The sequence below is a fragment of the Flavobacterium anhuiense genome (assembly GCF_900101855.1).
In the GTDB taxonomy this organism is placed as follows: Bacteria; Bacteroidota; Bacteroidia; order Flavobacteriales; family Flavobacteriaceae; genus Flavobacterium; species Flavobacterium anhuiense.
Window position 1 is genome coordinate 65,798 of record NZ_FMVC01000010.1, and the last position, 57,671, is coordinate 123,468.

Here is a 57,671-nt window from a genome sequence, read left to right on the forward strand (position 1 = left end):
TGTAATTCCCCGAAGCGGTATAAGTGGTGCCATTCACAGGCCATGTATAGCTATCGCAGGCGGTCTCGGTCTGGGTTGAACTTGTAGAATTAATTATCGTTAATGCTAAAGTTTTAGTGTCGCATCCTACTGTATGGGTATAAGTTCCAGATGCGGTATAAGTGGTGCCATTTGCAGGCCATGTGTAAGAATCACATCTAGAAATAGTCTCAGCTGGAGATAAAGTTGAAGGAGTGATTGTTAAGTTTAGAGTTTTAGTATCACATCCGCTAACTGCAGTATAAGTCCCAGACGCTGTATAAGTTGCTCCATTTGCGCTCCATGTGTAAGAATCGCACGCAGCTATTGTTTCAGGTGCAGAAACTGTAGATGGAGTAATAGTTAAATTTAGAGTTTTGGTATCACATCCAACCATAGTTGTGTACGTCCCGGAAGCCGTATAGGTTGTTCCATTTGCACTCCATGTATAAGAATCGCATGCACTTGTTGTTACCGGCGGTGATGCTGTTGAAGGAGTTCCCGTTACAGTTTTTACCAGAACTCTGTCGCTTACGCAATAAGCTGTTTCACAGGCAACGCAATAAGTCGTATTATTTTCTGTAGGTGTTGCAGAAACTGAATTTCCGGTTGCAAAACTTGTTCCTCCGGTCATCGTCTTATACCATGTGGCAGTTGTGCCAAGCGGGCAAGAAGCGTTTAAAGTAACGGCCGTGCTTCCTAAACAGGGAATATTTTGCGTGTCTGGAGTGACTGTTGCGCTTTCCGGTTTAATGGATGTTGTTGTAATATTAGAATTTACGGCTGTAAAATTAGAACCGCTGACGGTTGCCTGATTTGTAACTGAGCAAGTATTTTGCGGTAAAGTGCCTGCAGCATTAATTGTCGCACTAAAAGTAATGACTGTGCTTTTTCCGGCAGCTAAAGCAAATGGTCCGGCAGCAAGCGTTCCATTAGCGGCATTTGCCGCTGTAGTTTTAGCAGATGCTGAATTATTAGCTGTATTTCCATTCAAAGATTCTGCTACAGGAGCAGCTATTTCTTCTGGTGCCGTTTCGTTTTGAATAGCCATTTTTGAAGCGCTTCCATTATCAGGAATAGTGACAGTTCCTGGAATTATAGTTCCAGTACCTCCTTCATCCAGTGCTATTCCTGTTGGAGTATTGGCATTGTTGCTATTCCAGAAAGCTGTTAATGCAGTGCTTCTGTTTCCGCTTCCTGAAACGTATGCCGGATTGCCCTGCAAAATTACCGAACAATTTGGCCCCTGAGAGAGCACGTCAAAATTTCCTGCCGCTAATCCGCTTGCAGAATTAACTATATTTCCGGTAACCTTTGCAGCGCTAATCATTGTGCTGGAAGCATTATCGGCATAGGCCACTACCCCAATGTGAGTGTAGGCATTATTTGCAACGCTAATATTATTATTGGTGATGGAAGCATCAATTCTTCCTGCACTTAATATGGCATTATCATTTGCTTCAGAGAAAATGCCATAATTGGCGGCATTAGTGATTATATTATTGGCTATCTCAGTAATATGTTTGGCATTTCCATAAGCAGCAACACTGATTCCATTGCTGGAAGAAGTTGAGCCTCCTCCATCAATAGTATTATTATTTATGCGTCCTTTTACAGTTCCCGAACCTTGATTTCCGACACTGCATGCGAAAAGGCCATTATAACTTGATTTTAAAGTGTTATTTATAATATTGTAGTTCACAGTTGCGCTGCCGGATGCTTGCAGAGATAAGCCATTGCTTCCAGGACTTGCAGCGGCGGCATTTATAATATTAGCATCTGTAGATGCATTATTTCCTCCAATTTGAACTGTATTGACAGAAGATCCGCTAAAATTCAATGCCAAACCTGTAGTTTTTGAATTAGAAAAATCATTCTTTTTAAAAACTAATGTGTTGTTTGTGGTTCCCTTAGCCTGGAAAATAAAATTGCTGTCCCCGTTTGATTTATTAAAGGAGTTTTTAAATTGACAGCCGGTTACCGTCAAATTAAGCGTAGGATTTTGAGAAAGTTGGCCGTTAAATCCAAAAAAGCCTCTTCCCCAAGAATCATTGACATTTGTGTTCGTGATTGAGCTTGTTCCCTTTAAATTTAACGCAAATATTCCGCCAACATTTGCATTTCCTCCATTTGCACTTCCGCATCCCGTAATTGTACTATTGGACAATACGAAATTATTCACATCATTTAAATTTATCCCAACAGAGTTTGTAGTGCCGGTGATCACAATATTATCTAAATTAACACCTCCAGAGATAGATTTAAAATGCAGTGCTCCATAAGAATTGGTGTTGTCATCTTCAGCGTCAAAAATTACGGTATTAGAATTATTTGCATTAGTGAAATTCATGTTCTTAAGCGTAACATTGGCGCAAGATATAAACTCAACACCTCTGAAAGATATATTTTGCATTGTCCCTCCAGATCCCGCAGCAGATCCTGTTCCTGTAACCAGAAAACTTCCCTGTGAGCCGCTTATTGAAATTCCTTTAGAAACGCCACTGGCAGAAATGCTAGTAAAAATGCAATCTAACACGCCTCCTCCGGCAATATTAACGGCCTGTGCATTTGTTGTGCTAATAGTTGCATTCCTTACTTTTAAAGCCCCAACATTTGAACCAGATAAAGTGCCTGTTAGCGCAACAGCTTGGATATCGTTATTTGCTTTTAAATTGACACCGGCAATAGTCGGATTTGTTCCTCCAGTAGAAGGCAAAACGTTACTATAGGCAGGCACGGCAAGACTTAATATCGAAGTTAGACTTGCAGTTGCCCCCTGTCCAATTACTTTTTGATTATCATTTAAGGTCAAAAGTCCGGTAACTGTGCCCGTGTAGATAAAAATTGGGTATGCCGCGCTTCCAGTAATACTGTTTAAAGTTTTGTAAGGCGAGGCTAAAGTTCCGTTTCCTGGTGCCGCAGCCATACCATTAACAAAAATGATAGGAGTTGTTACGGTAATATTTACCGTCGCAGTTGAGGTTTTGCCATTGGTAGATGTTAGGGTATAAGTAAAACTATCAGATCCTGAATATCCCGCATTTGGATTATAAGTAAAAGAACCGTCTGCATTCAGAACTGCAGTTCCGTTTGTAGCTCCTGTCAATAAAGAAGTTGATAAAGCTGTTCCGTCGGGGCTAACGTCATTTGTCAAAACACCGCCTGCCGCATCCACATTAATTCCAACATTTCCAATACAGGAATAAGAATTATTGTTTGCTATTGGCGTTGCTTTAAAAGAGTTTGGAACTAATGTTAGATTAGAATCTAAAATATCTTGAAAACTCACTCCTAAAGCATCATCTGCACCTGTATTTGTTATAGTTACAGTAAAATCAAGCTGAGAACCAGGCTGAGCGTTTCCGCCTCCATTTACCGCTACCGCATTTGTTACGGTAACTGCTGCAGCTGCCACAGACGTGCTTGCTCCGCCTTTTTCAATTGCAGCCTTTTTGCCTTTATTTTCTTTTTTCCCGTCAATGAAAGTTTTTTCAGCTTCTGCAAAACTTTCAACTATGGGAGCAACAAAATTTTTCTTAATAATAGCATTGTATTTCATTCCAAAACTTAGAAATCCAACTAGTATTATTACAGCTAGGAGTTTGTTATTTTTCATTTTTTTTGCTTTTAATTAGCCTAATTAAGAAAATACTGCTTCATATTTCATTCCCACCTCATCAAAACCTAGCGGTGTAAGAAATAATTCTAAATTGCCTTCTTCAGGGTGTGTAACCGTAAAGATGCCCTGTTCGTAATATTCGTTTTTTTGCTGGGTACGAAAAACAAGAGAAAATGGAGTTCTTTGCAACGGAGAATAACCACTAAATTCAGTCACAGAAATCAGCTCGGCGCCATGCTCAATTCCTTCAGAAAATTTGATCGTGAATACTGCGTTAAGCAGAGCATTAAAGTTATTTGCAGAGAGTAAAGATATATCCATATAATTTTGTTAATCGTTAATATTGGTATTGTAATTCCATTCCATTAAATGGTAAATGCCATTCCATTAAATGGTAAATGCCATTCGTTTCGCTTACTTTTCTAAATCCTAATCTTTTATATAAATTCATTGCAGGGTTAAAAGCTTCAACATGTATCGAGACATTTAAATTATTGCTGCCCGCTTTTTTAAGGATTTCATTTAAAATGGAGCTGCCAATATTTTTGTTTCTCCATTCAGGCAATATTGTAATATCTATAATTCTGACAGGCTCATTTTCAGAAAAATCGATATATAATCTTCCAATCGGAACTTCCTCTTTTTCAATTATATAAAATTTTGCATCTGAAAAATTCTTTTGATAATATTCATGCTGTACTGAAAATTGCTGGTCAATGAAATGTCTTTTTTGTTCATCATTCCAATTAGTTCCTTTGTCCAGTTCTTCTTGACGGGTACTGCCATATATTTCACGGAGAAGAGTTTTATCTCTTTCCTGAATATCTCTAAAGCCAATATCTTTTATTTCTAAATTCAAATCCTCTCAAATTAACTTCTAGATGGATAAATCCCCAGAAGAGCAATACAAAAATTCATTGTCAAATAAGGCATCATATTATTGTGCGGCAATCCTGAGCCAGCTATAGATAAGGTGTTTAAACTCATATTGGCGTTGGTTCCTGTCTGACCGTAAATTCGTATAGGATTTCCGCGGCCTAAACTATTATTAGTTGGAGATGTGGATTGTGAGTTTAAAGTCGCAGCCATTAATGTATGGCTGTGGGATGGAATTTCAGATTCAAGCAGACTGACACTTTCGCTTCCGCTTGTTTCTCCCAGATCATGTAAAGATAATCCCGGTCCTTGTCCTGGATGCATAGGAACACGGCCCCGTAAATCTGGCAGGGCAAAATTGCTTTTCCCATCTCCTCCATACGTGGTTCCAAGCAAAGAGAAAAGCGCTGTATTTTGAGATATAGGCAATATTTGTCCATTGCACATAGCCCATCCTACAGGTGCAAAATTGAACGGGAAAAGACGTATCTCGGCAACAAATTGATCCATAGATATATTGTTTTTATTTTTATTAGAAAAAGAATCACTAATTTTTAAAATTCTAAGGCTGAGAAGGAAACACTCCAAACAATGAAATAATAAAACTGACGCACAGATAAGGCTGAAAATTAGTGTGGGGCTGGCTACCCCCGGTACTTCCAATCGATGACAAATTTAAAGCTGCTGTCGGCGCGGCACTAGAGAACATTTTGCTTCCCGGGGGATTTGTGCTAAATATCGCGTTGGACGGACTTGCAGTATCTGCCAAATCTGCGGTTGCCATTAAACTGTGGGTGTGGGCAGGAATTTGATTGGGGGTTAGCGTAATGCCTTCTGCCCCACCTGTTTCGGCCAATGTATAGGTTGTGCCGCTAGAAGATGTGCCAGAGTGGATGGGAACTCTTCCTCGCAAATCTGGTAAAGCAAAAGTGCTTTCGCCATCACCTCCATAAGTAGTGCCTATCAATTGAAATAATGTTTCATTCTCAGAAATGGAAAGAATCTGCCCTTCACAGAACATCCATCCTGCAGGAGCAAAGTTTCCTCCAAACATTCTGATTTCCCCAACGTAAGGTTGCGCCATATCTTTACTTTTTAAAGTTAATATTAATTTGGAGAAGGAAAAGCGCCTTGTAAGGCAATGCAAAAATTCAAGGTAAGGAATGGTTGCATATTTAAATGGGGCTGGTTTCCGCCGACACTGGTAAGAGAACCCGAGTTCATCGAAGTAAAATTTTGGCTCTGGCCGCTATAAACTAAATTAGGAGCGGTATTAGCCAAAAAATTTGAAGAACTGGGGATATTGGTACTTGCCGCATCTGTTTTCGCCTGCAGTACATGGGTGTGCTCAGGCATCTCTGATAGGCTTAAAGTATGAGCTTCTTCTCCGCCTTTTTCTCCTATTGTATGCCCATTTCCAAAATGAATGGGAGTCCTTCCTCTTAAATTTGGCAAAGCAAATGTTGTTTGTCCATTGCCACCATACATTGTTCCCAGTAGAGAAAACAAAGCTTGATTTTGGTTTATAGGCAAAAACTGCCCATTACATAAAGTCCAGCCTGTCGGAGCAAAGTTAAAAGACACGATACGTATTTCTCCTAAATAAGGTGTTGCCATAATTTTGACTATTTATTAAGTTATTCAAAACAATTATATTAGGCCACAAAAGAATCGGCCACAAAATTATGCTTTGAAATTATTTTCTTTTGGTATACAATAGAATTGCCTTCTTTTATAATAATTTTTGTCACGGTGTGCTCCTGCGCTAAATTAGTATGAAGAGAAATGCTGCCTTTTCTGGTATCATATCCATAAGGATTTAATTTTTGCGTAGGCGCAGGAAATAAATAATGGGATAAATTAACCTCATTTCGATATATATCTAAATCACGCATTGCTACAGTAATAGCCTCCAAATCAAATCCGGATAAAGATCTTAGAGATTTCCAGCTTCCATCTGAATCTTTTCCAAAGCATAGCAAAACATCATCCACTTTTCCAGTCGCCTCAGTTTGCAGATGCATGGGGAACATTTTTAAAAGTCCGTCAGAAGAACTGAAACAATAATTTCCTGAGGAGGCGTATCCTATTTTTTCCCAATTTAAAACAGATTTTTTATAACAATCTGCAAGAGATTGATCTAAAAGGAAAGCGTCAAAAAAAGTTATTTTTGAGAATGCGGCTAGAATATTTTCTTCATCATTTTCCGGAATCGAAAAATTTTCTAAAGTGCTTTTAGCTGCCAGAGAGCCACAAAAAAGAGTTGCTGCGCCAACAAATCCAACATTTTTAATAAAATTTCTTCGTGCTAAATTGATCATAATTCGCTGCTTTTCTGTTAAAATTCACAGTAAAAGTAGCAAAAGGAAATATTAAATGATAATTTTTTGTTAATTAACACAATAAAAACCGTAAAAATACGTTAAAAATCTCTTTTTTTAAAGAAAACACTTATAAGGATCGACATGCAAAGATAATTGAACTAGACAAGTCCCGCTTTGGATCCACAATATCGCAAAAATCAAGTCTTTCACTACAATTTTTCCTTTAAAAGAGAAACAAATCGCATCTTAATGAAATGAGTAAAAAATAGGACGAATCAATCATTTCAACAATAAAATCCATTAATTAACATCTGTATGACTACAACACTTGATTAGGATTTTTTTTTGCTCTATTTTCAGAATAAAAAGAAACTGTAAATCTTATTAAATAATTTCAGTTATTTTTTGTTTTACAGAATTAAATTATCAAAATACTCCCCCATTCTCCATAAGATTTTTAGGGCCTGCTAAAAGTGTATTTATTTCTGTTACAAAAGCAACTCTTTTTTTAATATTGTAGTATTTTTATATACTTTTGAACAATATCCACATTTAACTATTATAGCAACCATAACAATATAAAACTGTTAAAATCCATAGCACTAACAATCAAAACCTAGCAAAAAAATATGAATTTCACAAAATCAAATCACCACACTTTAGCAAACCTGCATCAAAAGTCACGATCTCAATTTCTACATTAGAATCTGCAATCCTGCTTACCCAAAAACAAATCAGACAACAAATGCATTTTATTTCTATTTCTGAAAAAATGGAATAGAACCATCATGCCTATTTTTCAAAAAACCACAGCCAATTAATGAGACAAACTATTCTAGTATTATGTTGCTTTCTTTCTTTATCAAATATTTTACAGGCACAAACATCAGGCACAGTTAAAGGATATGCAATAGATACCATAAATAATTCTCCTTTATCCAAAGCATCAGTCTCTTTATTAAGAGCGCAGGATTCCATTTTAATAAAATTTACCCGAGCTAAAGAAAATGGTTATTTTGAGTTGAATAATATTAAAACTGGCAAATTTATTTTGTTGGTTTCTTATCCCAAATATGCTGATTTTGTAGATCAATTTTCTATTGATTCCACAAAGCTAATCAAAGATTACGGTAAAATTAATTTGACTGATAAAGGAAGATTACTATCCGAGATAATTATAAAAGGCAATAGAGCTGCCATGAAAATCAAAGGAGATACGTTAGAATTTGATCCAAAAGCATTTAAAATAGAACCTAATGCAAAAGTAGAAGATCTGATAAAACAATTCCCAGGAATACAAATTGATAAAGATGGAAAAATTACCGCTCAAGGTGAAACGGTAACCAAAGTTTTGGTTGATGGTGAAGAATTTTTTGGTGATGATCCCACTTTAGTTACAAAAAATCTACGTGCGGACATGGTTGATAAAGTACAGTTGTACGACAAAAAAAGTGATCAGGCCGCTTTTACGGGAATTGATGATGGCCAGAAAACCAAGACACTGAATGTTAAACTTAAAGAAGATAAAAAAAATGGTCATTTCGGGAAATTAGAACTCGGAGGAGGAACCGACAATTTTTACAAAGGGCAAGCTATGTTTAATAAGTTTTGGGATAAGAAAAAATTAGCGGCTTATGGCATTTTAGGCAACACAGGACAAGTAGGACTAGGATGGGGAGATAAAGATAAATATGGACAAAGCAGTTATCAAGTAACTGATGACGGCGGTATTTATTTTTCAAACAATGGAAATGATGAATTTGACAGCTGGGATGGACAATTCAATGGTGAAGGAATTCCTGTAACTCAAACTGGCGGAATACATTTTGACAATAGATGGAATAAAGACAAAGAATCTATCAATGTAAATTATAAAATTGGCGATATCAAACTTTCAGGAAACCGCAATGATATTAACCAGCAAAATTTAAGTTCTAGCAGTATTTATAATACTTCAGACAAGAGTTTTGAGAAAAACATGACTAAAAATAAACTTGATCTTGCTTATGAAATTAAAATTGATACAACTTTAACTTTAAAATTAAATGTAGATGGGTTGTTTAAAAACAGTAATTCAAGTGAAGCAGAAATGCGAAAAGGTACTGACGAACAAGGTAACCAATTGAATAATTTGAAACAGACAACTACAAACGATGTTGATGATAAAATATTTAATATAAATACTTTGTTAACCAAAAGACTTAAAAAAGCAGGACGAACTTTATCTCTTAATTTAAGCCAATCAAGTTCAGATAGCAAAAGTGATGGTTATTTAAATTCTAGAGCTGAATTTTTTACACCATCCCTAATTAGTCCAGATAGCACCAAAGTAGTCGATCAAAACAAGGTCAATAATATTAGAAATACAGCCTTTAAATCGAATTTAATCTATACCGAACCGTTATCCAAGAGTTTTACTGTAATTCTTAATTATGGATTCAACATTAGTAACGGAAAAGCTGATCGCAAATCTTTTAATCAATCTCCAAATGGCGATTATAATGTTTTGGATTCCATCTTCAGTAATAATTATGAATTAGACCAAACGATAAACCAGCTTGGAGCTATTTTTAATTACAAAAAAAATAAAACTGTTTTTTCTTTTGGATCTAAATTTAGTGGTGTAAACTTTAAGCAATATGATGTTTATAGAGATAGTTCTTTTAATCGAAAATTTATCAACTACATGCCTCAGATAAACTATCAATATAATTTTAAACAGAGAGAATCACTGCGTTTGTCGTATAACGGAAACAGTGAGCAGCCAACATTAGAACAAATACAACCGATACCAAATAATCAAAACCCATTAAATACGATTTTGGGTAATCCAAATTTAGATCCTTCTTTTAAAAATAGTTTTAGAGGTAGTTATTATTCGTATAAAGTACTTAGCAATCAATATTTTTCGGTTAATGGATCGTATAATTTTACGCTAAATCCAATAATAAATAATGTGGTTACAAATGATAGAGGACAAAGCATTTCTCAATTTGTAAACCTAAAAAACAAAGCGACAACAAATTATTATTTGAATACTAATTTTGGCAAAACAATCAAAGCCATAGACATGAATGCAGGAATTGGTTTAAGCGCTAACAAAAATGTAAATTACAATTACATCAATACAAAACTGAATCAAACTAAAAATTCGACTTATTCCTTTAATTTAAACTTATCAAAGTATAAAGAAAAAAAATATAATTTTAATACTAGCTTCGGACCTACTTACAATGTTGCAGAAGCAAGCATAAATGAAAATAGTGATAGTAATGGTTGGGGGTTTAATGGAAATTTCTGGGGCAGTATACAGTTGCCTTTCAAACTAGAAATCAGTACAGATGGTAATTATCAATATAATGGAAAAACACAAGTTATTCAGGAAAGTTTTGAACGTTTTATTTGGAATGCATCTGTCACCAAAAAATTCTTAAAATCAGATAATTTAAGAGTTTCTATAACGGGAAGAGATCTTTTGAACCAAAATGTAGGATTTAATCGTTCTGCATTCAATGGAAATATCAACCAAAGCACTTATACGACTATCCAAAGATACTTTATGTTCTCCGTAAGCTGGGATTTTAGCAAAATGGGCGGAGGAGAAATTAAACAAAACTAAAACCATGAAAACAATAATAAATCACATCTTAATTTTAATAATTATATTGACATGCTGCAATACTTTTGCACAAAACGACCACTTTGTACAAAATGGCATAATCGAATTTGAGAAAAAATCGAATATGTATGCTTTGATTGCAAAAAAAATAAAAGGAGAAACTGATAGTTATTATCAACTTGCTTTTGAAAGTTATAAAAAAAACAATCCCCAATTTAAAACTACAAAAAGCATTCTCAGTTTTTCAAAAAATAAGAGTTTATACAAATGGGATGAAACAAACCAATCAGCAAGCAATAGTTGGATTTCTGATGATGCAATGGCCAATTTAAAAAATGTTATAGCCACAGATCTAGATACAAAAACCAGTATCACACAAAAAAACGTTTACGATAATTTATATTTAGTTAAAGACAGTTTACGCAAAATTGACTGGAAAATTACCGATGAAACCAGAGAAATTGCGGGTTATGAATGCCGCAGAGCAAATGCAATAATTATCGATTCTGTCTATGTTGTTGCCTATTACACAATTCAAATTCCATTCTCAGGCGGCCCTGAATCTTTTACAGGCTTACCCGGAACGATTTTAGGTCTAGCTCTTCCACATGAAAATATTACATGGTTTGCCACAAAAGTTACTGAAATTCCAGTGCTCGAGAAAGATTTGGCTCCTCCAACAAAAGGTAAGCCCACTGACAATAAAGAACTAAACAAAACACTTTTGGAAGCTTTAAAAAATTGGGGAAAATGGGCTAGAAAAACATTGCTGGCCTACTCCTTGTAACAAGTTCTCAAAGACTTATTTTTACACAAAACTATCTAATCGCTTCTAAGATTTCCAAAATATACAAATGGCCTAGCAATAGTATAGCAGAATCGATGAGCAAAGATTCAAGACATAAATAAAAGTGAAATAAGGGGTTCAAATTTAAAAGTTAAAATTCTGCTTCCCACAAAAATCCTAATCTTTGATTAGGATTTTTTTTTGCTCTAAACATAGAAATAAAAAAAACTGCGAATCTAATGACCTACAGTTTTTTACATAAAATTAATCATCTAAGTATAAACCCATTCTTCATCGGATCTTTTGGGTCTATTAAAAATGTATTTATTCCTGTTACAAAAGCTGTTCCTTCAACTTGCGGAATTACAGCTTTGAAAGAACCAAATTTTTCTTCTTTCACAAGCGATCCGATAAAGGTACTTCCCGTTATGCTTTCTATGGTGATAAATTGATTCGTATCTATTGCATTTCTTGCTTTTTCAATTGCTATTCTTCCAGAAACACCCGAACCTGTTGGCGAACGATCTACTTCCCCATCGGCAAAAACACAAACATTTCGGCTGTGATTATCTATATCCATTGGCTCATCGATAAAAATAGTTCCGTATAAAAAGCTCAAATCCTCCTCAAACGGATGCTGAATATCTTTATCTTGACTCATTACAGCATGCTTTATATCTACTCCAGCTTGAATAATCGCTCTGTAGTTTTCTTCCGTTAATCCAAAATTCAAATGTGTATTTTTTCTCAGATCGACATACGCGTAAAAAGCACCGCCATAAGCCAAATCATAAACTACATTGCCAATGCCCGGCACATTTACAATACGATCTAAACTTACTACAAAACTAGGCACACAATGAAACTTTACTCCTGTTACTTCGCCATTTACCATATTGGCATACGAAATAATGCGACCGCAAGGAGCATCTATCTTCAATTCATTTTCACCTTCTTTCACATTGATCCAGTTCATTTTTGCAGCCAGCGTGCTTATCGCAATAATAGCATGACCGCACATACTGCTATAACCTTCGTTATGCATAAAAAGAATACCAAAATCAGCGTCTTCATCATTTGGCGGAAGCAAGATACAGCCATACATATCAGCATGACCACGAGGTTCAAACATCAATGCTGTTCTTAAATAATCATAATTTTCTTTTATATCTCTTCGGTATTCTAAAACAGTATTTCCTTTCAGTTCTGGAAAACCTGAAACAATTACACGTAAGGGCTCACCGCCTGTGTGCATATCAATGGTTTTTATCTGTAATACCGATGGATCGGATTTATAATCTGTATTATTACAAATATTTTGGTAGATGTTAGGCATTTTGTTGTGTTTTTAAATATACTCTTCATAAAAATATCCCGCTGCAACAAGGTCTTCCAACGCATGTCCAACAGATTTAAAATAGGTAATTTCATCATATGATGTTCTTCCCTGTTTTGCATTGCTGCACAGTTCAAATAAATCTGCTTTTATGTTTTCTTTGGTGATAATTCCATTTGTGAGCGGAATCAAGATATCGCCACTTTCCTTTAGTCCGCCCTGATAAGTATCTAGGAATAAGCTTGATTTTAAAACTGTTTCATCGTCTGCTTCTCGCATATCTTTTTTATATGCCCCAACAAGATCTACGTGTTGTCCTGCTCTCAGCCATTTTCCTAAAACAAGTGGGACAGGCGATAAAGTCGCTGCTGAAATAATATCAACTTTAGAAATGACTTCTACTATGGTCGAAACTGGTTTGCAGATAAGTGAAGAATTTTTAAGTGCATCGCAAACCAATTGTGCTTTTTCGAACGTTCTTCCCCAAACATAAACTTCTTTTATTGGTCTAACACTTGCATGCGCCTGAATTAAATTAACAGCCAATGCTCCAGTGCCAATCATCAGCATAGAAGAAGCATCTTTTCGTGAAAGATAACTGCTTGCTAACGCAGATGTTGCCGCAGTACGTTTGCCTGTCAGTGATTTTGCATCAAGAATTGCCTTTATATTTCCTTTGTGCCCATCCAAATAAATATAAGTTCCTTGAATTGAAGGCAAATCATATTTTCCATTATTGGGACTTACTGTAACTATTTTTACACCTAAATCTTTACCTGCTTGAAAGGCAGGCATCAGCAGTAATGTTGAATCTTTGCTTTCTTCTGGATTAGAATAATCATGATGATGACGCATGGGCACCTTGATATCTGAGGTCGAAAATCCTGCCCGAAGTCTTTCTATGAGTTCTTTAAAATTGCATTTTTCTTCAATGAAATGATCTGAAATAAATTGTATTGGCTCCATGTATTTTGTTGAAATTTCACTAAAAATAAAAGATTATTTCACCATAATACTATTTCATCAGCAATCGGATAACATACACTAATTTAGGGTTAATATAGTACAAATTACCTCATTAACATTGTGCACTAAATTGGAAATCGATAACTGGAGATTGGATAAAAAAGAATTATTTCACCAAATGGCTAAATGGAGTTGGGTCTGCTAATCATTATTTTTTTATGATGATTAGCAGACCCAACTCAATATTTAGACTATTTATTTAAATAATTTAGAAGCAAACTGATGTAGGCATCTTCTCCAAGTGAGCCATTCGTGAGCAGTCTCTGGCGATTCATAATAATCATATTTAATTCCCTGCTGTTCTAACATGGTACGAAAAGCGCCAATTGATTTAGGAAACGGAGCAGGTTCTTTTGTTCCTAATCCAAGCCAGAAAAGTTTAATTTGCTTATTTAAGGCATTTCCGTCTTTATACTTTCCATTTAAAAACGTAGAAGCATCAATGGCATCAGAATTTGGATAATTTGCTGTACCGCTAAATCCTCCATAATACGCAAAAGTATCCAAATGATTCATCATAATTCTCATGGTCTGATTGGCTCCCATTGAAAGCCCTGCAATAGCCCGGTTTTCACGTTTTGGAATTGTACGGAATTTAGCATCAATCATAGGGATAACTTCCGTAATAAGCACGTCTTCAAAAACAGATTCCTTAGGATTTTTATCTGAGGAATTACTTTCTTGAGCTTTATAAGCATATCCGTTATCCATTACAATTATCATTGGAACTGCTTTTTTTGAAGCAATTAAATTGTCTAAAATCAAGTTAGCTTTGCCTTGTGCAGACCAGCCTGTTTCATCTTCAAAACTTCCATGCTGAAGATAAAGTACTGGATAACGCATTTTGGTATTTTCGTTATAACTTTCTGGAGTATAAACAAAACAGCGTCTAAAAGAATTGGTCAGTTTAGAGAAATAAATATTTTCACTTACCAAGCCATGAGGCACATTTTTTAAGGCAAAAAAGTCCTGATCTGATGAGGGAATTTCTATACCGCTTCCTAGTCTTCCTGCACCATAAAAATATAAACTTCCAGGATCAGGAACCGAAGCTCCATCAATATTTAACTGATAATAATGAAATCCTTCATCTTGCGGATTTGACTCTCCTGTCCACACGCCCTTATCATCTTTTCGCATATCATATTTTACACCGCCAATATCCAGCTGTACTTTGCTTGCATTTGGTGCCGAAATACTGGCGCGAACACGTCGCTGCGAATTAACCTTAGGAAATATTCTTTCTGGCTGATTCACTGCTGAAGGTTTAAAATCTTCAGTTATAATCTGCTCAGATTGAGCGTTCACAGACTGAAAATACAAACTAAAAATTGCAATCACTGCGTTAATAGATAGTCTCATACTTATTAGTTTAATTTTTTATAAAAAAATGCATGTCATTTAAACAAAAGCGGAGCTAATTCTTTGAAACTTCTGCGCCAAGTCAAAAATTCGTGAGCTGTGTTTTCAGAGACGTAAGAAACAGCATTAAATCCTGCATCTTTTAATGTTTTTACTGCAGACTGCACTGATTCTGGTCTTTCACGGCTGCCACAGCTTATAAAAATCAGTTTAAGTTTTGACTTATCTTTAATTTCCTCTGGCTTATAAATTCCACCGCTTAAAAGCGCATAATGAGAAAAAACATCAGGTTTGTTGAGCGTAATAGAATGCGTTTCCATTCCGCCCATTGACAGGCCAGCCATTGCGCGGTTTGCTTGATTCGAAATCGTACGGAAATTTGAATCAATGTACGGAATTAACTCGTCTACCAGAACCGTTTGAAATGGTTCTATTTTAAAACTTGCCAAACCTCCATACTTAATTTCATTTGTCATTCCGTAAGTCATTACGATAATAAATGGCTTTATTTTACCTTCTGCAATCAAATTATCCATAATTAAGTTTACGCGTCCTTGATTGCTCCAAGCCGTTTCATCTTCTCCCCAACCGTGCTGTAAATACAAAACTGGATATTTTTTGTCTTTATCTTTATGATAAGAAGGGGGAGTATAAACAAAAGCCCTGCGAGATGTATTAGTACTTTTTGAAGGAAAAAGTACCTGTTGCACATTTCCGTGCGGAACATCTTTTAATGCATAGAAATCCTGATCATGAGCCGGAATTTCGATACCGCTTTCCCAACGTGTAGATCCGTAAAAGTTAAGCGCACCTGGATCGTTAAATACACCTCCATCAATAGTTACATGATAATAATGAAAACCTTCATCCATTGCTCCCTCTGTAGTGCCTTTCCAATAACCGTCCTGATCTTTTGTAAGGACAGTTCCACCTTTGGCTCCGCCAAGTCCAAGACTCACTACAACCGATTTTGCTTCGGGCGCTGCAATTTGAAATCGTGCATAGCCTTGAGAATTAACTTTTGGATATTCCTGTCCTGGCTGATTTAGCACTGAAGGCTTAAAATCTTCAATAATTGAATTTGTTTTTGTTTGTGAAAAACCAACAAATCCTGCTAAAATCGATAAGACAACCATTTTATACTGTTTCATGTTTTTTTGCTTTAAAAGTTATTTTACTTCTGGAACAATAATTTGATATTTTCCGCTAAGATGCATTAGGCTAAAAAGATACATCAGTCCATCATAATAGGGATCAAAGTAACCGTCTTCGTAAGGTTCAAGCTTTGCGTTCCAAACTGCATGAACAAAATCTAAACTTTCTTTATCGGGATTGACTAATGATGCTGTTGCTGAAGTGGCTACTAATCCTATAGAATGTCTTAGCTTTTTGACAGGGCCAGCTTGAAGGATAAAGTCGGGAGTTGTACCATCCAAATTAAATTGGTCTTCAAACTTGTCCAACCCTTTCGATCTAAGAAAATCTTGAAAACGTTTGGCGTATCCTTCCTGCCATTTTTTATCCTTTCCATACCAAGTATAGTCCATTGCCACATTCATCGGAACGCGCCAAGAATCGTAACGAAATCCCGGAGGCATCCAAGGCGTGGGATGCGGTTCGCCATTAAACTCAGTATAATCTGAATTTAAACCTGTTACGGGATGGCATGCATTATGTAGAAAATTACGCGAAACTTCTGCACATTCTTTATAAAATTGTTCATGGCCATCTTTAGCGTATAATGCCCATATTTCATAGAATGCTGGAACATGGTAAGAGGGATCTGTCCAGTTGTAGCCACCTCCTTCGGGCACAAATGAAATCTGTTTGTATTCGGTGTTTATAATGTTATGTACATTGCCAGTGCCATCTTTTTTCCACATGGCATCTAGTATTTTTCTGGCTTCTTTGTAGTAGTCAATTCCCGTAGTGTTTCCCCATTTGTTAGAAGCAAAAAGAAGGCTTGTAACAAAATATAATTCACCATCTGAAGCCGAACCTGGAGAATTCTGTTTTTTCGTCAGCGGGTTCACGCTCCAAGCAAAATAACCTTCTCTTGGCCCGTCTTGATGCTGCATATATTTTACAGACCATCTCCATAGACGATCAAAAACTTCTTTCTTGTTAAGCTGAACGGCAACCATCATACCATAAGACATTCCCTCGGTACGGGCATCTTTATTTTTAACGTCAGAAACATATCCTAAAGAATCTCCTTCTTCAAAATATACTTTATTTGGACCTTCGAATATATCAAAGTAAGCTTTGGCTACTTTCTTGTCTATTTCAATTTGGCTGTAGCCTGCTTCTTTAAAGAGATTTCTATATTGAGGCCTTTCAGACTCTGTCTTAGCGGTCTTCTTTTTATGCTGTCCTATAATCCACAATGGCGTTATCAGCATGAACAACGTAAACGCCGAAATTTTAATGTTCAGGTTTTTATATACTATCATATTTATCTGTTTAAATAGTAATTCTCCATCAGAGAAACAAAATGAGATTTTATTTTACTAAACCTACACCCTCATTGGTTTGTATAATTTTTTGAATAGTTCCGTCTTTGTTATAATGCATATAGTCTACACAAATTGAACGTCTGTAACTGCCTCCTGTTGGCAAACTTCCGTTGTGATAAAAAAAGTATGACTTTCCTTTATAGTCAATAATCCCTGGATGTGTGGTAAAACTATTCTGTACATTTTCTTGGATAATTCCCTGATACTTCCATGGTCCCGTTATGCTTTTTGCAGTGCAATATTCTATCATTTCAGGTTTTGTTCCAGCGCTGGCATACACTAAATAATAAAGTCCTTTTCTTTTGTACACCCACGGTCCTTCGATATAATTTTTAGGTTTGAAAGTGGTAATTTCTCCATCCACCTCTATCATGTTTTTATTAAGTTTTACCCATTTGCAGCTTCCATTTCCCCAAAACATATAGGCTTGTCCATCATCATCTATAAATACAGTTGGGTCGATATCATCCCAACCATACTTCATATCTGTTGTCATTTCATTTATGATAAGCGCTTTTCCAATGGCGTCTTTAAAAGGACCTATTGGACTATCTGAAACTGCCACGCCTATTGCAGCACCTCCTTGGCTGACTTCGTCTTTTTTATGAAATGTAGAAACAAACCAATAGAATTTTCCATCTCTTTCTATACACTGAGCTGCATAGGCATCACCTGTAGCCCAAGAAAATGTGCTCGGAGAAAGCGGTGCTCCATGATCTTTCCAATCTTTCATATTGGTTGTAGAAAAAACGTGCCAGTCGGCCATTTTATAATTAGTATCTTCCTGAGTTGCCACATCATGTCCTGTGTATAAATACAAAGTGCCTTTATGCACGAGAGGAGCTGGATCTGCAGTAAAAATATCTTTGATAATGGGGTTTTGTGCTTCTGCATGTATTGCAAATACATTACAGAAGAGCACAAATAAAATTTTGCCTGTATTTTTCATTTTTTTTGATTTAATTGAAATAATTACGAAAATGCCTTTAATTTTTCTCCAGTTTTATTTCTGTAAACAATAAACAGCGCAGTAAAATGCGCTGTTTACAAAAAACTAACTTAACTTAACTTGACTTATTTAACTTAAACTAACCAAAATTTAATTATCTTAATAACCAGGATTGTTATCGCTTGGCTTTATATTAGGATTAGAAGATGTTTCTCTATTTGGTATTGGCCATAATTCACTTTTACCAGCTGTAAAACCTGTACCTTGCAATACAGTACTTGCCATCCCCCATCTTATAAGATCATCAAAACGAGATTGTTCTCCAGCAAATTCTACTTGGCGTTCGTGCACAATTGCAGCAAAAACCGCTTCTTTGGTTGGTGCAATAGTAGTTGTTAGATTTGCTCTGTCGCGAACTTCTTTAATATATGCTATTGCTGCTGTCTGAGAACCGCCATCTCTTTGGTTTTCACATTCTGCTTTCATAAGCAATACATCTGCATAACGCATTACTTTAAAGTTAATGCTTGAACGTGTCGCTTCATCTTCTCTATTGTAATAGTTTTGATATTTTTTCCACCCTGCTCTTCTAATACCTGCAGAGGTAGTAAAATTACTTGCCACCATAACTTTGGTTCCTTTTAGATAAGATGAACCAGGAACATAAAAAGTATCTCCAAAGCGATTATCACCTGCTTCATACGAATCTAAAAGCTCATCTGATGGGTAAACATTGTACCAGCTAAGATTTCCGTATTCCTGACCTCTAAGCGTTGACTCATCAAAACCAGTTCCGCCGCTATCACCAACAGCTCCCCATTGATCACCAGTTCCATTTTTTTCATCAAACTCAATTTCAAAAATCGATTCTTTACCGTGTTCTGTCTCTTCCATGAAGTTGTTGTAAAAATTACCTTTGTCTTCAAGGCTATAACTTGTCACATTGTTTAATGCTGCTAAAGCTTCATTATATTTTTTTTGATATAACAATACCTTACCCAATTGCGCATAAGCTGCTTCTTTATTGGCTCTTCCAACAGCCTCTGAAGCTTTTGGCAAAAGATTTTGTGATGCAAATACAAGATCTTCTTCAATCAAAGCATAAACCTCTGTTTTTGGGCTTCTTGGATTTCCGACAATAGTACCTGTTTTATAAATTGGCACATCGCCAAAACGTCTTACTAATAGGAAATAATAGTACGCTCTTAAAAAATGAGCTTCTCCTAAATATTTGTTCTTTTTTTCTTGAGACAAAACAGAATTTGGAAGAGCATTGATTTTAGGTTCGTTGTCTAACACAAAATTGGCTCTGGATATTCCTGTAAAACAAGATTCCCAATAGTATTGAATAATATCATTTCCTGCATTAAAAGAAAAATCCTGAAAAGGCTTTTTGTTACCTTCTAACTGTGGATTTCCTAAAGCATCATGTCCCATAAGGTCCATGGCAAAGAAAAGATTTCTTCCATAAAGTCCTCTTGTCTGAAGGTTGGCATAGGAAGCGTTTACAGCAGATTGTACCTGCGTTTCGGTTTTAAAGAAAGTTTCAGGCGATAAAGTATTGGGATTAGTCAATTCTAATTCGCTACTGTCACATGAAGTTAGAGTTAAAGCTCCAGACAGTACTATAAGTATATATTTAATTTTTTTCATCGTCTTTAAGTATTAAAATGTAACATCAATTCCAAAAATTACCGATTTTGGCTGTGGATATCTTCCTAAATCAATACCTGCTGAATTTGCATTACCATCTGCTCTTGCAATTTCTGGATCTAAACCAGAGTAATTTGTGATTGTAATAAGGTTCTGTCCGCTGATGTAGAACCTCGCTTTTGAGAAATAACTTTTAAAAGCATCTCCTGTCAATGTATATCCTAAAGCAATGTTTTTTAATCTTGTAAAAGAACCATCTTCAATATAACGTTGATTTGCTGAAGACCAGTTGATGTCTGCCCCTTGCGCTCTAGGCAATGTAGCTGAAGGGTTTGTTACCACACCATTTACAACATTTGCTCTATCTAAAACATCTGTGCTGGCGTTAAATAAACGGTTCATTCCTTTTAAGTCAAAAGTGTTTGCATTATAAATATCGTTACCTGCCACTCCAGTGATAAAGCAATTGAAATCAAAGTTTTTATATGCTGCACTTAGGTTTAAACCGTAAGTAAAATCAGGGTATGGATTTCCAATGTTTGTTTTATCATCTGAATTGATCACTTTATTGCCATCACGATCCACAATTTTAATATCTCCTGGTTTTATAGTAGTCTGACCTGGTCCAAAAACAGCATCTACTTCTGCCTGATTTTGGTAAATTCCATTAGTCTGATATCCATAAAAATAGAATAATGGCTGTCCTACTTCTAATCTAGAGAAATTTTCTAAACCTGCTCTTGCAGAAGGACCTCCTAATACGCTAGTCACTCCAGGCGCTAAACCAACCACTTCATTTTTACTTGTTCCTAGATTTGCTATTGCAGACCATGTAAAGTCTCCTTTTCTGTCATTGTAACCAATAGAAACTTCAAAACCGCTTACTTTTACGTCTGCAATATTTTGAATTTGAGTTCCACCACCTGCAGAACCAACAGAAGCAGCAAGAGGAACTGCAAAAAGAATGTCGCTACTTTTATTATTAAAATATTCAAATGAACCGGTTAGCTTATCATCAAATAAACCAAAATCAACCCCAATATTTCGATCTAATTTTGATTCCCATTTCAAATCTGGATTAGCCGCAACACCTAAAGAAACTCCTGGTGCATTTGCGCCTCCAATTGGGTAATTGTAGTTTGCCAATAAAGTAGCACTGTATTGGTAATTATCTATTCTATCGTTTCCTGTTGTTCCTGTACTAGCTCTAAGTTTTAAAGTACTAAAAACAGAATTTTGCATAAAATTTTCTTTTGCAATATTCCACCCTAATGCAACAGAATAGAAATTCCCCCAGCGGTTATTTGCCCCAAAACGAGAAGATGCATCTCTACGCCCTGAAACAGCTAAAAGATATTTGCCATCATAGTCATAGTTGATACGAGCTATATATCCTAAGTTTTTTTCTTCATAATTAGAAGATCCTAAACTTCCTTCATTATATCTCAACTGATCAATTTCGTTTGAAATATAATAACGGCTTCCAGCTGCTAAACTTTGTCCTTTTCCGTCAATTTTAGTGATAACTCCCAACACTTCAAGGTTGTGCTTTTGAGCAATCGTTGTTTTGTACGTTAAGCTATTATCAAAAACGATAGTTTGTCCTTGAGAATTTGTTTCGTTGGTTGAAGAAAAAGCCTGTTTGTGATAAGAACCATCTTGAAAACTTGGAATAAAAGTATGGTCTTTACTTGTGTAGTAATCTAAAGAAACTTGTGATCTGAATTTCAAACCTTTGTAAATTTCTAATTCTGCATAAATATTTCCGATAATAGATAGATTATTTATTTTCTGATACCCCAAATTCGCTACACGCACTGGGTTTTCAGCATCATTTCCATCAATGGCACTAGGACCTTGATAACCGCCTAAACTATTTTCATTGTAAATCGGAAAATACGGTGCCATTTTAATAGCATGCTCTAATAATGTTCTTCCGCCTGAGCTTCTTTCTGGATTAATCGTGCTGAAAGAAACCCCCATGTTGCTTCCAATCTTTAGTTTACCAATATCCTGTGTATTATTGGCTCTGAAAGAATAACGTTCGAAACCAGTATTTATAATAGCTCCTTCCTGTTTCATATATTCAGCAGAATAACGTCCTGTTGAAGTTTCTGTTCCATTTGAAAAGCTCAAGTTATAATCCTGCATAACACCAGTTTGAAAAATCTGATCTTGCCAGTTGGTATTGATGTTTCCAAACTCAGCTGCTCTAGCCGTTAAGTCGCTTCCTAAATCTTTAGCATATTGAAGGTATTGCTGTGTATTTAAAACACTATATCTTTTTGTTACTTCCTGTCCTCCCACATAAGTGCTAAAACTTAACTGACCTGGACCTTTTTTTCCTTTTTTAGTAGTAACCATAATAACCCCGTTAAAAGCTTTAGAACCATATAAAGCTGTTGTAGAAGCATCTTTCAAAACAGAAATGCTCTCGATGTCATTAGGGCTTAAACCTGAAAGATTCCCAGTTAAAACTCCATCAATTACATACAAAGGAGCACTGTTTCCCATTGTTGCCAGTCCACGAATACTAACGGTAGGATTAGAACCAGGCGCGCCGTTTACGACTGTAACCCCTGCTGCACGTCCTTGCAAAGCAGATTCAGCATTGGTAATAGGCACCGCGGCAATATCTTTTGAACTTACCGTAGAAATCGCTCCTGTAACCTTCGCTCTCTTTTGAGTACCATAGGCCACTACAACTTCATTAAGGTTTTGCGTGTTTTGAACTAGAGTTACATTGATTGAGCTTCTTTCACCTACAGTAATCGTTTGTGAAACTAAACCGACGTAAGAGTACGTTATTTTATCAGTAGGATTAACTCCTTTTAAAGAGTACTTACCGTCAAAATCTGTTGATGCGCTATTCTGCGTACCTTCTACATTAACACTGGCACCTGGCAAAGGAAATCCCGAAGGGTCGGTAATCACGCCATGAATGGTCTTTGATTGTGCCATTATACTATGACTGCCAACTAACAGCAGTCCGATTAGTGCAATTTTGAGCTTTAACTTCATATTAATTGTTTTTGTTTGGTTTAAATAGTTAATGGTTTTTTGTTTTTTTAATTAGTAAGGGTTCATAATGTTTATTCAGTTTATATTAAAATCTTTTGTGCAAAAGACGATTTCGATAATGAATCCATTTTCACAAACAAGAGATCATCACAAATATAAAAAAACAACTAATAAAACAATCGGTTGCTTTATAATTTATTTAAAAAAAACTCAAAAAATAATAGAAATAAAAACATTAAAAATATTTTTAAACCAAAAAAAATAAGAAATATATATTTTAAAAATAATATTAAAATAAAAAATAATAAATCTGTAGCTAACTGACTCATTTTCTACAAAAAATATAAATATTTAAAAAAGAAGATTAAACTTTCAAAAACTACTAAAAAATAAGTAAAATTTTACTAAAAAGAGTTAAAAAGGTAGGTTTTGCAATTAACCTTATACCAATATTGATTTAAAAAGAAATGAAAAAAGTCAAAATAACAATCGGTTGTTAAAAAGGAATGCAGTTTTTTTGCTTAGTAAAATTGACCTTTTTAGCTTACAGAAACATTTTAATTTCAATAAAAAGAAATAAGCTTATTCAATACTGCTACCAAAATTTATAGCATAAAAAAGCCAACTCAAATTCTGAATTGGCTTATTATAAATTAAGCAGATTACTTATTCCTTTAATTTGTTATCACTATACCTCCATTCTTAGGGATTTTTATTTCAACTTCTTTGCTTTTGCTCATCTTCAGTGAAATTACTTTTCCGTTTAGCTGATCATCGTCTGCATAATAATTTACCGTGGCACCAGAATTAAGCATTTCTAGCTTCACTTTTATCTTTAATATTTTATTTTCAGCATTAATTCCCGCAATATACCACTTTACCCCTTTTCTTCTGGCTAATAAAACATATCGCCCTGGATATCCGTCCAAAAAGCGAACCTCATCCCAGACCGTCGGCACTTCCTTCATAAATTTTATGGCCCAGTCTGGAGCGTCGTGCAGATTATTGGGTGCTAAAGCAAAATGCTGCACGCCGCTCTGAAAAAGCACTGAAGTGGCTAAAGCAAATACATCAGAAGTCATTCTTTTTGAGCCTTTATTTGGAATGTTATCGCTATTGTAGAATTTGTTCAAAGCGCTTCCGCCAAAATCCATGCTTCCCACCGCATTTCTGATAAAAGTATGCGTTGCCGCATTTACAGCTTCATTATCACAGCTCTGCTGTCCGAAATGTAAATTCTCGCTTGCCAGAACCGCTTCGCTGGAGGCGTAATTCGGATACATACGCTCCCAGCCTCGAGGCAGGGTGCAGCCGTGGAAAATAACCATTATCCCAAATTCATTGGCATCCGTCAGAATATCTTCATACAGTTTCATGGTCACCTGCTTGTCTCCTCCGAAAAAATCTACTTTAATGCCTTTGATTCCGATGCTTTTCATCCAAGCCATTTCTTTTCTTCTGATGGCCGCATTATCCATTAGTCCTCTCGGGCCTTGCGGAGCATCATTCCAGTACCCGTTTGAATTGTACCATAAATAAAGCCCAACGCCTTTCTGAGCGCCGTATGTCGCTAGTTCTGCTATTTTATCACGGCCAATCTGCACATCCCAAAGCGCATCGATTAAAATGGTTTCATATCCCATCGCCGCGCTGAAATCGATGTACTCCTTCTGCACGGGAAACGTTGTGTTACTATCCATTTTTATTATCCAGCTCCAAGTCCCTTTGGTGTACTGGTATTCTTTGGAAGCTTCATATTTTGGCTTGACCAAGTCAAAAGGAATGGTGGTTTCGACAATTGGCGCCAATGTTTCACCAATAGTGATAGTACGCCACGGCGTTTCTCCTGGAAGCGGAATTCCCGGCGCTGATGTTCCGTTTCCGTTGTTTTCTCCGGGCATCGGAAATCCGATTGAATATAATCCGTTCTCATATCCGATCAGTCTGCTGGCGCAGTAGCCGCCGTCCACCCCTGTTTCAGAAATCAGCACCCATCCGCCGTTTACTTTAAACAGGCATGGAAAAGTGTATCCGTTTCCCCAGCCGTTTTTTCCCACTGCATCATCGAGAGCGTATGAAGTCTCATAACTGGGAGCTGTTCTCGCATATCCTGTCATGGGATTGCTTTGTGGGCACAGAAATGTCGTGGTTCCCTTAGGCATCAGAAATCCCGAAGCCTCTTCCTGGACCACGCAGGAAAACGTTTCCTTCTGCGGATACACTTTATATTTGAATGCCAGATTATTATTGCTTACCCTAAAGATTACATCCAAAGCCGGTCTGCCCTCTTTTGTGAACGAAAAAACAGCCTCGTTGGCCGTGTAATGAACATTGCTTTTCTTAATGTTGCGCAGCTGATAGGATTCGTCAATTTTATTTTGGACGCCGTTTGCTTCCAAAGCCAATCCGGAGCTGAAGTCTCCCGCATTTGTCTTTAGACCTAATGGGGATTTTTCTATAAACGTTTTTTCGTTGTAGGTTACGCTATACTGGGGCATTCCGTTATCTGCAGAAACCGATACCGCAAGCTTTCCGTCTGGACTTTTTACAACTGATTGGGCGTTTAGTTTTAAGAAACTAACTAAACATAAGAATATTATTTTTTTAAGATTCATAACCTTTGAAGATTTTTCTTTTTGTAATGATTAAACTCTTTTTACTAAAGTAGGATTAGCTAAAAATGTTATTTCGAAAACATCCAATAATCAAAATACATGATTTTTTCGGCAGCATTGCCTTTGTATATAAAATAAAGATCGTGCACTCCTGAAACTTTTTTAATGTCTGTTGTAACTAGAGTCCATCTGTCATTTCCTCCCGTCATAGGAACTTTTACTGTTCCTATCAATTCTCCATCCAGACTATCCAATCTTATTTCCATAGACACATTTCCATTGTGCGTAGTACCTACTCGAGCCGTAAATTTTGAAGCGCCCGATTCACGAAAATCAACATCTCTGACTTTCGTGAAGGCATTGTTTTTCATGGCTGTAATAAAAACGCCAACTTCCTTATTCTGCATGGATTTTACATCTTTAGACCAAGCTATCGTTTCTGCTTCTGACTTAGCATAAGGATTCAGGGTTCCCATTCCTTTTTTGATGCCTTCTGTCATGTTCATTTCTTTGACTTTACCGTCAGAATTAAAAAGCAACTCTTCAACGGCTACAGATCTGGTAAAGCCACTTCCACCAGGCAAAGCTCCATTATGGTAAAAGAAATAGGTTTTTCCTTTAAAATCTACTACTCCAGGATGATTTGTAAAACTCGTTCCCTGTGTTGGCATTACAACCCCTTGGTATTTCCAAGGCCCAAGCGGACTTTTGCTTGTAGAATACCCTATGTGTTCAGAAATTGGTCCTGCAGCAAAAAACAGATAGTACAATTTATTTCTTTTATAAAGCCACGGTCCTTCTTCATAAGTGGTAGGTCTGCGCGGATCATCCTTTCCTGTGCGCTTTCCAAATGATTCAATTGTGTTTGGAAATACCTTTACCTCATCAGTATAAGAAATCATGTCTTCATTTAATTTCACATAATGGCAAACTGGATTGCCCCACAATAAATAGGCTTGCCCATCATCATCTATAAAAGCAGTCGGATCAATATCGGCGTCACTATTTTGCACCAAAGGTTTTCCTAACGGATCTATAAATGGCCCATACGGACTGTCTGAAACTGCAACACCAATCCCATTTCGGCCTTGATTATCTGTAATTGGAGCATACAAATAAAATTTGCCTTTTCTTTCTATGCATTGAATGGCCCAAGCATTCATTTTAGCCCAGCTAAAATCTTTATACGATAATACAGCACCATGATCTGTCCAGTTTACCATATCTTCTGTAGTGTACAATTTCCAGTCATTCATAGTAAACCAAGTAGAATCGTCTTCATCATGCGAAGTATACAAATACAATTTATTATTGTAAACCATTGGCGCTGGATCTGCTGTATAGCTTGTCTGTACAATAGGGTTTTGGGCAAAACCAAATACAGGAATGATAAATGCTGCTAGAAATTTTATTTTTTTTAAATACATGCTCTGACTTATTTTCATTACTTCTATTTTAAATTGTATTGCTAAATCTTTTCTTAGATTATTTCGTTTCTGAAATCTTTTCGTCAATACGGAAATAATCAAAATCAGCGAAACCTCCAGCGGTTTTAGTAGCATAATTAAACAGTCCGAATCGGTAGCCCATAAAATGCGGAATTGTATATGGCATTTTAATAGATTTCCCAATGCTTATCCATTTTTTCCCATCTAAACTATAATAAAACCTTCCCTGATCGGCTTGATTCCTAAAATCGCATTCAGCTTTAAAATATATTTTGTCCTGATTTAATGGTACACTTTCTATTTCTTTCGGATTTCCTTTTTCAGCATCCATCATCACAATCCTTTTTGCTCCTTGATTTACTTTTACTCCCACAAGACCAAAATCTTTTTGCAGCAGCGAAAGACCTGCAACATCTCCTTCTTTCATCTTTGAAAGTTCAAGCATTGTGGCTGCTGAACATACAGGACCAAAAGTTCGCTGTGTTAAAATATTTTTTACCTGCGTGAAACTGCTGTCTATTCTGGCTGTTTTTAATCTTAAATACCCCTTTCTTTCTTTTGCCGACCAATTTGCATTATCTGGGTTATGATTCCATTGCCAAACCAAAGGCAGGTCGCTTTCTCCGTTTTTACGATTAAATTCGTCTGAGTTTACAATTCCATGAATTAAGCTTTTGTTGGCTGGAAGATCTAAATTTTGAGGCACTTTGCCATTTTCGCCCAATATTGGCCAGCCATTTTCCCATTTTACAGGAACCAGATAGGGAATACGTCCTACGCCACCTGCGTCTCTAAATAAATACGAAAACCATTTGCCGTCTGGAGTATCAATAAGTCCGCCTTGTGCAACGCCTAAATCCTGCAGTCCAATCTTTCCTTCCCATGGCCCTGCAATAGTATCTGCTCTATGTACGATTACGGTGCGCATACCGTTTTTTGGCCAGCAGATATTAAACAGATAATACTTTCCGTTAATTTTAAAAAGCTGTGATCCTTCTGCTGGCAGCATGATATCACTCTTCGCGGGAGCATTGGCATTTTCTATTAAAATTTTCTTTGTTTGTTCTTTAACTTCTGACAAGTCTTCTTTTAATTCGACAATTTGAAGTTTTCCGCCACCCCAAACCAAGTAAACTTTTCCATTATCATCAAAGAAAAGAGAATGATCATGATAGGAATTATTTAAAACAATCTTTTTCCAAGGCCCTTTTTCAATATCTTTTGTAGAAAAAATATAGGTTTTGCCTGTTGTTCCCGAAAAAGTGCTCACATAATATACGCCATTATGATAACGTAGACTGCTCGCCCAAGAGCCTCTTCCGTAGTCATTTTTACCATGATCTAGATTCAAGCGATCATCATTATCTTCTAAGGTTTGATAGGCATAATTAACCAAATGCCAATTCACTAAATCCTTAGATTTCATAATCGGCACTCCAGGATTCATGTGCATTGTGGTGCTGCTCATATAGTAAGTGTCGTCAACCCTAATTATAGATAAATCGGGAACATCTGCAAAAATAATGGGATTTTGGGCTTTTACTTTTTGAGAATGACTTGTTACAATAGTAAATGTAATCGCCAAAAAACCATAAATAAAATCTTTTGTTTTCATTGTTGTTGTTTATTTTCGAGATCTCTGAAAAATGTCTAACAGAGATATTATGCGTTAATTCGTAACAATTCTAAGCTGAGAAAACTTCGGACTTATTTTTCCTTCTTTTGCCAGAATTTTAATGTTCAGTACTTCCTTGTTATCTATTTTTATTTTGATTGCCTTTTTATCTGCTGAACTTATTACCGCAGGCTTTTCATTAATTAAAATAGTAATGTTATCGCTATTGAATTCATCTAAAACACTTATATTCAAAAACTGACCTTTGCTGTTTTTGTTCAGCATTTGATAAGAGATATAGGCACGTGTATTTCGCCAGAACTTTCCGTCCTCGTAACCAGAATTGCTCTTTTCTCCTTTATACAAATGATCGACTTCTGGCTGTTGTTCACCGCAATTTATTTTATCTATTGTTTTGGCTTCAAGTGCCATGGCTTCTATTTCCTGCTTCTTCAGCAACTCCTGCTTTTCTTTATATTCTTCTTTAGAATACGTCTGAAAATACATTTGATAACGGGCATCATGAACTTCAAAAAAAGGCTCTAATTCTAATGAATCTAAGCTATATCTTAAGTTACCTGTTTCTTTAAGTTTTGAAATATAATCTGCTTTATCCCCAACCAATGCATAGGCCTTATCAAGGGGAATAAATTTTCCTCTAGCAGCGTGTCCCATTCGGCTGTCATCTGCAAACAAGCCGTCTAATCCTTCTGTTGAAGTTTTGGCAGCCAGTACAATTGGCCCTTTAACAAATGCACTCCAATTTGAACCGTCTGGCAGATTTTCTAAATGTATTGACGTTTTAAATCTGACAATTATTTTATCTCCCGTTTTCCATTTTTTTGAAATCGAAACATATTCAGAGGACTGAGATGCTATTTTTTGCTCTTTTCCGTTAACGAATATTTCAAAGTTTTCAGCCCATTTTGGATAACGGATATTCAAAGCAAAGCTTTTTGTTTTTTTAAGTTTTAAAACTAACTCTGTCTGATTCTCATAAGGAAAGTTTGTGTTTTGTTCCAGCTCTACTCCATTTTCTTTCCACTTTAAAACAGATGGAATAAAAAGATTTACAAAAAGATCACTTTGTGTATGACTGTAAATTAATTCTCCATATTTGGTATGATTTTCAAGTCCCGTTCCTACGCAGCACCACATGCTTGTTTGAGGCTGAGAATAAACGCGATAATGATTTGGACGAATAGGCGTAAAATAAACGAAACCTCCTTTTTCTGGATGCTGGCTGGAAAGAATGTGATTGTAAAGTGTTCTTTCGTAAAAATCTAGGTAATGCACATCATTTTTATCGAGAAACAAAGCTTTTGCAAGACGTTCCATATTGTAAGAATTGCAGGTTTCCGGCCCTTCATTTGATTTTACCATGCCGCTAAAATCGTTAACTGGATTAAAATGTTCTGCCACACTGTTTCCTCCAAATGCAACTGTTCTTTTTTGCGTTACATTATTCCAAAAAAACTGGACGCCATCTGACCATTCTTTATTATCAGACAGTGCGGCAATCTTCTCAAAACCAACCACTTTCGGTATTTGAGTATTAGCATGAAGTCCTGTGAGTTTGTCTTCTTTTTGCAGTAATGGATTTAATAAAGCTTTATGCGATAATTTTTCGGCCGTTTCAAGATATTTTTTGTCCTTTGTAATGATATACAAATCGGCAAAAGATTCATTTATACCTCCATGCTCTGTTGCTAAAACTTTCTGAATCTGTTCATCCGAAAGTGGACGGATTAATTCTATAAACCAATCTCCAAGTTTTATTACTATATCTTTCGCTTGCTCACTTCCTGTGTATTGATAAGCATCAGTCAAACCCGCAAAAAGTTTGTGAATGTTATAAATAGGAACCCAAGTATTATTCAAACCAAAACTGCTTCCGTCTATGTCTCCTTTATGAATTCGATCCCAAAAAACTTTGCCTTGCGGAATGCCTCCAACATAGCCATTGCCATTTTTAGCTTGACAGCGCGCCAATTCTGAAAGCATATAGTCTAGCCTATCTTTAAGCTCTTTGTTTCCAGTAGATTTATACATCATAGCTAAAGCCGAAAGGTAATGTCCACCTATATGTCCATCCAATCCTATATTTTCCCAATTGCCATAACGATCTGCTTTTGGCGGAAGTCCAGATTCCAATAAATAAGGCGCTAGAAGTTTGTCAGGATCTAATGCTAAAATATACTTAAGGTCTACATCTTGAGCATTTTTAAATGGTCCATCTTTTAGTTTTACTTCGCTTAAATCAAATAACTTCATTTGAGCCGATAAGTTGGCCCCCATCAATAAGGCGAATAGGCAAAACAATATGTTATTTTTCATTAGAGAATTTAATTTGAATTATTTTATACTAAAAATATATTTTCTTTATCAGTTTTAAAATCCTTTCTCACTAGTAAAAAGATACTATAAATTTATTGGGACACTCTTTGACTTTCTGGAGCTCCCAAATAAGAAGGCTTCAAACCGCCAGTGTCAATCAATATTTTTTGAAGCGTAATTCCTGGGTCTAAAACCCTGAAACGAAGTGTGTGTTTTCCTGACTTCAAAATAGTATGTTTAGTCACAGAATGAATCATATGCTCTGCCTGCCATTTACCTAATTCTCCTTTATAATGCCCATTAAAATTGACCTGTTGCGGTTTTTCGCCATCAAAAGATATTTCATATCGAAGTCCTTTATTGCTATTAAAATTAAGCGTTGGAGCCAGTAAAAGTTCGACCTTAAATTCTCCCGTTGAAGCAAAATTAATTTCATATTCTACAAAGACATTATCATCTGCTGTTGGGTAAATATTTTGCGGAAATGTCGTTATTCCACTCAGTGTTTTTCCGAAATCTGGAATCACCTCCCAATGTGTTTTTTTTGAATTATTGACCGTAGAAAAGTGTTCTGCATGAATCGAAACATAACCCTCTTTTTCTGCAAAAACTTTCGGAACTATAATTTCGCTATCAGGAAGATATTTTACCTCAGGAAGAATATTTTTGGGACCATCGTGCCAAGCTTTATAACCTATACGCATTTGATCCATCATGTGAGGCCATTTGCCCCCTGCAATTTCATTATTGTACTTGTTTTGAAGAATAGAATCGCGTTCAAATTTTACTTTAACCTCATCTGCATAATAATTGGCAAGACCGTTTTTTTCTGACGCAAGTTTCTTGTTTTTTGCCTGTGCAAAATACATTTCATAAAGATTGCAGCAGGCGTCTATAGGATACAAAACCAGCTCGAAATAAGCATCTTTATATTCGTTTGGAAGTTCGTTGTAAACTCTGTAAGCATCTAGTGCTAATTTTTTGTAATCGTTAACAACCATTTCAAATTCATTATAGTTTTCTAATGAATAGGTTTTGCTGTCCAGCATTTCTGGAGTAACCCGACGATTAAATTTTGGATAGGTATTTAATAATCTGGCAATTTCTTTAGAATATTTTGTTCCAAACTGTTCTGCTGCCCAATTTTCTGTGTATTGGAATAAATTCTGAGAGTTGAAATCTTTTGGATTCCAAGCCATGTCTAAAAAGAAGCTGATCGGGAATTCCATTGGTTTTAAATCCCCAACATTGACAATCCAGACTTTATCGACTCCATTTTCATAACTAAGGTTCATTTGTTCCCAAACCCTTTGTATCGGACTTATGTTTATCCATTTTGAATTTCTTGGACCTCCAACATAGTCAAAATGATAATACATTCCGTAACCGCCTTTATGCAATGGTTTGGAAAGATCTGGAAGTTTGCGGACATTTCCCCAATTGTCATCACAAAATAAAAGAATGACGTCATCAGGAACTCGCATTCCCTGATCGTAATAATCTTGAACCTCTTTATACAAAGCCCAAACCTGAGGTGTTTTATTGGCGCTTTGCCCTGTTTCTTTCTCAATAATTTTGCGCTGTTCTTTTACAATATTTTCCAGCAGACTTATATTGGTGCCATCGCTCATTGCTTCGTCTCCATCGCCACGCATCCCAATAGTTACCAGTTTTTCCCAATTTTTGCTTCGCTGAATCCCCGTTTTCCAGAATTCGTCTAAAACCGTTTTGTTTTTGGAATAGTCCCAAACATTCGGCAAATTGTTTTTTTTAATATAACGTCGCCAGTCGGTTTGTGCCAAAGCCATTGGTTCATGGTGAGAAGTTCCCATTACAATCCCCATCTCATTTGCTAGAGGCCCGCTCGCCACATCATCGTCATAAAATGCATTTCCCCACATCGCAGGCCACATATAATTGCCCTTTAGCCTAAGTACTAATTCAAAAACTTTTTCATAAAACTTGCTATTAAAACCGCCAAAAGTAGCTTTTGCCCAGCCACTCAATGCTGGTGCTTCATCATTAAGGAAAATGCCTCGGTACTTTACAGCTGGTTCTCCATCTGTGTACATCCCTTTAATGAAATAAATGTTTTCTTTCTGTTTTACAGGCACATCAGCCCAGTAATACCAAGGAGAAACGCCAATCTGTTTCGATAATTCATAAATTCCGTAAATCGTACCGCGTTTGTCGCTTCCTGCAATTATGAGCGCTTCGTCTACACCTTTAAAAGGACTTCTAACGTGTTGTATGATGAATTTTTCATTCTTCCCTTTGAGATCTTTTCCTTCGATTTTTTTCTGTTTAATTAAATCATCAATAACAGAATTAGATCCGATCGTTCCAATGATAATGAGCGGTGATGATGCATTAGGATTTTGGTTTAAAATAAGCGGACGCTGGCCTGTAACTTTCTCAAAATCGGACTGTAGATTATGTACAGCTCGCAAAATGCCTGCATCTAAATTTGGATTTATAAAAAAAGAAAGTGACAGCGATTTTTCTTTCAGCACCATAACATTCTGGCTTTTATCTTCTGTTATAAAAGGCTGAGAAGCTTTTGATAGCGTACTTGCTAAAACAAAAATCAAGGCGTATATAAATTTCAAATAGTTTTTCATCAGGTATTTTTTATCATTCATTTCAGATTCAGCTTATTTTAGATCAAAATCTTTGATTCTGCTTTGTGTTATTTGAATAATAACTGTGAATACAGGAACAAATCGTGTCTCCATACTGGCCAAGTGTGTCCGCCTGGATATTCGCTGTATTTATACTTTATGCCGAATTGATCAAATTTCTGCATCATGATTTTACAATTCTCGTAAGCTATGTCTTCTTTTCCTCCCATCGAAATCCAGAAATCTTTCAAATTAGCATTAATTGACTGCGCATTGTTTTTCATAAACTCATATTGAGGATCTGATAATTTCGGATTGTTTGCCCACCAGCCTGAACTGAAAACGCCTAGACTTGAAAACATATTAGAGTTTTTAATTCCAGCGTAAAGTGTCTGCAATCCACCCATTGATAAACCGGCTAAAGCTCTACTTTTGCTGTCTGTCGCAACTTTAAAATTGCTTTCTACAAAAGGTATGGCTCCGTTTTTCAGTTCGTTTTCAAATGCTTTTAATGTTTCTTCTCCAAAACCTGCTATTCCTCCTGTATTGCCCATATTGCCATCAAGCATTACAATAAGCATTTTCTTTGCTTTGTTTTCTGCAATTAAATTATCCAAAATCAAATTTGCTTTTCCTTGAGTGCTCCATCCTCTTTGGTCTTCACCACCTCCGTGTAAAAGATACAGCACAGGAAATTTTTCTGAAGAGGTTTCGTATCCTGGCGGCGTATACACATACATTTCACGCCATGAATTAGTTCCTTTTGAAAAGTATTTCATTATCCTTATCTCACCATGCGGAACAGTTTTCAATTCATAAAAATCACCATCTTTTTTCGGGATTTCTATTCCACTGGCCATGCGCCCCATCCCATAAAAAGTTTCGCTTGACGGATCTGCAACTGCCACACCATCAATCAAAAGCGAGTAATAATTAAATCCTCCGTTTATAGGGTCAGTTGTGACATTCCAGACTCCCTGACCATCTTTCTGCATGTCGTACTTTTTCCCAAGGTCTATCTGCACTTTTGATGCGTCAGGTGCATTGACTTTAAAGATTACTCTGTTATCAGGCAGAATCTGAGGATATTTGGCATTACGTATGTTGGTTTGAGCTGTGGCTCCTAAAACCGTATATTTTGCAAAACTTGATTCATCAACTGGTTTGAACAATAACTGCGAAAACATGTACAAGCTGTTTTTCCATACTTTGAAATCGTGAACTCCTGGTTCTAGATAATAGATGTGCGGGACATTGTTTTTGAATAAATAATCGTGTGTTCGTTTGCTGTTTTCCAGCAGCCAATCGTTATCTCCGCAAGAAATCCACAGCAGTTTCAGTTTCTTTTTGGCTTCTTCAGGATTTGGCACCAATTCTTCTGTTTTCTTGGTATTTGGAGCCGAAGAAAATCCGCCGATCCAAGCAAATTTATCTAGGTTTGTCAAACCGAAATTCAGAGACTGTCCGCCACCCATAGATAATCCTGCAATGGCACTATGCTCTCTATCTTTGTAGACATTGTATTTTTTTTCAATGAAAGGAATTAAATCCTTCAATAAATCTTTTTCAAAATCTGCAAATGCCTGCACTTTGTCTGGCGCCATTATATTTCCGGTAGCGCTGTCATCTTTCATGGCTCTTCCGTTTGGCATTACTACGATCATCGGTTCTACTTTTCCTTCTGCATAAAGATTGTCCAATATAATCTGAGGACTTCCACCATTAAGCCATTCTTTTTCATCTCCGCCAATTCCGTGCAAAAGATATAAAACTGGATATTTTTTGCTTTTACTAAATCCAGGTGGCGTATAAATAGTGGCTTTTCTGCTTGTTCCAACTGTTTTTGAATCATAACTTACCGTTTCTACTTTTCCTGATGGAACTGATGGGTTTAACTGATCAAAACCGACTGGCGCTTGAACTATAAAAGGCTCATTTGGGCTATCTGATTTATAGCCTAATAATGAAAGCATTTTTTCTGCATAACGTTTTCCTAAATCTCTATATCCTGCCGAACTAAAGTGAAGGAAATCTGGAGCTACTGCGCAGCCTTTTGATGAAATTATATAAGAGGTTGGAATGGTTTGAGGAAGTGTTGCAATGATTTTATTCATGCTGGCGCATTTTCCTTTTTGTTCTTCATGAACGGTTTCACCTGAAAGCAATGGCACTTTTTTAGGATCAAGGTTTAGATCTTTCATCAGATTATCATATACTATTTTAACCTTTTTCGGCCATAGAGTATCGCCCGTGTTAGATTCTCCCTGATGCAGTAAAATACCTTTTATAACTCCTTTCTTTTGTGCAATTTTTGCCATTTCAACCAATCTTGCATACGGACTGCCATTGTATTCCTTAAGCATGCCTAGCATCCATTCTGGTGCTGTTTTTACGTAATTTTCAACATTATTTTTATCAAAAAGCTCGATTTTACATCCTCCCACAGCAACATTTACCACTCCCACTTTAACATTTTTAGGAAGATTGGCTACCATAGTTCTTCCAAAATAATCTGTCAATGTTAATCCTGTTTTACATCTGCATAATGGCGGAATTGCACTATACCATTTTCCCATTTCGCGATTCAAATCTGGGCAATTTACAGCTTCCAGAACCTGAAAACGAGGATCTACATTTATTTTGTCTTCAGCTTCTATCGGAGCAGCGCCTTCCATATTGGACTGTCCAAAACTTAAATAAACATGAAAATTTGGATCTTGAGAATATCCATTCAGTCCCTTTAAAAAAAGAACTGCTATTGCGAAAAATCTAATTATTGATTTCATGATATCTTGTTAAAGTTGTTTTAATACTAAATGGGATTTCACTTAAATAAATTTAAATCTATGACTTCGCCCATTCTTTGATAACCTAATTCATTAGGATGTAAAAAATCCCCATCATGCATATTTGATAAAATGGTTTTAGAATCGGTTTCCGAAGCCATTTCTTTATCAAAATCTATTACTGCATCAAAATGGTTATTTCGAATCCAAGCATTCACTAGATCTCTTGCTTCCTGTTTGAAAGGCGCGTCATAAAATGATTTTTGAAAAGGCAAAATCGTACAACCGTAGACTTTTATGCCTCTGGCGTGTGCTTTTTCTATCATAATTTTATAAGCATCTATAATTTCTTGTGCTTTTACAGGAGCATCTTCTGCACGTTTAATTCCGCCAATATCATTTATTCCTTCTAAAATCACGAGCCATTTTGTACCGGTTTGCGAAAGCACGTCACGATCAAAACGCTCTAATGCTGTTGGACCTAATCCGCCTTTTACAACGCAATTTCCTCCTATTCCTAAATTTAGAACTCCAATACTTTGAGTTGCTTTATCGGCTGCTAGTCTAGCTGCTAGAATATCGGTCCATCGATTTTGTTTGTTTGTTCCAGAACCGCGTCCATCTGTAATGGAGTTTCCTAGACAAACAATATTAGATGCCTTTTTTGATGCCACAACATCGACGCCAACAATAGAATACCAATGATCTGTTTTTACGGCGTCCGAGAAAACATCATTATTGATATTGTCTCCCGATAAAATATAAGAGGTCGTTCTCGATCCTGGGTGTCCAGTTGTTTTTGGTGATGCAGCTCCATAATAAATGGTTATGGCAAGCCTCTGGCCTGGCTTTAATTTAAAATTCAGTTTGTCTGAAAATACTTCCTGATTTGGATTTAATGTTACCCCTTGATTTCCGTTAAAACTCAGATTTTTTTGTGTGTTTTTATCAATCGCAGGAGCATCAAGCACATTGGCTATACTGACTTTTTTTAGAACTGTAGGCTGATCGCTGAATAGATTTGAAAAACGCAGACGAATATGCTCTCCTCCAATCGAAACTTTTATAATCTGACGAAGTGTATTTTCGGCCAAACCTGGGGCTGGAGGCATATTGTTTGGTTCTACAAGCATTGGTGCACAAGCCCACGATCCGACCCAATTTTCAGCTTTCGCCTTTTCAGAAGAATTTGCTAAAGGCTGATTGGTTTTACATCCTAGTATTAAAGTGAAAAGCTGTAAAAGCAATATATATTTTAAATATCTTTTTATCATTTCTACTAAAATTTGATGACTGCTGTTATGCTAAAAAAACAACTCCCATAAATCATTTTCAAATTGAAATAAATGGGAGTTGTAAATTTTATTTCGGATGTGAATTATTTGATGAAGTGGCATATAAACCCACCAACGCTCCTGTAAATCCGCCTGCAACATTTGTTGAAAGAATATCTCCTGAAACTGGATTTCCAAGATTTTCAAAATCAGCACCATTCAAAGCATAGCTAAACTGATAATTGTCGCCTGTTGCTTTAACTTGCAAACGTATTGCTCCTTTCATTTCTATTTTTGCGCTTGACACAATTTCTGATTGTCCTTTTTCTGTTCTTTCCAACAGTATATAGGTGTCTTTTCCTTTCTTAGTGATACCAAAAACGTAATTGTAGCTTTCATTCTGCAGACATACAATTCCTGCCAGATCTTTTTCTGACTCTGGCTTATATTCTAAAGTTGTTGTAAAAGAAAAAGTATTATGCTGCTGTCTGTAAAATAAGGTAGAAGTTGGTTTTAGCTCCTTGATGTTTACAGCAAATGGCGTAATCTGCAAACCTTTTTTAACAATAGAAATAAAGTGTTCTCTTGGTCCGCGTAATCCAATCCATCTATAATCTAACTTCTGTGATGTAAAATTTTCTGTAAATGTAAAGTTGCCATTAGGGAAAAAACCATCTTTACCTGTTTTATTTACCACACCGTTTGGCATTTTTAATTTTGGCCCCATTGGAACTAAACCGTTCTCAAAAACAGGAAAGGTACCTGACCAGTCTACTGGCAGCATAAAAGTTTCACGTCCAGCATTTACTCTATCTTTTTCATTTGGACGAATTCCTAAAAATACACCATAATATTTATTGTCTGGACCAAGGACTAAATCTGCATGCCCTGCCCAATCAACTTTGTTTGGTCTGTTTTGAGGGAAATATCTCTGTGTTAGAATTGGGTTATTAGATGCTGGTTTAAAAGGTCCTTTTGGACTATCGCTAATAAAAACAACTTCACTATGATTTCCTCCTGTACCTCCTTCAGCACACATTAAATAGTAATGATTGTCTTTTTTATATAAATGAGGAGCTTCTATCCAAATTGGTTTTTTAGAAAGATCAACTCCACCATCTACAATAATTTTGTCCGTTCCCGGAATTACCTGATCTTTCTCTAAATCATATTCCCAAACTTTAATTACTCGATGTCCGTTGTACAATTCTTTTCCTTTATCGGGAGCATCATTGTGCACGACATACCCTTTTCCGTTGTCATCAAAGAAAATAGACGGATCAATTCCGTTAAAAGCTAATTTAATTGGACTCCCCCATCCTTTTTTTGGGTCTTTAGTTTTTACAATGATATTCCCTAAACCGCCTGTAAAAGCAGTAACAATCATATAAAAAGTATCATTGTGGGGATTATAAGTAATTCCAGGTGCATAAACTCCAGCACTAATTCCTGTATCATGAGGATTAAACTCTGAAACTTTATCTAATACCCCACCCAAATCAGTCCAGTTTACTAAATCTTTAGAGTGAAAAATGGGAACTCCAGGGAACATGGCAAACGAAGAACACACCATATAATAATCGTCTCCTTTTCTTGTAATGGCCGGATCAGGATAACATCCCTGCAGAATCGGAGAATAAAATTCATCTTCTTTTAACGGATTGCTTTTGTAAATCTGGTCATCTCCTACGTAAGTTGCGTTTGAAAATATTGGATCTTTACTGCTTTTCTTTTTTAGGATAGTGCTTTCCTGAGCCTGTGTAAGGATAGAGCAAAACAGAACAGCAACTGATATAAGAATCTTTTTTTTATTGCTCATTTTATATTGTTTGTTAAAGTAAATCTCGAAAAAATATTAAAAAGCCGAGATGGTTACTCCCGGCTTGTTTAAAACTAAATTAATAAACCCTAATAAGATAATTCATTAAAATTGACCTTATTTGATTAGCATTAGTTTTTAGAAAAATAAAACTTAATATCCTGGATTTTGGTAAGCTACTTTTTCATCAGCAGACATTTCCATTCCGTCGATTTGTCCTTGCGGGATTGGTCTTAGATAATGGTGTGGATCAATTGTTCTGGTCACTACTTCTGGCGTATGCTGTCCGTAGTTAGATCCTCCGATAGAATATTTACCCGCAATTTCATTCCATTTTTGTGTTCTTACTAAGTCATACCAACGGTATCCTTCGCCAAAAAATTCACGTGAACGCTCAGCAAGAATGTAGTTAATATCAATTACAGCTGGAGTTGCATTGGTCATAGCAGCACTATTATCCTGAATTTTAGCCGTATTTCCATTATTGTCCCATTTCCATTTCCCTGCTCTAGCTCTAAGTACATTTACAAGAGATCTAGCACTCCAAGATCCTGTAGCTCCTTTAACAGCTGCTTCGGCTGCAACCAAATATAATTCAGAGAATTTTGCTACTGGGAATGGTCTTGTGCTTCCTGCATTAGGTTGCCCTAATCCTCCAGCGTTATCTGTTCTGTAAGGCCCAAGTTTCCAGAAACCTGGATATACAATTCTACTAATGCCTTTTGGAGAAATCACATAATCTGCTCTTCCCGGCAATACTCCTGCACCTACTCCGCTGTCGCCTTGCCCAGAAGGATAAGTGATTGCAGTTGCTGGCTCATCATTAAGGAAGCTTAAAACAGCGTCTCCAGGTTTAATTGTCAAACCATTTGCATTCGTTAGAGTTGCCACACCTGTAAGACCTGTTCCTTGAAGATTCCAATTTCCTCTGAAAACAGTTGTGAATGTTCCATCGTATCTTGAATCATTAGTCTTATCCGCAAAAGTGTTGGTAAAAACTTCAATAGGCGGCGCCATTCTTGTCCATGGGCGTCCTAAAAATTGATTCGCTTCTCTTTGTACTGAAGAAACTGCAGCGGTTCCGTTTTTACTTCTTATAGCAGTGTAGTTCCAAGTCACCATCCAACCTGAAAAGTTATCTGGAGCACCACCGCTACCGTACGTAAGACTTGCGCCATTATAATATTCGCTTTCTTGCGTATGATCTGCATAAAGCATTACTTCTTTATTTCTGTCATTTGCTCCTGCATTAACATCATAATACGAATCAAGCAGTCCATAAGACCCAGGATTATTTATTCCTTCTACAGCCAAATCATAGGCCTTCTGAAAATACCACTGTGCATTATGTCCGTCAGGATCTGTTCTTGGAGTATCTGGATAAGTTGGAATATTATTTGGGTTTTCTAACCACCAAGCATAAGTAAGATATGCCTTTGCTAGAAATAATCGTGCTACAGTTTTAGTTACCGTACCTGTCAATCTAGGTGCATCTGGAAGATCGTTAACTGCTGTAATCAAATCTGGAAAAATGGCTTTTGTATATACTTCAGGAACAGTATTTCGTTTAGAATATCTTGAAGGTTTGCTGTTAAACTTTAATTCTCCAGCTCCTAAATCTAATGGCACACCTCCAAAAGTTTGCACTAAAAGAAAGTAATCAAACCCTCTAAAAAATTTAGATTCAGCAATTAAACTGCTAGCAACACCTACGGCTGCTCCATTTTCGATAATACCGCTCGCGGTATTGATATCATAATAAGAGTTATTCCACAAAACATCTGAACGGCTTGAAGTTGGATTAATGATACCCACCCCAGATAAATCGTGATCTTTAAAATTTCCGTCTGCACTTTGCGCATATGTTGCCTCATCTGTTCCTGTCTGGCATGCATTATAAAAATAAGCTTGTCCGTAAATCCAGCGTAAATGTGCGTAATGAGAAGTTAATCCCTGTTTAACTCCCTGCTCTGTTTTAAAGTAGCCTGGTTCATAAAAATCATGAGGTTTTTCCTCTAATATATCAGAGCAGCCGGCTAATGAAAGTAAAACCGTTGATCCTATAATTAAATTTTTAAAAATATATCGTTTCATGTCTGTATCTGATTAAAATGTTAAATTAAGTCCAAATAAATAATTTCTGGTTGCAGGAGTGTTTGTACCGATAACAGAGAATCTTCTCTGATAAGAGGCAACAGCCTGATTTTCATCACCAAATGAATTCGTTTCAGGATCCATTCCAGATTTATCATGATATGGAGAAAATAAAACAAACGGATTCTGCACTGTGAAATAAAGTCTTAACTTGTCTATTCCTACATTTTTTGTAAAGTTTGGGTCAAGAGTATATCCAAGAGTCATTGCTCTAATTTTTACATAAGAAGCATCAAAATATCCCATAGTTGACATATATTTAGGGTTATCTCCGCTTCTGATACCTCTCGGATTAGGGAACTCTCCGTCTCTATTATCTGGAGTCCAATAGTCAACATCTACGTTGCTTCTACGTCCGTTTAATAAGTTCATATAACTTGCTCCTCCATATAATGTGCTTATTAATACACCTCCGCTTTTAAATGCTCCTACTGCATTAAAATCAAATCCTTTGTAAGTTACATTAGTATTAAAACCTCCTTGGAAATCAGGATCTGTTTCAATAATCTGGCGATCGCTTGCATTAATGGCACGAGTTGGCGAACCATCTGGATTATATTCTCCGGTATATTTCACTTTGATCGATCCTACAACTGTTCCCTGCTGATTAATTCCAGTTGGTCCTGGCTCAAGAATTGACATATATGGATCACCTTCTTGCCAGATTCCAACCTTTTCATAATCATAGATTGAATTAATATTATATCCAACAAACCAATTGTTTGCTTCATCACGGCTAGCTCCTGATGCTAAAGCAACAAGTTTGTTTTCGTTTTTGTAGAAGTTAACTCCCACAGACCATGTCACACCTTTAGGATTATCAAGAATAACTCCGTTCAATGAGATTTCATAACCTTTGTTTTGTGTTTCTCCCACGTTAGCCACATAACTGCTTACACCAGATGTTGCTGGAAGACCCACACGCTGCAATAGATTTTTTGTATTGGTTTTATAATATTCAACTGTACCAGATAAGCGGTTATTAAAAAATCCGAAATCTAAACCATAGTTCCATGTAGTTGAGAACTCCCATCCCAAATTAGGATTTGGAAGCTCAGTAACATATACTCCTGTTGAATTATTGCTTCCAAAATTGTATGGTCTTGTACTTAAAGCTCCTAGTGTTGCATAAGGAGCTACTGCCTGATTTGAAGTTTCTCCATACCCCGCTCTCAATTTCAATAAATTGATATGTTTAATATCTTTCATGAATGACTCATTTGAAAGTGTCCAACCAGCAGATACAGCAGGATAAGTTACCCATTTGTTTCCAGGAGATAATCTTGATGAACCGTCAGAACGAACTGTTCCAGATATAAAATAACGGTTATCATAAGAGTACATTAACCTAGCCATATAAGATGTTAATCCCCATTGTGTATAATCCTGATCCGCAGGGTTAATTACAGCTTCTTCCTCGCTTTGCCCTAAATTGTAAAATTGGAAAGCATCAGAGGTAATTCCATTTCGAGTCACTCTCGAACTTTGTCCTGTATATTGTTCATTTGAATACAATCCAACAAAATTTATTGTATGTTTCTGTGCAAAAGTTTTATCATAAGTCAATAAATTTTCCAACAGCCATTGTGTAGACCAGCCGTTTGTTATTGCCGCATTAGAAAGTGTCGTTGGGTTTACGTCAAAAACTCCTTGACCTTCATAATATCCAGCATTTGATGTGCGTAAATTCAAACCTGTATTAAGTCTGTATTTCAGCCCTTCAACACCTGGAATTTTAATTTCTGCAAAAATGTTATTATATGAACTGAAAGCTCTATTTAAATTCACATAAGCATCTCCTAAATTTTCAATAGATTTTCTAGTGTAAACCCACTGGTCATCTGCTGCCATGCTCACTGTTCTTTTCAAAGAACCATCTGCATTGTACGGATTAGCAAGCGGTGAAGTCTGCAAAATAGTTCCTGTTCCGATATTATCTCCATTTGTAATGCTGTAATTACTATTGGTGTTAAATCCTATACGAATAGATCGATTAATCTGCTGGTCTAAACCTGCTCTAAGGCTAAAACGCTCATAGCTTTGGCCAGGAAGAACTGATTCTTCTTTGTAATATCCTAAACCTGCATTGTACGCACCTGTTTCACTTCCACCCGAAACGCTAACATCATGGCTGATCATTTCGCCAGAACCGTATAATGAATCCTGCCAATCTGTATTTACATTTCTTTTCTCATCAACACCATCTACATATAAACCTGTATAATCACGAAGAGTAGCAAATTTAGAAGCATCCATCATAGGATATTTTGAAAAAACCTGTTTAATACCGCTAAAACCATTGTAGGTAAAAGTAGCTTTCTGATTTTTTCTTCCTTTTAAAGTAGTCACTAAAATTACACCGTTGGCTCCGCGAGAACCATAAATGGCGGTAGCAGAAGCATCTTTTAAAATATCCACAGACTTAATATCTGCTGGATTAATATCTCCTATAGAACCCGCAAACGGAACCCCATCCAATACTACTAAAGGATCATTACTACCAGTAAGAGATCTTGTTCCTCTAATCCTTATCTGCATTGCAGCGCCAGGTTTAGAAGAAGTTTGCGTCATCTCAACCCCTGCAAGCCTACCTTGCAAAGCTTGGGTAATATTGGCCGCGGGCACTTCATTTAATTCTTTTCCTCCTAATGATGCAACCGATCCTGTAACAGCCTCCTTAATTTGAGTACCATATCCAATTACAACTACTTCTTTTAAGGCATTTGAGTCTTCCTCCAAAAGCACATTGATCTTGGTTTGTCCGTTCACGCTAATTTCTTGGCTTTTAAATCCTATAAAGCTAAAAACAAGAACACCATTTGAAGGAACACTTATAGAATAATTACCGTCGAAACCTGTACTTACTCCGTTTTTTGCTCCTTTTAGATTAACATTCACACCAGGAATTGGACCATTTGCATCCGAAACTGTTCCTGTAACTGCTGTTTGTGCCTTAATTTGCATTGAGACCAAAAACAATAGGATCAAAAAACCGAAGCTTTTTATATGCTTCGATTTACTTGTAATAAAAAAATTATTCATAAAAATTGATTTAATTATTAAAATTGGTTTTTGTTAGTTAGTTATTTTTTACACTTTAAAAAGTTAAATCAAGTATTAACTTAATAAGTGTATTTATTACAAATATAGAAAAATATCTTTCAAACACAATCGGTTGTGTAATTTTTTATTAATAAGTACAAAAAAAATATGCCTTAAAAAAATAGTTACTTCATATTTAAGCCTAAAAATATAAGAATATGACAAAACAAACTATAACGTTGTAGCTATCTTTAATGAAAATTATGTGTTCTTGGGATATTCTTAAAGAAAACATAAAAATGAAAAATTCTGGTTTCTAATCTAAAAAAAATAAAATTATTGAGATTGAAGGGCGATAAACCAACAAAAATTACCAGTAAAATCGTACATTACACAGTAATAATCTGATCTACCAATCATTAAAATTCTAAAAAACCATCTTTAAAACAATCGATTGTTTGTTTTCATAAAAAAACCTTTCATTTTCATGAAAGGTTTTTAAAACAAATTCTAAGAAATAAACTTTTTGTCTTCTAAACAATCGCTACTAAAGTATTTCTATAAAAATGCACGATTATAGTAACGCCAATCATCGTAAGCTATTTGCATCTACTATACATTATAATAATAACATACTTAACGTTCTTTGGCTATCACATAACTCAAATTAGAATTAATGATTTTAATATTTACAAATCAAAATAAATTCCTTTAAAAATTAAAATTGAATTTTGCATTCCAAAATATTTCATGTTTTGGCACATTCAAACTATAAAATTCAGCAGCCCTGTTTGATACGCCCTCTTCTTTTTCAGCAAGACCGCGAACTAATCTTCTCTGCAAAATCTTTCTTCTAAAATTAGTCTTATTGATTTTAATGCCTAAGATTATTTCATATAAATGAATTACTTGAAGCAAAGTAAATTTTTCAGGCAAGAGATTGAAGCCAACTGCGCTACAGCAAATATTCTTTCGCAATTCCTTAATGCTGAAATCAATTACTGCCATATATTTTTCCTCTAAATCAGCGATATTGTGTACGTCAACCCAAATCACATTAGATTGCAATTCGTCATCATCAATTTTTTTTTCTTTGATCACCATTGCATAATATCCGATTGAGATATTTTCGCGAAATGATGCTGATGAGTGATAGCCAAATGCCCGTAATTGTTCCAAAAAGAAGTCATCTTCTGAAATATACTTTTTCAAAATCTTTTGTGCCGTTTTTAATATTGTCTGCCCCTCTTCCAAACTGGCACTAGGCAATCTCCAGTTACCATTCGTTGCATCATTTTCATTTTTGACAAGCAAAACTCTTAGGCTTCTGTCTTCAAAACAGAATATTACACAGTCAATTTCTATCTTATTTTCTTGACTTAAATTAAAACCTACTCTCTCTTCTGAGTCTTCTTTTTTCATAGAAAATAAAATTAAAACTCTCTTCTAATCAAATAATCTTCTTATTCCGTAGGGATCAATCGTTACGATCGAACCGTCTTCCAGATAGTCGATTTTGGTCACTTTCATGCTTCTCAAATGCGTCACCCCTTTTGAAAGGCTCGAATCATGGTAGAACAGATACCACTCGCCTTCCACTTCGCAGATCGAATGGTGCGATGTCCAGCCTATCACCGGATTCAGGATTCTTCCCTGATACGTAAATGGTCCGTACGGACTGTCTCCAATAGCATAGCAGATGAAATGCGTGTCGCCTGTCGAATAGGAGAAATAATATTTTCCGTTGTATTTGTGCACCCACGAAGCTTCAAAAAAACGGCGCGCATTATCCCCTGCCAGAAGCCCATTTCCGTTTTCGTCCAAAATCTGGATTTCTCTCGGCTCTTCGGCGAACTCGAGCATATCATCTCTTAACAAAGCCACAATCGGCCCCAAGGCTTTTTCACCCGCAAGAGGCTCTTCGTTGTTTTCATGATATTCATTATTGCGGTATTTCTGAAGCTGTCCGCCCCAGATTCCCCCAAAATAGATGTAATGTTTCCCATCTTCATCTTCAAAGACCGCAGGATCGATGCTGTAGCTGCCTTTTATGGCGTCCTTTTCAGGAACAAAAGGTCCGACTGGCGAGTCCGAAACCGCTACGCCGATCTGAAAAATTCCGCTGGCGCGTTTGGCAGGGAAATACAGATAATACTTTCCGTTCTTATGTGCGGCATCGGGCGCCCACATCTGCTTTTCGGCCCAGGCAACGTCATCCACATGCAATGCAACCCCATTGTCGACGGCTTCCGATGAAATGTCCTCCATCGAAAAGACATGGTAATCCTCCATTCCGAAATGGTCGCCGTTGTCATTAAATGGAATCCCCGCATCGATGTCGTGCGACGGATAAATGTAAATCTTTCCGTTGAATACATGCGCCGAAGGATCGGCGGTGTAGATATGGGAAACTAAAGGCTTGGAAATTGCCAGATTGCTTATTTCTTCAAAATTAATGTGTTCAATGCTGTCTTCAGGCATAGTGATATTTTTCTTTAATAATTAACTTCTTCTTTCTTTCAGTTCCGTTTCGGTGAAATCTAAAAATTCTGTGAACTGAATTTTATTCTCTTTGCTTGGCTATACAATTGTCTCTTTTTCACAATCGCTAGGATAATAGTTTCAGAAATGGCAAAAATAATATTGTTTTCTGACAAAAACAATCGGTTGTGTAAAATTATACAAAAAAACATACTATGCAAATTAAGTTTGCTTTATTTAGGCTCTTTCTAATCAACAACCGATTGCTAAATAAACTTAATCAAAAACTTATTAAATTCTAGTTCGGCTAGTTTTTTAAGACTTTCAAATTCAAAATATTCATAGTATTATTTCCTTTAAATTAATGTGACAAAAAAGAAACTGCTATTACATAAAATGCAATAGCAGTTTCTTTTAAGGACAAAAAAATTTTAAACTTTCTTCGAAGATTCACGCACCAATACTTCAGTATTTAGAAAAGTGATTTCTTTTGCTTCTTCTTCTTTATGAAATTCTATAGTATCAATGACAATATTTGCTGCCGCTTTTCCCATTTTTTCTGCAGGATGGGTAATCGTTGTAATATTCGGCTCGATTATCTCTGAAATGGGATCATTGTTAAAACCAATTACAGCAAAATCCTGCGGAACTTTAATTCCTTTCTTTTTTGCTGTTTGTACGGCGCTAACAGCAAGAATGTCTCCTGGCGCAAAAAGTCCATCGGGAGGCGATTTTAGCCCAAACAGTTTATTGCAGGCTTTAACGCCAGCATCATAAGTCATTGCTTTCAGATTTATAATCAATTCCTCTCTCAATGGCAGACCATAATCAGCTAGTGCATCTATATAGCCTCTTTTTCTTTCATTATAAAGATTGCCGAATTCAGCACCTGCTGTCATATGTGCAATTCTTTTACAGCCTTGTTCTATCAGGTGTTTTGTTGCTTTATATCCTGCCGTATAATTATCAATAACCACCCTAAAAGTATTAAAGTCTTTAGGCACACGGTCAACAAATACAAGAGGAATATTATTATTTGAAAATTGCTGAAAGTGAGAAGTATCTTTTGTCTCCATTGCCAACGAACAAATAACACCGCTGACCCTACTGCTATAAAGCGATTTAGTCATATTAACTTCTTCTTCATAAGAATCATGCGACTGCATAATAATAACGGAGTAATCAGATTTTCTGGCAGTGATTTCGATACCACTGATCAAAGATGATAAGAAAGGCTGTGTGATAGTTGGAATTAAAACGCCAATAGTTTTAGATTTGTTGCCTCGTAGTCCTGCTGCCAAAGTATTGGGAACAAATCCCATTTCTTCGGCTGTCTTTTTCACTTTCTTAATAGTCTTATCACTTATGGTATGATGGTCTTTTAAAGCTCTTGAAATTGTCGATGTAGCCAGATTAAGTCTCTTTGCAATATCATAAATTGTTACATGTCTGTGTTCTTCCATTTACTATATGATTAGTCGTAAATTTTAAATATAATTTAAAAAATCGGTCAAGTATTTCAACACTATTATTCTCCACTTTACCAACGAATTTACTGAAAATCAATATAAAATGAAATTTTTATCATAAAAAATCATCAATACTACAGTAAAAAGGCATTATTTTTTAAATAATGATCTAAAGTTAAAATATTTTTCTTTTCTTTACACAATCGGTTGCAATTTATTTTTTAATAAAAATGCGACACTCCATCAGTTCGCAACATCAGTAAAAATTATTCATATGAAAACAAAAAAATTAAAGTATCAAATTCTGGTATTAATCTCGCTTTGGTGTACGGCACAAAACAAAGACCCTAAATTTCCATTTCAAAATACTGATCTTACTTTTGAAGAACGAGTGGAAAACTTGGTGAGCCAATTAACATTGGAAGAAAAAGTAGCGCAAATGTTAAATGCGGCACCTGCCATACCACGGCTGGGAATTCCTGCTTATGACTGGTGGAACGAAACGCTTCACGGCGTTGCAAGAACTCCCTTTAAAACAACAGTTTTTCCACAGGCTATTGCAATGGCCGCTACTTTTGATAAAAATTCACTTTTCAAAATGGCCGATTATTCTGCTCTAGAAGGCAGAGCCATTTACAATAAAGCTGTCGAGCTTAATAGAACCAACGAACGCTATTTAGGACTTACCTACTGGACGCCAAACATTAACATCTTTAGAGATCCAAGATGGGGACGCGGACAAGAAACTTACGGAGAAGACCCTTATCTGACGGCTGTTTTGGGCGATGCTTTTGTAAAAGGCCTTCAAGGAGACGATCCTAAATACCTAAAAGCCGCGGCTTGCGCAAAACACTACGCTGTCCATAGCGGACCAGAATCTTTGCGCCACACTTTTGACGTTGATGTAACTCCATATGAACTTTGGGACACCTATTTGCCTGCTTTCAAAAAACTAGTCACCAACTCCAAAGTTGCAGGGGTTATGTGCGCCTATAATGCCTTTAGAACCCAACCTTGCTGCGCCAGTGATATCTTAATGAATGATATTCTAAGAAATCAATGGAAATTTACGGGTTATGTTACCTCTGACTGCTGGGCTATTGATGATTTTTTTAAAAACCATAAAACACATCCTGATGCGGCATCTGCTTCAGCCGATGCAGTGCTTCATGGAACCGATATCGACTGCGGAACGGATGCTTATAAATCACTTGTTCAAGCTGTTAAAAATGGTCAAATTACCGAAAAACAAATTGATGTTTCTGTAAAACGCCTTTTTATGATCCGTTTCAGGTTGGGTATGTTCGATCCGGTATCAATGGTAAAATATGCTCAAACTCCAAATTCGGTTCTAGAATCTGATGAGCATAAGGAGCATGCTCTAAAAATGGCTAGACAATCTATAGTACTGCTTAAAAATGAAAAAAATACGCTTCCATTGAGCAAAAAATTGAAAAAGATTGTTGTTTTAGGTCCAAATGCAGATAATTCAATTTCTATACTTGGAAATTATAATGGAACTCCATCCAAACTAACAACCGTTATACAAGGTATTAAAGGAAAAGTAAGCCCTGAAACTGAAGTAGTTTATGAAAAAGCCATCAACTTTACAAATGACACTTTGCTGGTTTACAAAGATCTTAAGAGCCGTTATTCTTATGAAGGAAAACAAGGTTTTAAAGCTGAATACTTTAATAACAATACATTATCTGGCACACCTGAAACTATAAGAACTGAATCTGAAATAAATAATTTCTGGCAGGAAGGAGAAATGGTTACCCAAAACATCAAAGCCAATCATTTTTCGGCACGCTATACTACTAATTTTAAAGCAGATGAAGATGGTTCTATTACTTTTGAAATCGCTGCAGATGACGGCTATAGATTTATTGTTGATGGAAAAGAAGTTATAGACGCTTGGGGGAAAAACAGATGGGGAGCAAAAACCTACAAACTGCAAACCAAAAAAGATTCTGTTTACAAATTAGTGTTGGAATACTGGCAAGGTGAAGGAAAAGCTGAAGTAGCTCTGCAAGCAGGGAATTTTATAAAAACAGATTTTGCTAATCTAATTGAGCGACATAAAAATGCAGATGCTTTCATTTTCGCTGGAGGTATTTCACCTCAACTTGAAGGAGAAGAAATGCCTGTTGACGCGCCTGGATTTAATGGCGGAGACCGCACTTCTATCATGCTTCCAGAAGTACAGACAAGACTTTTAAAAGCGCTTCAATCTTCTGGAAAACCAGTAGTTTTTCTGATAATGACCGGTAGTGCAATAGCTGTTCCGTGGGAAGCTGAAAATATTCCCGCTATACTCAACATTTGGTATGGAGGACAATCTGCAGGAACGGCCTCAGCAGATGTCATTTTTGGCGACTATAATCCTGCAGGAAGGCTTCCCGTAACCTTTTATAAAGGCGATTCTGATTTACCTTCTTTTGTTGATTATAAAATGGATAATAAAACATATCGTTACTTTAAAGGCATTCCTCTATACGGATTTGGCTATGGTTTAAGCTATACTGAATTTAAATACAGCGGACTAAAAACTCCCGCTAAAATAAAGAAAGGACAGCCAGTCACTATTTCTGTTAAGGTTACCAACAGTGGAAAAATGGAAGGAGAAGAAGTGGCGCAATTGTACTTAATTAACCCGAATACATCAATAAAATCACCTTTAAAAAGCCTCAAAGGATTTGAAAGGTTCAATTTGAAACCTGGCCAAAGTACAGTTGTCAATTTCACACTTTCTCCAGAAGATCTTTCTTATGTAACAGAAAGCGGAAACTTAAAGCCTTATGAAGGTAAAATTCAAATTGCCGTTGGAGGCTCTCAGCCAGATGAAAAAAATCAAACAAAGAGTAATAGTATAACTCAAACTTTAGAGATAAAAAATTAATTATTAATTCCTGCAAACTTTAATTTATTCGCAGGCGTGTTATTAGCATTTATAAAAAAACTAAAAAATGGACAAGACAATAGACCAATTATCGGCAGATAATATTAGAACCTTAGCAATATCAATGGTTGAAAAAGCCAATTCTGGACATCCCGGAGGATCAATGGGAGGAGCAGATTTTATGCATATTTTATATTCTGAATATTTAAAATATGATCCAACCGAAATGAACTGGATTTACAGAGATCGTTTCTTTATGGATGCTGGGCATTTATCGGCTTTAATGTATGCTCAGTACTATCTTTTGGGAAATTATGAAAAAACCGATCTTGAAAACTTCAGACAGTGGGGTTCTGTAACGCCTGGACACCCAGAAATTGATGTAAAGAGAGGAATTGAAAACACATCAGGTCCGTTGGGACAGGGACATGTTATGGGAATTGGAGCTGCCATCGCGGCCAAATTTCTATCGGAAAAATTCGACAATTTATTCGATCATAAAATATACGGTTTTATAACAGACGGAGGTGTTCAGGAAGAAATTTCGCAGGGAGCAGGAAGAATTGCAGGACATTTAGGGCTAAACAATTTTATCATGTTTTATGATTCTAATGATGTGCAATTATCTTCCATGACCGACGAAGTAACCAGTGAAAATACAGCCGCAAAATATGAATCTTGGGGATGGAAGGTCATCACTATTGACGCTCACAATCATACTCAAATACGCTCTGCACTAAACGCCGCAAATGCCGAATTAAAAAGGCCTACGCTTATTATTGGAAGAACAATTATGGGAAAAGGCTGCGTTACTTCTGACGGAACATTATACGAAGGTCAATGTGAACTTCACGGCAAACCAATCGGAGCAACAAAAGCGGACTTTATAAAAACACTCGAAAATTTGGGCGCTGATCCAAAAGATTCTTTTGCCATTTACAGCAGCGTTGAAGACCATTATAAAAAAGTTTTAGAACAAAAAACTAAGGATGCTGCTGAAAGAAAATCAAAAATTTTGGCTTGGGAAAATCAAAATCCTGAGTCTGCCAAAAAGATAAAACAGTTTTTCAGCGGAGAACTTCCTGAAATGGACTTCGGCTCTATAACTCAAAAAGCTAATGCGGCAACACGCGATGCCTCCGCAGAAGTTTTAGGCTATTTGGCCGAAAAAGTGGAAAACATGATTGTTTCTTCTGCAGATTTGTCGAACAGCGATAAAACAGATGGTTTCTTGAAAAAGACTTCAGTGATGCAAAAAGGTAACTTTAGCGGAGCATTTCTTCAAGCTGGTGTTGCCGAACTTACTATGGCCGCAATTGCAAACGGAATGTCTCTGCATGGAGGAGTAATTCCTGTTGTCGCGACTTTCTTTGTTTTTTCTGATTACATGAAACCCGCCATGCGTCTTGCGGCAATTCAAGAACTTCCTGTAAAATATGTATTTACGCACGATTCGTTTAGAGTTGGAGAAGACGGACCAACCCATCAGCCAATTGAACAAGAAGCTCAAATTAGGCTTTTAGAAAAAATTAAAAACCATTCGGGGCATCAGAGCTTTTTAGCACTGCGCCCAGCTGATGCAACTGAAACTTCGGTAGCATGGCAAATGGCAGTTGAAAATAAAATAACTCCGACGGCATTAATACTTTCCAGACAAAACATCAAAGATCTTCCGTACAAGGATCCAAAGTTCGAGACGGCGTCACAAGCTAAAAAAGGCGGTTATCTGGTTAAAGAAACCCAAAATCCAGATCTTACTTTAATTGCAAACGGATCTGAGGTTGCCACTCTTTTAGAAGCGGCTTCTGAATTGGAAAAAACAAAACAATTAAAGATAAATGTTGCTTCGATAATTTCTGAGGGCATTTTCAGATCTCAAGCAAAAGAATATCAAGAAAGTATAATTCCAAAAGACGGATTGGTTTTCGGTTTAACGGCAGGGCTTCCTATAAATCTTGAAAGTTTAGCAGGTTCCAGAGGAATTGTATACGGCTTAGATCATTTTGGCTACTCAGCACCAGCTTCGGTTTTAGATCAAAAATTTGGATTTACGGCTGAAAATATTAGCAATGAGATATTGAAGTATTTGGAAACTCAGAGACAATAGAAACTAAACCATTCTATACAATTAAAAAGCCAGAAAAAGAATTTCTGGCTTTTATGATTTTCAAAAATGAGTAAACATTATTCCTTTTGATCTACAAAAACATATAGCTTTTGAACTTTATTGTTTTCAATCACAAACAAATCCATACCGCTAACAACAGATGGTTTTGCTTTTGAACCAAATTGCCAATACAATCTCACTATATTATGATTGGTTTCAATAGATTTGGCTGAAAACCTAAAATCAGGATTTTTAGTTTGAAGCTCTACAATGAATTTACTGATATCTTCAAATCCTTCAGCAATAAAATGACGATCTACCATTTCTACATCAGCAGCGTAAACTTGATTCAATAAAACTTTACGTTTTACTTCGTCTCTTTCATTCCATATCTTCAGATGATTTTCCACTATCAATGTGTTCTTTTTAGAATCAAAATCATCAACCGTTTTTTTGATTGTTTTATTTTTTGGAGACCATAAGACCGTTTTTGGGTTTGCTTTCTCGTAACCTTTTCCGCTTGGATAAGAAACCAATTCCATTTTAGAGCCCCAAGGTGTTTCAAAATAAACCCAAGATTCACCTGCTGTATCTCCAGAAGGCATTGTAAATGGTTCTCCTATTATTTTTACGCCTTTACTTTTTAAATATTCTACCGCTGCATTAATATCATTTACATAAAAAGCAATATGAGACGCTCCAATATCATCTGTTTTGGGATGGATTTTACTTCCTTTATTATCAGCATATTCAAACACTTCTATACTTGCTCCATTTCCTGCATTAATCATTTTTATAGTTACGGCTCCAGTATCAGGATTAATATGGTTTAGCTTTTTCCATTCAGCGTCAAGCGGAATTGGCCCTAATTGTGTTACGGGTGTAAAACCAAGCACATCACTAAAGAATGTAACGGCTTTATTAAGATCTGGAACATTAATCCCGACATGATCAATTCCGACAACTCCTGCACTATTTTGTGCTACTGTTTTATCTGAGGCAGAAAATAATATTAGTAAATGAAGCATTGCTGCCGCTGATGTTTGTACTTTTTTATTCGATTTTTTATAATTTGTTCTCATGAATATATTTACGTTTGTTATTCTTAAATTCAATTAAAAGGGAAATTAATTAGTGTACGCTGCAACCCATCTTGCTTTAATATTGGCGCGGGCTTCTATAAATTCTTTGTCGGTTCCTTGAGCAATGGCATCAAGCGGAAAACGAAGCGGTCTCTCCCCTTTTTTCATATTTACCAATTCCAGAATACCATCCGCTATTGTTTGCGGATTCATTTCAAACTGAGCCATTTTACCAAATAATGCTGTCCCTAATGCATTGAATTTTTCAGTTGCTGCATCACCGTATTCTTCAATAATTGCTGTTTTATCTGCATGAATACCAGCTTTCGATCCGTTATTCATTTCGGTTGGATAAACTCCAGGTTGGATGCTCACATTTTCAATTCCGTAATCTGCAAGTTCATCTTGTAATCCTTCTGTAAAGCTTTCTACTACCAATTTTGATGCGATGTACGGAATCATAAAAGGAAGTGTATGTCCGCTTGCTCCAGTTGTAATGTTGATAACCAAACCATTTTTTTCTTTTCTCATAGAAGGAAGCACTGCCTGATACATACGAAGCACGCTATAAACGTTTACATCAAACATTTTACGAACCTGATCAATTGAATATCCTTCTAAAAGACCGAAACCGCTTACTGCCGCATTATTAATTAAGACATCAATTTTTCCGTATTTAATGATTACTTTTTCAACTGCATTTCTAACTGATGCGTCATCTGTAACATCAATATCTACTACTTCAATATTTTCTATTGCTTGAAGTTCTTTCGCGGCAGCGGCATTTTTATCATTTGTGTTTCGCATTCCTGCAATTACTGAGTGACCAGCATTAGCTAATGTTACCGCTGTTAATTTTCCAAAGCCTGTACTTGTTCCTGTAATGAAAATTGTTTTTGACATGATTTCTATTTTTTAAATGTTTATAATGTTTGTTTCTTTTGAACATTACAAAGTTGCGTCTAATGCAAAACCTGTACATTGATTAGAAATAAGTAAAAACTTGATATAGATCAAGAGTTTGAAAGCGGACATAAAAAAAGGAGCTCTAAAAGCTCCTTATAGATTTATTTCTTTGCGGTTTGTTTCCGAATGCGACTTAGTGTTTCTGGTGTCATGCCCAGATATGAGGCAATCATAGTTTGGGGAATCCTTGAAGCAAACCCTGGATATTTATTTATGAAGTTTAAATATTTCTCTTCTGCTGTTAATGTCAGTGATGCCTGAATTCTGTTTTGAGCGGCTATAAAACTTCTTTGCAGAATAGCATTGACCATATTATTAAATGCTGGAATTTCTCGACATAGCAATTCAAAGTTTTCATGGGTAAACAGTATCAGCTCGGTATCTTCAATAGCGTCAATATTAAAACGAGAGGGCTGCTGCAACATTAAACTTTCACGATCGCCTGTCCACCAGTTTTCAATACTAAAACTGTTTACGTGTTCACTGCCTTTTTCATCAACGGTATATGTTCTTACACAGCCTTGAGTTATAAAAGCATCGTATTTCCAGATGTCTCCTTCTTGGAGTAAATACTGTCTTTTACGAAGTTTTTTACTTATAGCAAATGATTGTATACGTTCTGATTCAGCCTGAGTCAATTCAGCTTTTTCGTCAAGATATTTTTGGAATATTTCATACATAGCATGTAAAATTATGCAAAAGGCTTCTGACCAACAAATTCAAAGTGAAATTGGACAAAACAATATTTCATCAGTTATTTTAATACCTATTATATAAAAGCTCGATGTAATAATATAAAAATCAAGCACTAAGGTTTACTAATTTTAAAATAATTAAAAAAGAAGCTGAAAAAACATTCGATGCTTTTTTGGAGAAAGTTTAAAAATTATAAAAAAGGAAATCATGGAAAATAATAAGCAAAATCTAGAAAAAAACGAAGAAGAGCTTACCAATCAAAATGCAAACAGTGCTTATAGCGGATCTGGAGGTATGCAACCTGGAGGCAGTAATGGTGAAGCCGGACGATTAAGCGATTATGATGAGGAAAATACAGAGGAAAACTCTACTTCAAATGAAAAGAAAAATCATAATCCAGAAGGAAAAAGTGTTGAAGAAGCAACCGATCCTTCAAAACTTACTAAGATTTAAAAAATCACATTTGTATAACATTAAACTAAAAGAATATGTCAAGAGAAAATTACGATAGCTACGATCAGGAAGATCTTATCTATCACGCAGCAGATCATTCGGCAAGCGATTCAATCAATTCTGAAACTATGGAGAAAAAAGATCCAGCCATCAATCAGCACGAAGACGAGTCACAGAGACACAAACACACTCCTGAATATCAAGAAGGAGAAGAAAATGAAAATGACACCACTGATCCTTTCTTTCAAAAAAATGCGCCTATTGCGCAAGATTTAGATGAAGATCTTAAAGGGGAGGACGACAACGATGATGAGTTTGATAATGATGCAAACAGAAGAACTTTAGACGAAACAAAACCTGATGAAGATGAGGATGATGAAGAGTAAATCAATGCTTCTTTGTTTCAAAAAGTAAATCCTGAAAAGAAAGTTTTAAAAATTCTTTTCAGGATTTATTTTATTGGCTAATCTTTTTGCGAGTTTAATCTGCAACATATTTATTATTCCAATACAGCATTAATAAAAGCGTTACGATAATACACGAGGCGGTTCCTTCAAAAAGCAAAGAAAGACAATAAGAAGTTACCGATGGCTCTCCTCCAAACATAAAAGCTTCTGATAATGATTTTACATATTTATCGCCTCCTTTGGCATAACTGTAAATAAGAAGAGCCACTATGCTTATCACGACAGCAGTAA

38 protein-coding genes (1 of these 38 cut by a window edge) are annotated in these 57,671 nt (G+C 36.1%); 6 read left to right on the forward strand and 32 right to left on the reverse strand.

Translation table 11 applies throughout. The annotated features are described in order from the left end of the window. From BLP44_RS21800 to BLP44_RS21830, 7 genes are all read right to left on the reverse strand, one after another. Positions 1 to 3,634, reverse strand: a 3,634-nt coding sequence (locus BLP44_RS21800) for an Ig-like domain-containing protein (protein WP_091136251.1), incomplete at its 3' end; no start/stop codon positions are given. A 24-nt stretch (positions 3,635 to 3,658) separates the two neighbouring features. Further along, entirely contained in the window at positions 3,659 to 3,958 is a 300-nt protein-coding gene (locus BLP44_RS21805) for a DUF6916 family protein (RefSeq protein WP_066034178.1), read from the reverse strand. 16 nt (positions 3,959 to 3,974) lie between these two features. Further along, positions 3,975 to 4,496: a GNAT family N-acetyltransferase gene (locus BLP44_RS21810; RefSeq protein WP_091136254.1), complete on the reverse strand. Its 522-nt coding sequence runs from the start codon at positions 4,494 to 4,496 to the stop codon at positions 3,975 to 3,977. 11 nt (positions 4,497 to 4,507) lie between these two features. Then, the gene (locus BLP44_RS21815) at positions 4,508 to 5,023 is read right to left on the reverse strand and encodes a phage tail protein (protein WP_066034176.1); all 516 of its coding nucleotides are present in this window, start codon (positions 5,021 to 5,023) and stop codon (positions 4,508 to 4,510) included. 52 nt (positions 5,024 to 5,075) lie between these two features. Then, positions 5,076 to 5,597, reverse strand: coding sequence for a phage tail protein (locus BLP44_RS21820; RefSeq protein ID WP_066034175.1), 522 nt, complete (start codon positions 5,595 to 5,597; stop codon positions 5,076 to 5,078). Positions 5,598 to 5,620: 23 nt separating this feature from the next. Beyond that, on the reverse strand, positions 5,621 to 6,130 hold the full coding sequence (locus tag BLP44_RS21825) for a phage tail protein (RefSeq protein WP_091136257.1): 510 nt from the start codon (positions 6,128 to 6,130) through the stop codon (positions 5,621 to 5,623). Between the two features lie 38 nt (positions 6,131 to 6,168). Beyond that, positions 6,169 to 6,834: a hypothetical protein gene (locus tag BLP44_RS21830; RefSeq protein WP_091136261.1), complete on the reverse strand. Its 666-nt coding sequence runs from the start codon at positions 6,832 to 6,834 to the stop codon at positions 6,169 to 6,171. A gap of 823 nt (positions 6,835 to 7,657) precedes the next feature. Between BLP44_RS21830 and BLP44_RS21835 the strand changes: the two genes are divergently transcribed. Next, positions 7,658 to 10,456, forward strand: coding sequence for an outer membrane beta-barrel protein (locus BLP44_RS21835; RefSeq protein ID WP_091136264.1), 2,799 nt, complete (start codon positions 7,658 to 7,660; stop codon positions 10,454 to 10,456). A gap of 4 nt (positions 10,457 to 10,460) precedes the next feature. Further along, positions 10,461 to 11,243, forward strand: a complete 783-nt coding sequence (locus BLP44_RS21840; protein ID WP_091136268.1) for a GLPGLI family protein — start codon at positions 10,461 to 10,463, stop codon at positions 11,241 to 11,243. A gap of 268 nt (positions 11,244 to 11,511) precedes the next feature. Here the strand turns inward: BLP44_RS21840 and BLP44_RS21845 are convergent, their stop codons facing one another. The 21 genes from BLP44_RS21845 to BLP44_RS21950 form a co-directional block, all read right to left on the reverse strand. Next, positions 11,512 to 12,579: a proline racemase family protein gene (locus BLP44_RS21845; protein ID WP_091136272.1), complete on the reverse strand. Its 1,068-nt coding sequence runs from the start codon at positions 12,577 to 12,579 to the stop codon at positions 11,512 to 11,514. 12 nt (positions 12,580 to 12,591) lie between these two features. Further along, complete coding sequence (gene lhpI, locus BLP44_RS21850; RefSeq protein ID WP_091136277.1) at positions 12,592 to 13,545, reverse strand: bifunctional Delta(1)-pyrroline-2-carboxylate/Delta(1)-piperideine-2-carboxylate reductase; 954 nt, start codon at positions 13,543 to 13,545, stop codon at positions 12,592 to 12,594. 255 nt (positions 13,546 to 13,800) lie between these two features. Then, the gene (locus BLP44_RS21855; RefSeq protein WP_091136281.1) at positions 13,801 to 14,967 is read right to left on the reverse strand and encodes an alpha/beta hydrolase-fold protein; all 1,167 of its coding nucleotides are present in this window, start codon (positions 14,965 to 14,967) and stop codon (positions 13,801 to 13,803) included. Positions 14,968 to 15,002: 35 nt separating this feature from the next. Next, complete coding sequence (locus BLP44_RS21860; RefSeq protein WP_066034168.1) at positions 15,003 to 16,118, reverse strand: alpha/beta hydrolase-fold protein; 1,116 nt, start codon at positions 16,116 to 16,118, stop codon at positions 15,003 to 15,005. A gap of 18 nt (positions 16,119 to 16,136) precedes the next feature. Next, the gene (locus BLP44_RS21865; RefSeq protein ID WP_170830267.1) at positions 16,137 to 17,420 is read right to left on the reverse strand and encodes a family 8 glycosyl hydrolase; all 1,284 of its coding nucleotides are present in this window, start codon (positions 17,418 to 17,420) and stop codon (positions 16,137 to 16,139) included. Between the two features lie 49 nt (positions 17,421 to 17,469). Continuing rightward, complete coding sequence (locus BLP44_RS21870; RefSeq protein WP_170830268.1) at positions 17,470 to 18,432, reverse strand: glycoside hydrolase family 43 protein; 963 nt, start codon at positions 18,430 to 18,432, stop codon at positions 17,470 to 17,472. 159 nt (positions 18,433 to 18,591) lie between these two features. Continuing rightward, positions 18,592 to 20,085: a RagB/SusD family nutrient uptake outer membrane protein gene (locus BLP44_RS21875; protein ID WP_091136288.1), complete on the reverse strand. Its 1,494-nt coding sequence runs from the start codon at positions 20,083 to 20,085 to the stop codon at positions 18,592 to 18,594. 12 nt (positions 20,086 to 20,097) lie between these two features. Beyond that, positions 20,098 to 23,106 (reverse strand): SusC/RagA family TonB-linked outer membrane protein, encoded by a 3,009-nt coding sequence (locus BLP44_RS21880; RefSeq protein ID WP_091136291.1) that lies wholly within the window; start codon positions 23,104 to 23,106, stop codon positions 20,098 to 20,100. Between the two features lie 674 nt (positions 23,107 to 23,780). Next, the gene (locus tag BLP44_RS21890; protein ID WP_091136299.1) at positions 23,781 to 25,721 is read right to left on the reverse strand and encodes a glycoside hydrolase family 97 protein; all 1,941 of its coding nucleotides are present in this window, start codon (positions 25,719 to 25,721) and stop codon (positions 23,781 to 23,783) included. A gap of 68 nt (positions 25,722 to 25,789) precedes the next feature. Next, positions 25,790 to 27,166, reverse strand: coding sequence for a glycoside hydrolase family 43 protein (locus BLP44_RS21895; RefSeq protein ID WP_317040803.1), 1,377 nt, complete (start codon positions 27,164 to 27,166; stop codon positions 25,790 to 25,792). Between the two features lie 40 nt (positions 27,167 to 27,206). Continuing rightward, entirely contained in the window at positions 27,207 to 28,784 is a 1,578-nt protein-coding gene (locus tag BLP44_RS21900) for a glycoside hydrolase family 43 protein (protein WP_091136302.1), read from the reverse strand. 54 nt (positions 28,785 to 28,838) lie between these two features. Beyond that, positions 28,839 to 31,121 carry a glycoside hydrolase family 127 protein gene (locus tag BLP44_RS21905; RefSeq protein WP_091136306.1) on the reverse strand — a complete coding sequence of 761 codons (2,283 nt, stop codon included), beginning with the start codon at positions 31,119 to 31,121 and terminating at the stop codon, positions 28,839 to 28,841. A gap of 92 nt (positions 31,122 to 31,213) precedes the next feature. Further along, positions 31,214 to 33,763 carry a glycosyl hydrolase 115 family protein gene (locus BLP44_RS21910; RefSeq protein ID WP_244511835.1) on the reverse strand — a complete coding sequence of 850 codons (2,550 nt, stop codon included), beginning with the start codon at positions 33,761 to 33,763 and terminating at the stop codon, positions 31,214 to 31,216. A gap of 47 nt (positions 33,764 to 33,810) precedes the next feature. Then, the gene (locus tag BLP44_RS21915; RefSeq protein WP_091136309.1) at positions 33,811 to 36,528 is read right to left on the reverse strand and encodes an alpha/beta hydrolase-fold protein; all 2,718 of its coding nucleotides are present in this window, start codon (positions 36,526 to 36,528) and stop codon (positions 33,811 to 33,813) included. A gap of 38 nt (positions 36,529 to 36,566) precedes the next feature. Next, on the reverse strand, positions 36,567 to 37,802 hold the full coding sequence (locus BLP44_RS21920; protein WP_091136312.1) for an SGNH/GDSL hydrolase family protein: 1,236 nt from the start codon (positions 37,800 to 37,802) through the stop codon (positions 36,567 to 36,569). Positions 37,803 to 37,890: 88 nt separating this feature from the next. Next, entirely contained in the window at positions 37,891 to 39,621 is a 1,731-nt protein-coding gene (locus BLP44_RS21925) for a glycoside hydrolase family 43 protein (RefSeq protein ID WP_091136317.1), read from the reverse strand. Positions 39,622 to 39,774: 153 nt separating this feature from the next. Continuing rightward, positions 39,775 to 41,715, reverse strand: a complete 1,941-nt coding sequence (locus BLP44_RS21930) for a RagB/SusD family nutrient uptake outer membrane protein (protein WP_091136321.1) — start codon at positions 41,713 to 41,715, stop codon at positions 39,775 to 39,777. A 12-nt stretch (positions 41,716 to 41,727) separates the two neighbouring features. Further along, positions 41,728 to 44,817, reverse strand: a complete 3,090-nt coding sequence (locus tag BLP44_RS21935; protein WP_091136326.1) for a SusC/RagA family TonB-linked outer membrane protein — start codon at positions 44,815 to 44,817, stop codon at positions 41,728 to 41,730. Positions 44,818 to 45,528: 711 nt separating this feature from the next. Beyond that, a complete protein-coding gene (locus tag BLP44_RS21940) occupies positions 45,529 to 46,239 on the reverse strand; it encodes an NUDIX hydrolase (protein ID WP_091136330.1) in 711 nt (236 codons plus the stop codon). A 24-nt stretch (positions 46,240 to 46,263) separates the two neighbouring features. Then, positions 46,264 to 47,298 (reverse strand): glycoside hydrolase family 43 protein, encoded by a 1,035-nt coding sequence (locus BLP44_RS21945; protein ID WP_066032551.1) that lies wholly within the window; start codon positions 47,296 to 47,298, stop codon positions 46,264 to 46,266. Between the two features lie 431 nt (positions 47,299 to 47,729). After that, on the reverse strand, positions 47,730 to 48,761 hold the full coding sequence (locus BLP44_RS21950; RefSeq protein ID WP_091136333.1) for a LacI family DNA-binding transcriptional regulator: 1,032 nt from the start codon (positions 48,759 to 48,761) through the stop codon (positions 47,730 to 47,732). 280 nt (positions 48,762 to 49,041) lie between these two features. On the opposite strand from BLP44_RS21950, the gene BLP44_RS21955 reads away from it, so the two are divergent. Beyond that, positions 49,042 to 51,669 carry a glycoside hydrolase family 3 C-terminal domain-containing protein gene (locus BLP44_RS21955; RefSeq protein ID WP_091136335.1) on the forward strand — a complete coding sequence of 876 codons (2,628 nt, stop codon included), beginning with the start codon at positions 49,042 to 49,044 and terminating at the stop codon, positions 51,667 to 51,669. Between the two features lie 67 nt (positions 51,670 to 51,736). Further along, on the forward strand, positions 51,737 to 53,776 hold the full coding sequence (locus BLP44_RS21960) for a transketolase family protein (RefSeq protein WP_091136339.1): 2,040 nt from the start codon (positions 51,737 to 51,739) through the stop codon (positions 53,774 to 53,776). Positions 53,777 to 53,853: 77 nt separating this feature from the next. Here BLP44_RS21960 and BLP44_RS21965 read toward each other — a convergent pair whose 3' ends face one another. From BLP44_RS21965 to BLP44_RS21975, 3 genes are all read right to left on the reverse strand, one after another. Beyond that, positions 53,854 to 54,858: a VOC family protein gene (locus BLP44_RS21965; RefSeq protein ID WP_091136342.1), complete on the reverse strand. Its 1,005-nt coding sequence runs from the start codon at positions 54,856 to 54,858 to the stop codon at positions 53,854 to 53,856. A gap of 45 nt (positions 54,859 to 54,903) precedes the next feature. Beyond that, positions 54,904 to 55,761, reverse strand: a complete 858-nt coding sequence (locus tag BLP44_RS21970) for an SDR family oxidoreductase (protein WP_091136346.1) — start codon at positions 55,759 to 55,761, stop codon at positions 54,904 to 54,906. A 164-nt stretch (positions 55,762 to 55,925) separates the two neighbouring features. After that, positions 55,926 to 56,504, reverse strand: coding sequence for a Crp/Fnr family transcriptional regulator (locus BLP44_RS21975; protein ID WP_091136350.1), 579 nt, complete (start codon positions 56,502 to 56,504; stop codon positions 55,926 to 55,928). Positions 56,505 to 56,727: 223 nt separating this feature from the next. Between BLP44_RS21975 and BLP44_RS21980 the strand changes: the two genes are divergently transcribed. Further along, a complete protein-coding gene (locus BLP44_RS21980; RefSeq protein ID WP_008467852.1) occupies positions 56,728 to 56,973 on the forward strand; it encodes a hypothetical protein in 246 nt (81 codons plus the stop codon). Positions 56,974 to 57,008: 35 nt separating this feature from the next. Next, positions 57,009 to 57,359: a hypothetical protein gene (locus BLP44_RS21985; protein WP_091136354.1), complete on the forward strand. Its 351-nt coding sequence runs from the start codon at positions 57,009 to 57,011 to the stop codon at positions 57,357 to 57,359. Between the two features lie 94 nt (positions 57,360 to 57,453). On the opposite strand, the gene BLP44_RS21990 is transcribed toward BLP44_RS21985, so the two are convergent. Beyond that, positions 57,454 to 57,671, reverse strand: the end of a protein-coding gene (locus BLP44_RS21990) for a hypothetical protein (protein ID WP_008467857.1). It continues 220 nt past the right edge of the window; the window shows 218 of its 438 coding nt (coding positions 221–438); its start codon lies off the right edge, out of view; it ends in the stop codon at positions 57,454 to 57,456.

Excerpts from the sequence above, each read along its gene's own strand:
- BLP44_RS21805 (WP_066034178.1), bottom strand. The coding sequence starts at position 3,958 with ATGGATATATCTTTACTCTCTGCAAATAACTTTAATGCTCTGCTTAAC.
- BLP44_RS21815 (WP_066034176.1), bottom strand. The coding sequence starts at position 5,023 with ATGGATCAATTTGTTGCCGAGATACGTCTTTTCCCGTTCAATTTTGCA.
- BLP44_RS21820 (WP_066034175.1), bottom strand. The coding sequence starts at position 5,597 with ATGGCGCAACCTTACGTTGGGGAAATCAGAATGTTTGGAGGAAACTTT.
- BLP44_RS21825 (WP_091136257.1), bottom strand. The coding sequence starts at position 6,130 with ATGGCAACACCTTATTTAGGAGAAATACGTATCGTGTCTTTTAACTTT.
- BLP44_RS21830 (WP_091136261.1), bottom strand. The coding sequence starts at position 6,834 with ATGATCAATTTAGCACGAAGAAATTTTATTAAAAATGTTGGATTTGTT.
- BLP44_RS21835 (WP_091136264.1), top strand. The coding sequence starts at position 7,658 with ATGAGACAAACTATTCTAGTATTATGTTGCTTTCTTTCTTTATCAAAT.
- BLP44_RS21840 (WP_091136268.1), top strand. The coding sequence starts at position 10,461 with ATGAAAACAATAATAAATCACATCTTAATTTTAATAATTATATTGACA.
- BLP44_RS21845 (WP_091136272.1), bottom strand. The coding sequence starts at position 12,579 with ATGCCTAACATCTACCAAAATATTTGTAATAATACAGATTATAAATCC.
- lhpI (WP_091136277.1), bottom strand. The coding sequence starts at position 13,545 with ATGGAGCCAATACAATTTATTTCAGATCATTTCATTGAAGAAAAATGC.
- BLP44_RS21855 (WP_091136281.1), bottom strand. The coding sequence starts at position 14,967 with ATGAGACTATCTATTAACGCAGTGATTGCAATTTTTAGTTTGTATTTT.
- BLP44_RS21860 (WP_066034168.1), bottom strand. The coding sequence starts at position 16,118 with ATGAAACAGTATAAAATGGTTGTCTTATCGATTTTAGCAGGATTTGTT.
- BLP44_RS21865 (WP_170830267.1), bottom strand. The coding sequence starts at position 17,420 with ATGATAGTATATAAAAACCTGAACATTAAAATTTCGGCGTTTACGTTG.
- BLP44_RS21870 (WP_170830268.1), bottom strand. The coding sequence starts at position 18,432 with ATGAAAAATACAGGCAAAATTTTATTTGTGCTCTTCTGTAATGTATTT.
- BLP44_RS21875 (WP_091136288.1), bottom strand. The coding sequence starts at position 20,085 with ATGAAAAAAATTAAATATATACTTATAGTACTGTCTGGAGCTTTAACT.
- BLP44_RS21880 (WP_091136291.1), bottom strand. The coding sequence starts at position 23,106 with ATGAAGTTAAAGCTCAAAATTGCACTAATCGGACTGCTGTTAGTTGGC.
- BLP44_RS21890 (WP_091136299.1), bottom strand. The coding sequence starts at position 25,721 with ATGAATCTTAAAAAAATAATATTCTTATGTTTAGTTAGTTTCTTAAAA.
- BLP44_RS21895 (WP_317040803.1), bottom strand. The coding sequence starts at position 27,166 with ATGAAAATAAGTCAGAGCATGTATTTAAAAAAAATAAAATTTCTAGCA.
- BLP44_RS21900 (WP_091136302.1), bottom strand. The coding sequence starts at position 28,784 with ATGAAAACAAAAGATTTTATTTATGGTTTTTTGGCGATTACATTTACT.
- BLP44_RS21905 (WP_091136306.1), bottom strand. The coding sequence starts at position 31,121 with ATGAAAAATAACATATTGTTTTGCCTATTCGCCTTATTGATGGGGGCC.
- BLP44_RS21910 (WP_244511835.1), bottom strand. The coding sequence starts at position 33,763 with ATGAATGATAAAAAATACCTGATGAAAAACTATTTGAAATTTATATAC.
- BLP44_RS21915 (WP_091136309.1), bottom strand. The coding sequence starts at position 36,528 with ATGAAATCAATAATTAGATTTTTCGCAATAGCAGTTCTTTTTTTAAAG.
- BLP44_RS21920 (WP_091136312.1), bottom strand. The coding sequence starts at position 37,802 with ATGATAAAAAGATATTTAAAATATATATTGCTTTTACAGCTTTTCACT.
- BLP44_RS21925 (WP_091136317.1), bottom strand. The coding sequence starts at position 39,621 with ATGAGCAATAAAAAAAAGATTCTTATATCAGTTGCTGTTCTGTTTTGC.
- BLP44_RS21930 (WP_091136321.1), bottom strand. The coding sequence starts at position 41,715 with ATGAAACGATATATTTTTAAAAATTTAATTATAGGATCAACGGTTTTA.
- BLP44_RS21935 (WP_091136326.1), bottom strand. The coding sequence starts at position 44,817 with ATGAATAATTTTTTTATTACAAGTAAATCGAAGCATATAAAAAGCTTC.
- BLP44_RS21940 (WP_091136330.1), bottom strand. The coding sequence starts at position 46,239 with ATGAAAAAAGAAGACTCAGAAGAGAGAGTAGGTTTTAATTTAAGTCAA.
- BLP44_RS21945 (WP_066032551.1), bottom strand. The coding sequence starts at position 47,298 with ATGCCTGAAGACAGCATTGAACACATTAATTTTGAAGAAATAAGCAAT.
- BLP44_RS21950 (WP_091136333.1), bottom strand. The coding sequence starts at position 48,761 with ATGGAAGAACACAGACATGTAACAATTTATGATATTGCAAAGAGACTT.
- BLP44_RS21955 (WP_091136335.1), top strand. The coding sequence starts at position 49,042 with ATGAAAACAAAAAAATTAAAGTATCAAATTCTGGTATTAATCTCGCTT.
- BLP44_RS21960 (WP_091136339.1), top strand. The coding sequence starts at position 51,737 with ATGGACAAGACAATAGACCAATTATCGGCAGATAATATTAGAACCTTA.
- BLP44_RS21965 (WP_091136342.1), bottom strand. The coding sequence starts at position 54,858 with ATGAGAACAAATTATAAAAAATCGAATAAAAAAGTACAAACATCAGCG.
- BLP44_RS21970 (WP_091136346.1), bottom strand. The coding sequence starts at position 55,761 with ATGTCAAAAACAATTTTCATTACAGGAACAAGTACAGGCTTTGGAAAA.
- BLP44_RS21975 (WP_091136350.1), bottom strand. The coding sequence starts at position 56,504 with ATGTATGAAATATTCCAAAAATATCTTGACGAAAAAGCTGAATTGACT.
- BLP44_RS21980 (WP_008467852.1), top strand. The coding sequence starts at position 56,728 with ATGGAAAATAATAAGCAAAATCTAGAAAAAAACGAAGAAGAGCTTACC.
- BLP44_RS21985 (WP_091136354.1), top strand. The coding sequence starts at position 57,009 with ATGTCAAGAGAAAATTACGATAGCTACGATCAGGAAGATCTTATCTAT.